The 57,671-nt window shown below is 44.4% G+C and carries 50 protein-coding genes and 2 pseudogenes; 27 read left to right on the top strand and 25 right to left on the bottom strand.

The genetic code is table 11. The features are described from left to right. Positions 1-167 precede the first annotated feature (167 nt). The 6 genes from AB4513_RS00495 to AB4513_RS00470 form a co-directional block, all read right to left on the bottom strand. Positions 168-824, bottom strand: a complete 657-nt coding sequence (locus tag AB4513_RS00495) for an HNH endonuclease (protein ID WP_102258243.1) — start codon at positions 822-824, stop codon at positions 168-170. Further along, positions 811-2,061, bottom strand: coding sequence for an AAA family ATPase (locus tag AB4513_RS00490; RefSeq protein ID WP_102258244.1), 1,251 nt, complete (start codon positions 2,059-2,061; stop codon positions 811-813). Before AB4513_RS00490 ends, AB4513_RS00495 begins: the two co-directional genes overlap by 14 nt. A 562-nt stretch (positions 2,062-2,623) precedes the next feature. Beyond that, the gene (dgcA, locus tag AB4513_RS00485; RefSeq protein WP_102258245.1) at positions 2,624-3,610 is read right to left on the bottom strand and encodes an N-acetyl-D-Glu racemase DgcA; all 987 of its coding nucleotides are present in this window, start codon (positions 3,608-3,610) and stop codon (positions 2,624-2,626) included. 57 nt (positions 3,611-3,667) lie between these two features. Next, a complete protein-coding gene (gene dgcN, locus AB4513_RS00480; protein ID WP_102258246.1) occupies positions 3,668-4,675 on the bottom strand; it encodes an N-acetyltransferase DgcN in 1,008 nt (335 codons plus the stop codon). A gap of 91 nt (positions 4,676-4,766) precedes the next feature. Further along, positions 4,767-5,657 carry a LysR family transcriptional regulator gene (locus AB4513_RS00475; RefSeq protein WP_102258247.1) on the bottom strand — a complete coding sequence of 297 codons (891 nt, stop codon included), beginning with the start codon at positions 5,655-5,657 and terminating at the stop codon, positions 4,767-4,769. A 167-nt stretch (positions 5,658-5,824) separates the two neighbouring features. Then, positions 5,825-6,661, bottom strand: coding sequence for an SGNH/GDSL hydrolase family protein (locus AB4513_RS00470; protein ID WP_102258248.1), 837 nt, complete (start codon positions 6,659-6,661; stop codon positions 5,825-5,827). Positions 6,662-6,938: 277 nt separating this feature from the next. On the opposite strand from AB4513_RS00470, the gene AB4513_RS00465 reads away from it, so the two are divergent. Further along, positions 6,939-8,999 (top strand): alpha-amylase family glycosyl hydrolase, encoded by a 2,061-nt coding sequence (locus tag AB4513_RS00465; RefSeq protein ID WP_102258249.1) that lies wholly within the window; start codon positions 6,939-6,941, stop codon positions 8,997-8,999. A 111-nt stretch (positions 9,000-9,110) separates the two neighbouring features. Here AB4513_RS00465 and AB4513_RS00460 read toward each other — a convergent pair whose 3' ends face one another. Continuing rightward, positions 9,111-9,623 carry an RNA methyltransferase gene (locus tag AB4513_RS00460; protein ID WP_009846247.1) on the bottom strand — a complete coding sequence of 171 codons (513 nt, stop codon included), beginning with the start codon at positions 9,621-9,623 and terminating at the stop codon, positions 9,111-9,113. A 273-nt stretch (positions 9,624-9,896) separates the two neighbouring features. On the opposite strand from AB4513_RS00460, the gene AB4513_RS00455 reads away from it, so the two are divergent. After that, on the top strand, positions 9,897-11,558 hold the full coding sequence (locus AB4513_RS00455; RefSeq protein WP_017097657.1) for a methyl-accepting chemotaxis protein: 1,662 nt from the start codon (positions 9,897-9,899) through the stop codon (positions 11,556-11,558). A 113-nt stretch (positions 11,559-11,671) separates the two neighbouring features. Here the strand turns inward: AB4513_RS00455 and AB4513_RS00450 are convergent, their stop codons facing one another. Then, a complete protein-coding gene (locus tag AB4513_RS00450) occupies positions 11,672-12,541 on the bottom strand; it encodes a LysR family transcriptional regulator (protein ID WP_009846245.1) in 870 nt (289 codons plus the stop codon). A 320-nt stretch (positions 12,542-12,861) separates the two neighbouring features. Then, entirely contained in the window at positions 12,862-14,499 is a 1,638-nt protein-coding gene (locus AB4513_RS00445) for a methyl-accepting chemotaxis protein (RefSeq protein WP_102258250.1), read from the bottom strand. Between the two features lie 257 nt (positions 14,500-14,756). Here AB4513_RS00445 and AB4513_RS00440 point away from each other — a divergent pair, with 257 nt between their 5' ends. After that, positions 14,757-15,182 (top strand): DUF3010 family protein, encoded by a 426-nt coding sequence (locus AB4513_RS00440; RefSeq protein ID WP_009846243.1) that lies wholly within the window; start codon positions 14,757-14,759, stop codon positions 15,180-15,182. A 265-nt stretch (positions 15,183-15,447) separates the two neighbouring features. Here AB4513_RS00440 and AB4513_RS00435 read toward each other — a convergent pair whose 3' ends face one another. Further along, positions 15,448-16,347 (bottom strand): DMT family transporter, encoded by a 900-nt coding sequence (locus AB4513_RS00435; RefSeq protein ID WP_102258251.1) that lies wholly within the window; start codon positions 16,345-16,347, stop codon positions 15,448-15,450. 122 nt (positions 16,348-16,469) lie between these two features. Here AB4513_RS00435 and AB4513_RS00430 point away from each other — a divergent pair, with 122 nt between their 5' ends. Together AB4513_RS00430 and AB4513_RS00425 are read left to right on the top strand one after the other, a co-directional pair. After that, the gene (locus AB4513_RS00430; protein WP_102258252.1) at positions 16,470-17,900 is read left to right on the top strand and encodes a PLP-dependent aminotransferase family protein; all 1,431 of its coding nucleotides are present in this window, start codon (positions 16,470-16,472) and stop codon (positions 17,898-17,900) included. 251 nt (positions 17,901-18,151) lie between these two features. After that, positions 18,152-19,315, top strand: coding sequence for an amino acid permease (locus tag AB4513_RS00425; RefSeq protein ID WP_102258253.1), 1,164 nt, complete (start codon positions 18,152-18,154; stop codon positions 19,313-19,315). Positions 19,316-19,447: 132 nt separating this feature from the next. Here the strand turns inward: AB4513_RS00425 and AB4513_RS00420 are convergent, their stop codons facing one another. After that, positions 19,448-19,885, bottom strand: coding sequence for a MarR family winged helix-turn-helix transcriptional regulator (locus AB4513_RS00420; protein ID WP_029223898.1), 438 nt, complete (start codon positions 19,883-19,885; stop codon positions 19,448-19,450). 128 nt (positions 19,886-20,013) lie between these two features. Between AB4513_RS00420 and AB4513_RS00415 the strand changes: the two genes are divergently transcribed. Further along, entirely contained in the window at positions 20,014-20,436 is a 423-nt protein-coding gene (locus tag AB4513_RS00415; protein ID WP_065678968.1) for an organic hydroperoxide resistance protein, read from the top strand. Positions 20,437-20,519: 83 nt separating this feature from the next. Here the strand turns inward: AB4513_RS00415 and AB4513_RS00410 are convergent, their stop codons facing one another. After that, positions 20,520-22,499 (bottom strand): methyl-accepting chemotaxis protein, encoded by a 1,980-nt coding sequence (locus AB4513_RS00410; protein WP_102250183.1) that lies wholly within the window; start codon positions 22,497-22,499, stop codon positions 20,520-20,522. Between the two features lie 425 nt (positions 22,500-22,924). Between AB4513_RS00410 and AB4513_RS00405 the strand changes: the two genes are divergently transcribed. Continuing rightward, complete coding sequence (locus AB4513_RS00405) at positions 22,925-23,098, top strand: hypothetical protein (protein ID WP_012601113.1); 174 nt, start codon at positions 22,925-22,927, stop codon at positions 23,096-23,098. Positions 23,099-23,225: 127 nt separating this feature from the next. Next, entirely contained in the window at positions 23,226-23,810 is a 585-nt protein-coding gene (locus AB4513_RS00400) for a TetR/AcrR family transcriptional regulator (RefSeq protein ID WP_017103505.1), read from the top strand. Positions 23,811-23,921: 111 nt separating this feature from the next. Here AB4513_RS00400 and AB4513_RS00395 read toward each other — a convergent pair whose 3' ends face one another. After that, a complete protein-coding gene (locus AB4513_RS00395) occupies positions 23,922-25,787 on the bottom strand; it encodes a fructose-specific PTS transporter subunit EIIC (protein WP_102258254.1) in 1,866 nt (621 codons plus the stop codon). A gap of 243 nt (positions 25,788-26,030) precedes the next feature. Between AB4513_RS00395 and AB4513_RS00390 the strand changes: the two genes are divergently transcribed. Continuing rightward, entirely contained in the window at positions 26,031-26,333 is a 303-nt protein-coding gene (locus tag AB4513_RS00390; protein WP_009846233.1) for a PTS fructose transporter subunit IIB, read from the top strand. 7 nt (positions 26,334-26,340) lie between these two features. Further along, positions 26,341-27,114, top strand: a complete 774-nt coding sequence (locus tag AB4513_RS00385) for a PTS sugar transporter subunit IIA (protein WP_102258255.1) — start codon at positions 26,341-26,343, stop codon at positions 27,112-27,114. A 63-nt stretch (positions 27,115-27,177) separates the two neighbouring features. Here AB4513_RS00385 and AB4513_RS00380 read toward each other — a convergent pair whose 3' ends face one another. Beyond that, positions 27,178-28,017: a helix-turn-helix transcriptional regulator gene (locus tag AB4513_RS00380; RefSeq protein WP_009846231.1), complete on the bottom strand. Its 840-nt coding sequence runs from the start codon at positions 28,015-28,017 to the stop codon at positions 27,178-27,180. A gap of 378 nt (positions 28,018-28,395) precedes the next feature. Here AB4513_RS00380 and AB4513_RS00375 point away from each other — a divergent pair, with 378 nt between their 5' ends. The 4 genes from AB4513_RS00375 (at position 28,396) to AB4513_RS00360 (ending at position 33,736) form a co-directional block, all read left to right on the top strand. Beyond that, entirely contained in the window at positions 28,396-30,300 is a 1,905-nt protein-coding gene (locus AB4513_RS00375) for a fructose-specific PTS transporter subunit EIIC (protein WP_102258256.1), read from the top strand. A gap of 91 nt (positions 30,301-30,391) precedes the next feature. Next, entirely contained in the window at positions 30,392-31,609 is a 1,218-nt protein-coding gene (manA, locus tag AB4513_RS00370; RefSeq protein WP_102258257.1) for a mannose-6-phosphate isomerase, class I, read from the top strand. Between the two features lie 248 nt (positions 31,610-31,857). Beyond that, positions 31,858-32,298, top strand: a complete 441-nt coding sequence (locus tag AB4513_RS00365) for a PTS sugar transporter subunit IIA (protein ID WP_017103500.1) — start codon at positions 31,858-31,860, stop codon at positions 32,296-32,298. A 13-nt stretch (positions 32,299-32,311) separates the two neighbouring features. Then, the gene (locus AB4513_RS00360; protein ID WP_102258258.1) at positions 32,312-33,736 is read left to right on the top strand and encodes a fructose-specific PTS transporter subunit EIIC; all 1,425 of its coding nucleotides are present in this window, start codon (positions 32,312-32,314) and stop codon (positions 33,734-33,736) included. 107 nt (positions 33,737-33,843) lie between these two features. Here AB4513_RS00360 and AB4513_RS00355 read toward each other — a convergent pair whose 3' ends face one another. Beyond that, complete coding sequence (locus AB4513_RS00355) at positions 33,844-35,469, bottom strand: ABC transporter substrate-binding protein (RefSeq protein WP_102258259.1); 1,626 nt, start codon at positions 35,467-35,469, stop codon at positions 33,844-33,846. Positions 35,470-35,643: 174 nt separating this feature from the next. Between AB4513_RS00355 and mpaA the strand changes: the two genes are divergently transcribed. After that, entirely contained in the window at positions 35,644-36,372 is a 729-nt protein-coding gene (gene mpaA, locus AB4513_RS00350) for a murein tripeptide amidase MpaA (RefSeq protein ID WP_102258260.1), read from the top strand. 157 nt (positions 36,373-36,529) lie between these two features. Here mpaA and AB4513_RS00345 read toward each other — a convergent pair whose 3' ends face one another. Both AB4513_RS00345 and AB4513_RS00340 read right to left on the bottom strand, forming a co-directional pair. Further along, positions 36,530-37,237 (bottom strand): ion transporter, encoded by a 708-nt coding sequence (locus AB4513_RS00345; RefSeq protein ID WP_240798336.1) that lies wholly within the window; start codon positions 37,235-37,237, stop codon positions 36,530-36,532. A gap of 81 nt (positions 37,238-37,318) precedes the next feature. Continuing rightward, positions 37,319-38,413, bottom strand: a complete 1,095-nt coding sequence (locus AB4513_RS00340; RefSeq protein WP_102258262.1) for a type I restriction endonuclease — start codon at positions 38,411-38,413, stop codon at positions 37,319-37,321. A 562-nt stretch (positions 38,414-38,975) separates the two neighbouring features. Between AB4513_RS00340 and AB4513_RS00335 the strand changes: the two genes are divergently transcribed. The 5 genes from AB4513_RS00335 to AB4513_RS00315 all read left to right on the top strand — a co-directional run bounded on the left by AB4513_RS00335 (position 38,976) and on the right by AB4513_RS00315 (position 43,134). Next, positions 38,976-40,124, top strand: coding sequence for an S-(hydroxymethyl)glutathione dehydrogenase/class III alcohol dehydrogenase (locus AB4513_RS00335; RefSeq protein ID WP_102258263.1), 1,149 nt, complete (start codon positions 38,976-38,978; stop codon positions 40,122-40,124). A gap of 153 nt (positions 40,125-40,277) precedes the next feature. Further along, entirely contained in the window at positions 40,278-41,117 is an 840-nt protein-coding gene (gene fghA, locus AB4513_RS00330) for an S-formylglutathione hydrolase (RefSeq protein ID WP_102258264.1), read from the top strand. A 161-nt stretch (positions 41,118-41,278) separates the two neighbouring features. Further along, positions 41,279-41,611, top strand: a complete 333-nt coding sequence (locus AB4513_RS00325) for a multidrug efflux SMR transporter (RefSeq protein WP_012601126.1) — start codon at positions 41,279-41,281, stop codon at positions 41,609-41,611. A 144-nt stretch (positions 41,612-41,755) separates the two neighbouring features. Beyond that, a complete protein-coding gene (locus AB4513_RS00320) occupies positions 41,756-42,157 on the top strand; it encodes a hypothetical protein (RefSeq protein WP_102258272.1) in 402 nt (133 codons plus the stop codon). A 239-nt stretch (positions 42,158-42,396) separates the two neighbouring features. Beyond that, a complete protein-coding gene (locus tag AB4513_RS00315; RefSeq protein WP_102258265.1) occupies positions 42,397-43,134 on the top strand; it encodes an NUDIX domain-containing protein in 738 nt (245 codons plus the stop codon). A gap of 143 nt (positions 43,135-43,277) precedes the next feature. On the opposite strand, the gene AB4513_RS00310 is transcribed toward AB4513_RS00315, so the two are convergent. Further along, positions 43,278-44,798 (bottom strand): aldehyde dehydrogenase family protein, encoded by a 1,521-nt coding sequence (locus tag AB4513_RS00310; RefSeq protein ID WP_102258266.1) that lies wholly within the window; start codon positions 44,796-44,798, stop codon positions 43,278-43,280. 352 nt (positions 44,799-45,150) lie between these two features. Here AB4513_RS00310 and AB4513_RS00305 point away from each other — a divergent pair, with 352 nt between their 5' ends. The 3 genes and pseudogenes from AB4513_RS00305 to AB4513_RS00295 form a co-directional block, all read left to right on the top strand. Continuing rightward, a complete protein-coding gene (locus AB4513_RS00305) occupies positions 45,151-46,938 on the top strand; it encodes a sigma-54-dependent Fis family transcriptional regulator (RefSeq protein WP_102258267.1) in 1,788 nt (595 codons plus the stop codon). A gap of 407 nt (positions 46,939-47,345) precedes the next feature. Next, positions 47,346-47,735: pseudogene (locus AB4513_RS00300) on the top strand (methyl-accepting chemotaxis protein); the annotation flags it as partial. 144 nt (positions 47,736-47,879) lie between these two features. Next, positions 47,880-49,586 (top strand): annotated as a pseudogene (locus AB4513_RS00295) (methyl-accepting chemotaxis protein); the annotation flags it as partial. A 137-nt stretch (positions 49,587-49,723) separates the two neighbouring features. Here AB4513_RS00295 and AB4513_RS00290 read toward each other — a convergent pair. Further along, complete coding sequence (locus tag AB4513_RS00290; protein ID WP_102258269.1) at positions 49,724-50,575, bottom strand: LysR family transcriptional regulator; 852 nt, start codon at positions 50,573-50,575, stop codon at positions 49,724-49,726. A gap of 138 nt (positions 50,576-50,713) precedes the next feature. On the opposite strand from AB4513_RS00290, the gene AB4513_RS00285 reads away from it, so the two are divergent. Beyond that, complete coding sequence (locus tag AB4513_RS00285) at positions 50,714-51,361, top strand: glutathione S-transferase family protein (protein WP_102258270.1); 648 nt, start codon at positions 50,714-50,716, stop codon at positions 51,359-51,361. 76 nt (positions 51,362-51,437) lie between these two features. Here AB4513_RS00285 and AB4513_RS00280 read toward each other — a convergent pair whose 3' ends face one another. Both AB4513_RS00280 and AB4513_RS00275 read right to left on the bottom strand, forming a co-directional pair. Next, the gene (locus tag AB4513_RS00280; RefSeq protein ID WP_009846209.1) at positions 51,438-51,671 is read right to left on the bottom strand and encodes a helix-turn-helix transcriptional regulator; all 234 of its coding nucleotides are present in this window, start codon (positions 51,669-51,671) and stop codon (positions 51,438-51,440) included. A 10-nt stretch (positions 51,672-51,681) separates the two neighbouring features. After that, positions 51,682-52,245 (bottom strand): DUF2975 domain-containing protein, encoded by a 564-nt coding sequence (locus AB4513_RS00275; protein ID WP_009846208.1) that lies wholly within the window; start codon positions 52,243-52,245, stop codon positions 51,682-51,684. A 233-nt stretch (positions 52,246-52,478) separates the two neighbouring features. On the opposite strand from AB4513_RS00275, the gene AB4513_RS00270 reads away from it, so the two are divergent. Further along, the gene (locus AB4513_RS00270; RefSeq protein ID WP_102258271.1) at positions 52,479-53,921 is read left to right on the top strand and encodes an N-acylglucosamine 2-epimerase; all 1,443 of its coding nucleotides are present in this window, start codon (positions 52,479-52,481) and stop codon (positions 53,919-53,921) included. A 208-nt stretch (positions 53,922-54,129) separates the two neighbouring features. Here the strand turns inward: AB4513_RS00270 and AB4513_RS00265 are convergent, their stop codons facing one another. Beyond that, complete coding sequence (locus AB4513_RS00265; protein WP_026012354.1) at positions 54,130-54,537, bottom strand: hypothetical protein; 408 nt, start codon at positions 54,535-54,537, stop codon at positions 54,130-54,132. A 241-nt stretch (positions 54,538-54,778) separates the two neighbouring features. On the opposite strand from AB4513_RS00265, the gene AB4513_RS00260 reads away from it, so the two are divergent. Together AB4513_RS00260 and AB4513_RS00255 are read left to right on the top strand one after the other, a co-directional pair. Further along, positions 54,779-55,480 (top strand): flavin reductase family protein, encoded by a 702-nt coding sequence (locus AB4513_RS00260; RefSeq protein ID WP_009846205.1) that lies wholly within the window; start codon positions 54,779-54,781, stop codon positions 55,478-55,480. Between the two features lie 85 nt (positions 55,481-55,565). Next, the gene (locus tag AB4513_RS00255; RefSeq protein WP_032555113.1) at positions 55,566-56,363 is read left to right on the top strand and encodes a CLCA_X family protein; all 798 of its coding nucleotides are present in this window, start codon (positions 55,566-55,568) and stop codon (positions 56,361-56,363) included. Positions 56,364-56,389: 26 nt separating this feature from the next. On the opposite strand, the gene AB4513_RS00250 is transcribed toward AB4513_RS00255, so the two are convergent. The 3 genes from AB4513_RS00250 to AB4513_RS00240 all read right to left on the bottom strand — a co-directional run. Next, positions 56,390-56,638, bottom strand: coding sequence for an RHS repeat-associated core domain-containing protein (locus AB4513_RS00250; RefSeq protein WP_009846203.1), 249 nt, complete (start codon positions 56,636-56,638; stop codon positions 56,390-56,392). Between the two features lie 120 nt (positions 56,639-56,758). After that, a complete protein-coding gene (locus tag AB4513_RS00245; RefSeq protein WP_009846202.1) occupies positions 56,759-56,980 on the bottom strand; it encodes a hypothetical protein in 222 nt (73 codons plus the stop codon). 106 nt (positions 56,981-57,086) lie between these two features. After that, on the bottom strand, positions 57,087-57,671 hold a 585-nt coding region (locus AB4513_RS00240; RefSeq protein ID WP_372081064.1), incomplete at its 5' end, for an RHS repeat domain-containing protein.

Genomic DNA, 57,671 nt, shown 5'->3' with positions numbered 1-57,671 from the left:
CAATCACGGCTGGCTCATTTTTGCCCCAAAATTGGTTAGATTAAATACTCTACTCATTCCGGGGGCGTGCGTTTTCCCTATCAAATCTAATCCGAACAATGAGGTTGGGGCTATACTCACTTCGGTCGTGTGTAGGTTGACAATCGTATACTTAGAATCCGCCTCAGTTATACGGTGCGTATTCCGACAACATCCACTATTGAATTCAGTACAAATGAATATGCTTTATCTTCCCCTAACTCTTCTACAAGCTCTTTATAAATTGCCTTTTTGAGTATTGGATTATGCTCGTTTTCATAGCTATCCATAAGTTGGCGTATTGCATCTATTCTTTCTAGTCGCTGTTCTACAAGGTCCATTCTATTTAATTCAATGACTTTCTCCGTCAACTTCCCTCTGTTTTGACCTGGCTTTCCAAATACGTAGGGGCCCGCAGCATATAGGTGGTCACTCGGTTCATCATTAAACGGGTTTAAAAATGGCAGATTTTGGTCGTATTCGTCACTTTTATTCATGTTGCAAACAGGGCATGCAAGCCCTAAATTTTGCCATTCGAACGTTAAATCTGGGTACTTATCTTTAGCCTTAGGTTTAATATGTTCTATATGCTCATATGATACGTGACTCACTTTACTCTCACAGTACATGCATTTATTTTTAGCTTCCTGCTTGAGAAGACCTTTCACATCTGAATGGTTATAACGATTTGAAACAGATGAAGGAACCTTTTCATCGCGCTGAATAAAACCAAGTAATTCATTGGTCCAGTTTGTAGCATTGTCTACCAGAACTTGTGGCTTAGACCCCTTATTAAGCTTTATCATTTAGACTCTCCACAACTAGAGTGATTGCTTTGGGCATAAATTCTTGCAGTTCTTTCTCTTCTAGTTCCTGTCTCATTCGTTGAAACAAGCCCTCATCGACGCCTTGTTCAGAGTATTTTTTTACAACTTCTTTTATTTCATCTTCGACCCAAACAGGCACTGTTACAGGAACCCCAAGAACCTCTCTTAAAACTTTTGCCGCATTGCCACTTTTATCAATCATGTCAAGCTTTCGAGAAAATACCCGATTTTCATTATTGTATGCAAGAGCGTACACTTGGGATTTTTTAGAAGATCCAATAATAAATGGACTATGAGTAGCAATAACGAATTGGGCCTTAGGAAAAGCTTTGCTTAAATTTGGAATTAACTCTCTTTGCATGGAAGGGTGTAAGTGATTTTCTGGCTCGTCGATCGTGATTACAAAGTTCTCTTTATTTTGAGAAAACATGTATATTTGCCACGCTACACCAATTATTGATGCCACACCACCTGAAGCAGCATCAATAGAAAACTCACCAGACTCCGTTACTAAAACCACTTCTGGGATTCTTATTTCTAAGTGTTTAAACCCTAAGGTTGCAGGTAACATTATTTTCAAGATTTCCTGAAACCCTTCGAATAATTCTGCATATTCCTTATTGGCAACGACATGACTATTGCCGTACCCGAAGGTAGCAAGCCCAATTAGAGACTCTTTAAGTAAATAATTCGGACTTATATTTTTAAGCCATTCACCCGTATTGTTGAATTTATCGACAACGTTAGCATTATACTCATTAAAGTAATCTTCTTTTTTCTTAGGCTTAGTTGGAATTGACTCAACTTCTTTATAGCTAAACACTGGTCTATGAGAAGGTACGTGCATTCCTTGAATAGGCTGTTGCTCAGAGAAATTTAAATCGTAAGTTGAACCAGCTTTCTTAGGAACCGAAACTTTAGATACGCTTAAGTTTGAATATTGTACCTTGCCGATTTCAATCCATGATTCTTGTTCTTCCTCTTTAGAAAAAAAAGAATCCCATTTGCCGGTTAAAAAACGCATTAGGCCAGATTCTTGATCTTTGGCTGGAGTAGAAAGTAAACGAGTATTCCACCCAAAAGTCTTGCCTAAAACGCCAAGGATCGTCGTTTTTCCGGCACCATTTGAGCCTGTAATGATTGTTACTTTTTCATCAAGATCTATTTCTATTCTTTCGAATTGACGCCAATGGTTTATTTCTACTTTCTTAAACATTACTACTGATTTCCATCTAGAGAGATAACAGCTTATTAAACAGCATTCTGTTTATCACGCAGAGTGCTTGCCTCGCTTATCCTCTTACTATACTCCAGAAATCGCTTTTTAATCAATTAGTTGGATGGCATCAAGTGCGCAATTTTGAGTACTTTCTTCTGGCAAAAGCGAGCATTGCGCTTAACGCTGTGCTCGATTATCTTATGCCTACCAAAATTTACTCTTAGATTCATAGAGATAGAAAAATTGACCTGGGATAACCGTGTGCGTATTTCGGTGATTGCGAACGCTTGTTACCGATGTTTTTCAAGCTATCTACAAGCGAAAAAGAAGAGATGACAATGGTATTACAAGGCAAATGTATTGTTCATAACTAGCGCAATTAAGTTAGTGTGACATTTAACGCTAAATGTGCGTGTCATATTTGTACTTTCTAAGCGACTTTCGATACAAAAAGTTATCCGTATATTTCTAATTTAGGTGATTACTCTAAGAAGGTTCTGTCCAAAAGTTCGCGTGCCTACCTATGACCTACATCATCAATACTGAACGCTAAGCCACCTTAAAGAATGATCATCCCATCTCGATAAGTCAGTGCTGGCGAAACATCTTGCCCTAATAGCACAGGACCATCAAGGTCGACGATTTCAGATTGAACCGCAATAGGCAGCGCCGCTCGCATCGCCAATGAGGTGCCTAGCATACAACCCGACATCAGAGTAAAGCCGAGCCTTTGAGCTTCTTCAGCAAGTACCAAGGCTTCGGTCAAACCGCCCGTTTTATCGAGCTTGATGTTAACCATTTCATACTTGCCTAACAAAGATGAAAGTTGCGAAGTGGTATGACAGCTTTCATCCGCACACAGTGGGATCGGGTGATTGATATGTGCCAGTGACGCATCATGTTGTTGCGGCAAAGGTTGCTCGATCATCGCGATATCAAACTCTGTTAGTTGATTAAACAACTCTTCGAGATTCAACCCTGTCCACGCTTCATTAGCATCCAGTACAACCAGAACATCGGGTGCCGCTTCTCGCACTGCACGAACACGCTCTACTACCTGCTCGCCATCAAGCTTCACTTTTAGAAGTTTCGCACCATTCGCCACATAATCTCGAGCTTGGGTAGCCATCGCTTCTGGTGTGCCAATGGAGACTGTCATTGCAGTAACGATTTGATTGGGTAGCTCAAACAAGCTATTTGGAAACATCTGGCCGTTCTGCTGCGCTTCGAAATCCCAAAGCGCACAATCGACCGCATTTCGCGCTGCCCCTCCAGTCAATAAAGACTGAAGATGATCTCTTAGCTCTGCGGGATCGGTAACGCCTCGTGCAAACATAGCTTCAAGTGCGCTAGACGCTTGTTGGATTTGCGCTAACACAGACTCCGATGACTCGCCGTATCGTGGGTAAGGCGTGCATTCGCCTTGAGCTTGTTTGCCACCATGTTCAATGTAAACACGAACAACGTGACACTCAGTTCGACTGCCACGAGAGATGCGAAAAGGCGTTTGCATCGCGATAGTAATGGGTTCTGCTGTAATCTTCATAATTTCACTCGGTTGATGTTCGCTTTAACAAATGGAAACGTAGAAATGATGACGTCGTTAAAGTGAATGTCGCAAATGATCAGTAATGTGTTGTACACCAAAACGCACTGGATCCGTCACGGGCACTTGATAGAGTGTGGTCCATTCTTGGCATAATGTCTCAGCGTCTTCAATGCTGATTGCCGACGTGTTCAAGCAGATGCCAACCAATTTTACATCTGGATTCGTCAATCGCGCGGCTTGCAAGTTAGCTTCGATCGTCTGTTCAATCGTTGGTAATTGCGCATGAGGAAGGTTGCGAATATGTGGTCGCCCTACTTCGTGACATAGCACCAAAGCATCAGCTTGTGCGCCATGCAATAATCCCAAACTCACGCCTGCAAACGAAGGGTTGAACAAAGAACCCTGCCCTTCAATGATGTCCCACTCGTAGTCAGTAAAATCGGGGCTAATCGCTTCAACCGCGCCAGAAATGAAATCCGCCACCACCGCATCAATAGAAATGCCTTTGCCTTCAATCAAGATACCTGTCTGCCCTGTCGCTTTAAACTGAGCAGAGATTCCTACTTGTTTAAGCGATTTTTCAATGGCCAACGCCGAGAACATTTTTCCTACTGAGCAATCGGTTCCGACCGTAAGAAGGCGCTTACCCTGACGAGGCTTACCGTTACCAACGTTTAGATCACCATCAAAATGGCGTACATCATGAAGCTTAGTCAATCCTCGCTGTTGCATGTCAGCAAGCGGTGAAAATTCACTCAGTCGTTGGTGCATGCCAGATGCAATCTCAAATCCCATTTCTGTAGCTTCCATTATGGTTGGCTGCCAAGAGTCAGGAATAACACCACCTGGGTTTGCTGTGCCAATCACTAGCGTTTTCGCGCCCTGTGCTTGCGCCTCTTGTAAGGTCATATCCGTTAAGCCAAGTGAAACGGTAACGTCTGTTAAACGAAGCTGACCTAGGCAAATTTCTGGTCGCCATTGATGAATACCGCGAGCTGTTTTTGCGGCAAGTGGGTCGGTAACATCCCCAAAAAAAAGAAGGTAAGGTTGAGCGATAGACATGAGTATTCCTAATTAATAAATCTTTGTATGGGTTTACTTTAATTAAGAACTTAGAAGCTGCCGAATACCAATTTATGGCGAGCCTATAACCTTAAGTTATAGGCTGAGTATGGCTCTTCAATGAAGCGATAAATTGCTTAACAGAAATAGACTGAGGGGTGTGCTCTGCACAAAGCATCGAGACCGAGAATTGGATATCCGGCTGCAGTGAAAGCACGCAAACCGAGTCGTCATTTTGATATTGCTCTGCCGTCCACGGATCGACAATCGCAAAGCCTGCTTGGTGCTTCACCAATTCCGCGGCCGCGCTATATCCACGCACAGATATCGGATGGTGATAATGCTCATCTCGCGCAATAAGGCTTTGATGTAACAGTAGGCCTAATGGATCGCGGCTATCAAGCCCGATGATTGGCAAGGGATAATTGATCAGATCATCAAGGGTTAATTCAGTAGGTAACTGTTCAACTGTGTGGGAAGGAACCAGAACCTTGAGTGATTCAGTTAAGAGTGTTTCACTTAATATGGCAGGCGGTGTTTCGTCCCCAAATGCGATAGCAATATCAAGCTCATGCTTTAACAGCCCAGCACACAGTCCATCACGGTTTGCTGTTAGTAACTCAAAAGAGAGATCTTGTTCGCGAGACATTTGGGCTATTACCGGAGTCAGCAATTTGGTCGCCAGTATCGGTGGTGCACCAATACGTAGGTGCTGATGTCCTTGCTTAACCTTATTCGTCAAAGAACGAAATTGACCTAACTGCTGATACACCTTTTCCGCTTCTGGCAGCAAGGTTCTCGCTTCAACCGTTGGCACCAACCGACCTTTGACACGCTCAAACAATCCAAAACCAAGTTGTTGCTCTGTGTGTGCCAGAATACGAGTCACATTAGGTTGTGACACATGCAGATTACGCGCAGCCCCAGATACGGTTCCGGTTTGCATAATGGCGTAAAAGACTTCCAACTGTCTTAGGTTCACATTGATGTCCTTATGGTTCGCGAAACAAATCTAGGGGTTGGCTTTTCTTGTATTAGCTAAGCTGTTTTTCGGTCTAGCTGTTTAATTAGCTGTCTGTCTATTTATCTACTTGGCTATTTCGCTATTTCGCTATTTGGCTATTTGGCTATTTGGCTATTTGCGTGAGTTTATTTTAGTAACTCAGCTATCGTAGGTTGAAGAACCTCAGCCCAAGCTTGGTAAGCCTTCGCATTCAGATGCAGATCATCACATGAGTATTCATTCGATAAAAGCTTATTAGGTGACAATACTGAATTCACATCTAAGAACGCAATGTCTTGCTGGGAACAGTACTCGCTTATTTTGCTATTAAGCAGCTCCACCGATGGGTTCAAACCTTGCAGTTTAGAGCCAACATAAAGCGTTGATTGCACCAATATACGAATATCGTTTTCTTGCCACACTTCAAGCATATCAATGTAGTTCCGGTAGATATGTTCGACATCATTACCCTGAGCCAAATCGTTTATCCCTGCCATAAAGCACACCAGCTTTGGCTTCACATTCAACGTGGTATCAATACGGCGCAACATGCCAGTTGTGGTGTCACCCGCTAAGCCACGGTTGACCATCGAAACATCGCGAAAGATATCCGCCCAAGGTGCCCATTCGGTGATCGAATCACCAAACATCACTAGGTCTGCATTTGGGGAAAAATGGCGGTGATTGTCCGATGTCATGATGTAACGACTCATACTGTGGCCTCGTTGCTGAATCTCAGACTGAAGAGCAACCGCTTTGAGAATATCACTGTCCGGTGTAGTGCTATCAAATTGAGCCAGCAACCCTTCGATGTGAGGCTTAAAAGGGCTAAGACGAGTGCTCAGTTGGTGGTGTTCTTTAAGGGAAAATAACCTCTCTAGTAATGCATACAGAGAGCGGTTTTGACCAACTTCTTGGAATAACTGATAGAGATCGAGGACAGGGTGTTGCTGCAGCGCGGCAAGTAATTGCTTGTCTTCCATGGTGTTATCTAACCCTTCAATTATCTAATGATGAACCCAAGATAATATCCGATTGCTTTCGGGATAGATAACATTAGAAACAGAGAATGACTTATTCTCAACAAGGCTGGTACATACCGCATAAAAATATCTTCCTGTACAAATCTCGTTCCGACTCAAAAATCAGCACTTCATCATAATATGTATAAGAAATTAGCCACATATTGTGACCTCAGTCTCTCAGCCTACCGTCTACTCCTATTGCCACTATTTAACGGAGGATTTATAGAATATCAGGATGGTGAATAATAGGTTAAATCATAATAATAAGGACCTTTACGTGAAACTTTCTCTATCCAATACCGCGTTGGCCGTTACCGCCATCCTACTTGCAGGTTGCCAATCTGCACCTGAATCAGTTCAAGAACCAACAGCATACCAATGCCAAACGAATACCAATGCCGACGTGAATGACTTGAGGATCTATCAAGTGATGGTCGAAAGCTTTGTCAGTGGCGATGACTCAATTGGTCATGGGACAGGCTATGGAACCAGTCACCATAACGGAGATATCCAAGGTATTATCGACTCACTTGATTACATTGAATCTCTTGGCATGAACGGCATTTGGCTAACCCCAATCTTTAATTCAGAGCCTATCGAAAACCAAGACCATTGGGCTGATAGACTGGATGCAACCGGTTATTTTGCCACCGATTATTTCAATATCGATCCGAGATTCGGCACGATGGAAGAAGCTAAAACCTTAGTTGAAGAAGCGCATGCTCGAGGGCTTTATGTCTTCTTTGATGGCGTATTTGGCCACCACAAAAAAAACGTAGTGCCGTCACCAAAAGGTAAGCTGCCCCAAGGAGAGGATAATCCAGTCTCATACCCTGAGAGCCTAGCCTTCTATCAAGAAGTTGCCGAGTATTGGATCAAAGAGCTCAAAATTGATGGTTGGCGCTTAGATCAAGCTTATCAAGTGCCAAAAGAAGCTTGGAGTCAAATCAGAGAAACGGTAGACACCGCATCTTCTCAAGTCGAATACGTAAACAGCGAAGGTAAAACCGTGAACCCTCTGGGTTATATGGTCGCGGAAATTTGGGCAGGTGAGAACCGCATTATTGAAACAGGCTACGGTTCAAATGAAGCACCGGCCTTATGTTCTGCGTTTGATTTCCCTATGCGCTACCGCCTGACGGAAACCTTTGCTGTAAACGAAGCTGGCGTGGGGAACAAAGGTGGAGAGTGGCTTGCAGAAGGCATGTCTTTACATTCGTTATACCCAGACCACGCGAAGCCAAATTTAATGATCGGTAACCATGACCTTGTGCGCTTTGGTGACTTATTACAGCGCGGTGATATCGCTTCTCCACAAGACAAAGAGTATTGGCAGCGCTATAAAGCGGCATTTTCATTCCAAGCAGCTTATACCGGCCCAATAACCACCTACTATGGGGACGAAATAGGCGATCAGCTAGAAGGTTTTTCAGACAAAGTATGGACTGATGACTGTGCCATTAATGGTCTGTGTGATGATCACGTAGCCCGTACTAGCGGTAAAGTAGAAGGTGTCACAGCTCAACTCAATGCGCACGAAAAAGACTTAAAGCAATACGTGACAAACTTGATGAAACTGAGAGAAACGCACCCCGCTCTATCACAAGGTAAACGTACAAACCTGATGGCCAATGATGTAGCCTATGTCGATCACAAAGCCTATGAAGGCGATACTGTTGTCTACGCAGTGAACGTTACCAACAAAGAACAAACCATAAAACTAGCCAAAGAAAAAGTCGGCTCCATAGCTGATCTGAAGGATATTGAATCCAAGCAATCGATCTCAGCTATTGATGGCCACTACTCTATCGTTCTAAGCCCATTTGAAGCTCGTTTCTTGTCGATAACACAGCCAAGTGAAAAAGGGCCAATTGCGGTGATACTAGCAACAGGAAATGAAGTTGGACAAGGCTTCATGGCTCAATGTGACAATCCAACAATAAAAGCTGAAGGCCCTATTTCGAGCCCACTTTATGTGGTTGGCAATTTTGCTGATTCAGGTTGGAAACACGTGGGTCAACGAGAGTTTGAATATAAAGGTGACAACACTTACCAAGTCGTCACCACTGAAAAACCGGGCAGTTATCGCATGCAATATGCATCCAAGGCTTGGTCACCTCAGTTCACAGCGGATGGGCTTAACCTAAAGTTAGGACAGCTTAACTCGTTAATTAAAGGTGGTTACGGTCAAGATACCGCTATCACTATTCGTAATGCTGGGCAGTATGTATGGAGCTTACAATTCGATGATGCGGGGCAACCATTAAAAATTATGGCTTCCAAATGTGCTGAATAGCCAAACCTAAGATCCGAGATCAACCAAGTAAAAACCCCTTATTCCTACGAATAAGGGGTTTTCTTTAATCTGCATTGGATATTAAGAGGCCAGACACGATTAAAACGATATCTACCCCTGCTTCACTTGCAGGTGATTACGGTTATCGCGGCTTTTCTTGATCAGCTCGTTGCTCTCGTCCATTTCATCTGACTTAGCAAGGCGATCATAAAGTAGCACATTCACTGTTGCTGCTAGATTCATGCAACCAACAGTTGGTACATAAACAACATGGTCAGCTCGGTCAGCGACATCTTGAGAAATAGAACCATCTTCAGGCCCAAAGATATAGATAGCGTTCTCTGGGTGTTTAAAACGTGGCAGTGGTGTTGCACCCTCAGCCAACTCCACACATACGATCTTAGTTTCTGAATTAAGGTTATCTAAAAACGACTCGACACCAGTAAGCGGGATAGTGCGCGTTGCACTCTTGGTATCGGTGTGAAATTTTGCAGCCTTGTCGTAGCGTTGCCCTGTGTATTTAACTTCGTCGACTTGGTAGCAACCCGCCGCACGCATAACCGCGCCAACGTTTGTCGGGCTCTTTGGGTTAGTTAAACCAATAGTCACATGGCTTTTGTTCATGAATATTTCTCACTTAACGAATAGACATAGCAGGGTGCTACAAAGCGTCGCATTCTACCAAAGCAGCGCCAAATTCAAAAGCATCGAAACGAACGGCTCTTTTTACAGATAAGTACTTAGTTGCACCACCTATCACTTCAAAACCTAACCGCCATCATATTTATCAAACAAAAAGGTTTTAGGATAACAATTCAACAACAAGTCCGTTTACATTTCGAAACCACATTAATAATGTGTTGAAAATTGCCTGAGACAATCACATAGGAAGTGCTAATGACCCTCACCATCAAAAACCGCCTTTATATTCTCTCTTTTATCCCTTTGCTACTAATGGCAATTGGGATGATGAGCGTGACGTATATGAAGAGCACTGAGCTAACCGCACAACAAGTAGAATCGACGCGTAGCAATATGATGGCGATGAAAGAAAAGGAACTCAAAGCGTACCTGCAAATGGCTCAGTCTTCGATATCTCCTTTCTTAGAAAAAGGTGCCACGCTTGAAGAAGCATTACCCACATTAAAAACTCTAGAATATGGTGAATCTGGTTATATTTTTGGCTACAGCTCTAAGGGTGTAAGAATCGTCATCGGACAAGGTACCGATGGCATTGGTAAAAATTACTACGACCTTCAAGACAAACAAGGCAATTACCTAATCCAAGACCTGATTAAGAACTCAAAAATTGGGGAATTCACCACTTACTACTTTCCTAAGCCAGGTCAGTCCATTGCGTTACCAAAACTCAGCTACTCAATCTTTATTCCACAATGGGATTTAATGCTCGGCACGGGTTTTTATACCGATGATATTGACGCAGTCATCAGTGACATGAAAGAGAGCTCGAATGCTGCGCTACAAAGCTCACTAACTGCCATTGCAATTTTCTGTGGCTTGATTGCCTTAGTGGTAGCGGTTTTCGCTGTTGCAGTGAACCGTACAATCATGCAACCACTCGAGCAATTTGACCGTTCAATCAGTGCCTTTGCAAGTGGTGAGGCCGACCTAACGGCTCGAATGGAAACCTTCAAAGCGCCTGAGTTCGCCAAACTCAGTGAGAACTTTAATGCCTTTGTTGCTAGCCTACAGACCATCATTCGTAGCGTGAGCGATGTGGGTCAGCAAGTTGTATCAGAAACGAGCAGCATGTCTTCTCGCGCAGCTCAGGTCGACGAAATAGCGACAGGTCAACGTGAAGAGACAGAACAAGTAGCAACGGCGATGACCGAGATGACGACAACAGCGCAAGAGATCTCAAGCAACGCAAGCCAAGCGGCTGACTCAGCTAAACTTGCAGAGAACAATGCAAAAGAAGCTCAGCAAATTGTCAACGCTGCTGCAGGTTCCGTAGCAGACCTTGCAAGTGAAGTATCAGAGGCAAACACTGTGGTATCTCGCCTTGAAGGAGATGTACAGAACATTTCATCTTCACTGACTGTCATTCAAGATATAGCGGAACAGACCAACCTATTAGCACTAAATGCCGCGATTGAAGCCGCGCGAGCTGGTGATCAAGGCCGAGGTTTTGCCGTAGTTGCTGATGAAGTTCGTAAGCTTGCAAGCCGCACACAAGAGAGCACGGGCGACATTCACAAAATGATCCAACAGCTAAAATCCGCTTCAGATGCCGCGGTTAAAGCAATGGATTCCAGCCAAAGCAGAAGTGCTCAAACGGTAGAAGAAGCGAACGCAGCAGCTGCAGCACTTGCTAAAATTCAAGATTCGATTGATACCATCATGGACATGAACTCACTGATTGCAACGGCGACTGAACAGCAGAATATTGTTGGCCAAGAGATATCTCAACGCATTGTTGTGATTTCAGACCAAAGTTCTCAATCGGCATCGCTAGCAAACCAAAACCGTACAGGTAGCCAAAACTTAAACAGCCGAGCAAACGAGTTGTACCACTTGGTTGATCGCTTCACGGTTTAATGCTTAATGCTTAGTGCTTAGCAAGTAAAAGCTATAGAACATCAATAAAAATGGGCTTCAGAATCTTTGTTCTGAAGCCCATTTTCTTGTCCATAGTGTCTTGCCAGATAGAACTAGTCTAATTGCTCAGACAAGAAGTCGACTAACAAGCGAACCTTTGAAGACAAATTACGGTTCTGTGGGTAAAGCGCCCAAATCCCCTCTTTATCGTCTCGGTAATCAGATAACACCTCAACCAATTCGCCAGACTCAAGATCTTCACTCACGTAATATTCTGGTAGCTGCACTAAGCCAATACTCTGTTTCGCTGCGTCTTGTAAGGCTAAGCCACTGTTACATTTAATGCGTCCATTAACCCGAACTGAGCGAGGTCGCCCATTTTCTTTAAAACGCCAATGCTCAAAGCCGCCGACTAAACATTGATGATTGCTCAACTCAGAGAGTGTATGCGGTTCACCGTAACGTTCAATGTATTCAGGGCTGGCGCACACGTAGAGTTGGCGTTGAGACAGCTTCTTTGCCACAAGACTCGAATCTTCTAAGCGACCAAGACGAATAGCGACATCGACACCCGAATCAATAAGGTCGAGCTTTTGATTGGTCAACATCAGCTCAAGTTCGACTTGTGGGTGGAGCTTTAAGAACTGATGAAGTATCGGGGCGAGTTGACGCTCACCATAAGTCACAGGTGCTGTTACTTTCAGCAAACCTTTCGGCGTGGATTGCATCTGCGTGACGGCTAACTCAGCAATTTCTAAACCCTCGACCAACAACTTACATTGCTGATAATAGAGTTGCCCAGCCTCTGTTAGAGAAACCTTACGAGTCGTTCGATTGAGTAGTTTTACTGCGAGGCGTTCCTCGAGATTTGCCACTCTACGACTGATTTGAGCCACTGACGTAGCGAGTTTCTGTGCGGCACCAGTAAAGCTTTCGCGCTCTGCCACTGCAACAAACTCACTTACCCCTTCCCAATTGGCCATGCCTCTACCCTATTTTGAACTATGGTTACCCATACAGTGTATTGAAGATATAGATCAGTGTCACCTAGCTTAATATACGCCGTGCACATACAAAGGCCTTCATTGAAGCTAATATCGCATTCCCCACAAGGCTCCTATCGACCTAATCTACAAAGTTTGAACCGACCTTGTATTACAAATACTGTTATCAAAAAATACTCGCACCAAAAAAGAAAGCCCGCACTCATTGAGTACGGGCCTTATTATTGTCTATTACAGATGCGTGAGGGTTAAAACTAGAAACGACTAGCCACTCACTGTTGCCTGTTCAGTCTCAAAGATTACACTTCAAACTGAGAAACTAGGCTATCAAGTGCTTCACACTGTTCTGCTAGTGAGATGCATGCGTTCTCTGCATTGTTTGCCATCTCAACCATTTTCATGGTGCTTTCCGCGATACGTTGAACATTCTGGTTCACTTCTTCAGACACCTGAGACTGCTGAGAAGCCGCTGTTGCGATTTGCGTATTCATCTCATTCATCTTGCCGATTGAGTTACGAATCTCGCTCAATGATGAAGCTGCAGTGCCCGCTTGAACAATGGTTTTCTCGCCACTTGCCTTGCTTTCTGTCATCACGCCAACGGCATGTTTAGCGCCAACTTCTAAGCGTTCAATCATTGATTGGATTTCACCCGTACTGTCTTGAGTTTTGCTCGCAAGCGCACGGACCTCATCAGCAACTACCGCAAAACCACGACCTTGCTCACCAGCACGCGCTGCTTCAATCGCCGCATTCAATGCCAATAGATTGGTTTGCTCTGCAATGCCTTTGATCACGCCAAGAATAGAAGCAATGTTCTTCACATCAGTATCCAATTCCTGAACCACACCGCCTGCATTCTCGATATCTTGCGCAAGGCGTTCAATTGAAGTTACGGTTAAGCCCAAAGTGCTGTCTGCTGATTCCACTTCATTGTTCGCAACGTTACTTGCGGTTGCCGCATCTAACGCGTTACCACTTACCGTTTCACTGGTCGCTTGCATTTCATGAACGGCAGCCGCGACTACTTCACTTTCTTTCTGTTGATTCGAAGAAAATTCAACCACATTCTGCGTTATTGATTTGATGTTTTCCATCTCTGCACGTACGGCATTTGATGTCAGAATCACTTGTTCTACAGTAGTATGTATCTTACTAACAAACTTGTTAAACGCTGAACTTAAACGAGCAATCTCATCAGAACCTTCAACTTTCATTCGCTGAGCTAAGTTACCATCACCCGATGCGATTTCATTCATCGCTTTCTCTACGCTCTGAATCGGCTGAACGATAAAACGGTTCGATAACCACATCGAAAACAAAGCCGCAAGTACCGCCACCGCCATACCTACTTCGATGATCAGCTTACTTTCTTCAATCGAGTCATTAGCTTGCTGGCGAAGCTCTTTTTGTTTAACTGCAATGAGCTCTCTGATATAGCCGAGTTGATCGTGAATGATCGCAAACTCAGCGTCCAATGCTGGCGAGTAATCTATGTTGTATTGAAGAGCATTGGCAGGGTCTGCAAACATTGGTTCATGCAATGCTACCCACTTTTTCATCGCCTTTACCAGTTTCGCTAGCTCGTCTTGAGAAGATGAGTCTAAGACACCTGCGGTATATAGGGTTTGGACACTTTCAAAGCGTGGAACGGCTTTGTAAGCGTTGTCTTCAAACTCAAATTTTTGATATTCGATCGCATCCTTATCTTTAGCAAGTAATAAACCTTGCGCTGATGCAATGACTTGATAGATATCTCGGTACCCATCTTCTAGGTTGTCGAGAACCGGTTGAACCACATTATTGAGCTCATGGTTAATCGCTGCTTGCGCGTTAGATTTAATCACGTTAAGCACAGTAACAGTTGAGAAAACAATCACGATAACCATTAGCGGAATCGCAATTTTACTCTTAATAGAAAGGTTTTTGATATTCATAGAGGGTTTATAACCACACATTAAATAGGGACGCGCGCATAATATACAGTATCGATAAAAAAGCCAGCTATAGTTTTGTGAATCTCATCGCATATAAAACTAGACAATGAAAACGAGTGCTTCGCATTTAACCAGACGTCAACCTGAAAAGTTAAAGTGGACAATATTGAATTTATTTACCTTAGACATGTTCTATTACTGGAGAAGTCATCGAAATAACACCATAATATAGGGCTCTAAAATAAGTAGGTAAGAACATGAAAATTTGTGGTGTTGAAATCAAAGGTAACGATGCAGTCATCTGTCTTCTATCTCTATCAGACGGTGTATTTAACATTCCTGATTGCCGAGTTTCTAAAGTTGCGATTAGTGACGCAAACGACACACAGAATATGAAAGATTTTCAATTTTCTTTTGCAAAGTTAATGGAAGATTACCAAGTAGAAAAAGTGGTAATTCGTCAACGCCAAACTAAAGGCAAATTTGCTGGCGGTGGCTTCGGCTTCAAACTAGAAGCGGCAATTCAGTTGATCGACGGCCTAGACGTAACCGTTGTATCTCCGAATGAAATCAAAGAAAGCCTTAAGCGCAACCCTCTTATGATGAAGTTCAAAGAAACAGGCCTTAAGCAATACCAAGAAGCACCGTTTACCACGGCTTACGCTTGTTTAATGCAGCGCTAATCAATAGTCGCTAGCCAATATTGATACAGAAAGAGCCTGAATATTCAGGCTCTTTTTTGTTTCTAGCAATCTATTTCAAGTCGAGTTATACCAATCACAGTAAGTAAGTGATCAAAAATAGCGTAGGAAAAAAGCTTGAGAACAAGGCAGCATTTTTCGATAAGTAGTTATTCTACAATCAAAAATTCTAACGAAGTTATCGAGATTCTTAACAAGCTAGGGTGACCAGTTAGTTACTACGATTGGTATAATTTTGGTTGACACATTACCTCTCTAATGCTGTTCGTCTACGGAACTTAATCAACTCAGGCTTTTTCACCACCAGATAAACAGCGGTTGCTGACAACGCGAAGCCTATTGCGCCATAAATGTCGAATGACTCTCCAAAAATGAGCCACGCTTGGATGGCTGTCGTCGGTGGCACTAAGTAAAACACCGATGCCACACTTGAAGAAGCGCCATGCTCTACCATGTAAAGCAGCAAAAGGATGGCAACACAAGACAGAACCACCACCAGCCAGATTAGAGTCAACGTGAATTCTACAGTCCAGTTCACTTGCATAGTTTCGTAACGCATTGCGAACGGTAGAAACAACGCAGCAGAAGCCAAGTATTGCACCATCGCACCGCCGACCATATCTGTCCCCTGACAGAAGCGCTTCTGATACAAAGTGCCGCAGGTAATACCCACCAAAGAAACCAAACACAATAACGTTGCCAGGCCTTTTTGGTCGTCTGACTGCCATTCAATATTGCCCATCAACACCAAGCTAATACCCGCAAAACCGAGCGCTAATCCCAGCCACTGTGCAAAATTAAAACGCTGTGAAGTACAGCTGATCATTATCAATGCCGTCAGAATCGGTTGTAAGCCAACAAGTAGAGAACTCAACCCGGCGGGCATACCCATATCAATCGCGAGATAAGTGCCACCAAGGTAGAAGCCATGAATCAAAATGCCCACCACACAAGCGTGAAAAAATGCTCGACCACGAGGAATACGACGCTTAAGGATTGAAATCAAAACCAAGAATAGCGCCACGTTGGCTACCATCCTAAGTGAAAGTAACGTTGCGGGTTCAGCGTATTCAACACCAAGACGGGCGCCAACAAAGCCTGACGACCACAATAGTACAAACACAAACGGAATCATTTTAATCAGCATTACAAACCTCTGGTCAACTCTTCATCAATGCTGTTACCTTAGTTGGGTACAGATAACTAATAAAGATACAGATATAACACTTTAAATGGTTACAGATTAAGTGTGAGTTACAAGGGGGAAACGTGGAAGAAAAACTCAGCGGCAATAAATATCTCGCTATAGAACAACACATTAAGGCTCAGATCGATAAAGGGCTCTTTCACCCAGACGACCGCTTGCCTTCCATTCGTCAACTCAGTGAACAACTCGGTGTGAGCAAAAACACCGTGATTCGCGCTTATCAAGAACTGGAAGCGACGGGCTGGGTTTATTCTGTGCCTAAATCAGGCTATCGTGTGAAAACACCGAACACCACCATCTGGGATGCACCGAGCCAGCCTCAAAAAGTCGACCTCTTGTCGGTCACCAAATCTGTACTCTCCCGTCCGAAAGGTCGCTTGAAACTGCTTGCTGGTTCTGCACACCCGAACATTAATAACCCTGCCATTCGTAGCTTGTACGCCGAAATCGGTCGCCATAGCCGTTTGCAAACTCAGCTTCCCGGTTATTACCAATTACCTCCCGGCGATGAGCAATTAGTAAAGCAGTTGCTAAAGATCACCCATGATCTAGGCGTGCCTGCGGGATCGAATGAAATTGCAATTACACATGGTGCTCAACAGGCGATCAGTCTGGCTTTACGTGCATTAACCAAACCGGGAGACATCGTGGCGGTCGAGTCGCCCTGTTATTTCGGTAATCTACTTTTACTTGAATCACTTGGCTTGCAAGCCCTTGAAATACCAAGCAGCGTCAGCCACGGAATCGACATTCCTTCACTACAGAGTGCGTTGGACAAATGGGAAGTGAAAACCTTGCTACTAACGCCAAACTTTACCAATCCAACCGGTTCACGGATGCCATTGGCGAACCGAAAAGCATTACTGGAAATCACCGGATCTTTACCGATTATCGAAGACGATGTGTTCGGTAGCTTGGCATTCGACACACCCATTGCCAGCCTCAAAGAGCTTGATGACCAAGATCGAGTCATTTACGTCAACTCTTTGTCCAAGACCTTAGATTCTCGCTTGCGTATTGGCTGGTTACTCTCAGGTCGTTACCAGGCTCAAGTTGAAAAATACCTGTTATGCGACAACATGGGCAGCTCCAATTTAATGCAATCCGCGGTGGGTCAATTTCTCACTACCGGTAAATATCGCAGCCACTTATCCAAAATGAAACGACTCTACCAAGTCAATCAAAAGCAATTCCAAAGCCTGTTAATACAAGCGCTTGATGGCTATGAACACCTTGTTGGCCGCTACCATCTGTCAAAGCCTGAGGGATCTTTTTTAAACTGGATCACGTTACCTGAATCGGTCGATAGCTACGCGATTTATCAAGATTGTTTGAAGCACAAATTGGGAATATTACCTGGCACAGTCTTTGGGACAAACGATCAATATAAACACTGCTTGCGCTTCACGGTAGCGAACATCGAAGAGAGTAAAGAGTGGAAAGAAGGGGTTGTGACACTAGCGAAAATAATCGCGAAGCATACTTCTTTCTAATCGAATATTTCTGACTGCTAGATCATTCAACAATGAATAAACGTTAACTAAAACAACAAATACAATCACCAAGAAAATGCGTCAAACGATCACAGATAATACTCCGAAATACCTTTGTAAGTTTTTTAGAAAAATTCAAAAATAATTAGAATTTAACCCCTAACTTTACTGAGTATTTTGTTAGTCTTGGAAACAATCATTTACAATCCAAACAAAAATTAATTGGATCGCTAGAGGTTGTTTTTTTGAATATGAAATTATTCGGCAGTTCCCTAATCCTTTCGGGAACTGCATTAGGGGCTGGCATGCTTGCTATTCCCATGGTGTTGGCCCAGTTTGGCTTCATGATCAGCTCAGTGCTGATGCTACTTATCTTTATCGGCACCACTTACTCTGCACTCCTACTGGCAGAAGCGTGTACCAAAACGAAAGACAACAGTGGCATGAGCAGTGTTGCTTACCTAACTCTGGGCAGCAAAGGTAAACACTTTATCAATGCACTCTTTTACCTGCTACTGGTTTGCATGCTGATCGCCTATATCTTGGGTGTTGGCGACATCATTCATAAGCTACTGCTCGACGTCGGCGTAGACATCTCTGCATCCGCTGCTTATACCGTTTTCAGCCTATTGATGGGGGTGATTGTAGTCGCGGGTAAGTCTTATATCGATAAATTAAACCGTGGTCTATTCATCATGATGGTGGTGATGCTCTTCATTGTTATTGCCTCTCTGTTTAGTAATATCCGTCTAGATTACCTAACTCAAACTAGCCAATACACGGCCAATGACGTGGTGCAATACAGCGCGGTTATCTTTACTAGCTTTGCCTCTATGGTGGTGATCCCGTCACTGGTTATTTACAACCGAGAAGCGACTCAAAAGCAGATCCGCAATATGATTCTGCTGGGCTCGGTGATTCCACTAATCTGCTACCTAACTTGGTTGTTCGCGATTATCGGTAACCTTGGTACAGACGCTATCAGTCAGTTCCATAACATTTCAGAACTGATCTCAGAGTTTAGCGGTCAATCTTCTTGGTTGAAGGTAGTTATTGCGCTGTTCTCAGTACTGGCATTGGTAACCTCTTTCCTTGGTGTGTCGATGGCGCTGTATGACCAAAACAAAGACGCAGTCACCAACAACAAAGCATTAGCTTATGCTCTGACCTTTGTATTGCCTTTGGTATTAGCAGAGCTGTTCGCAAGCCAGTTCGTGAGCATGTTGGACTATGCAGGCATGGTGTTGGTGTTCCTAGCTATCTGGGGACCACTCGCAATGGTGGTTAAGGTTCGTAGGCCTGACTTCCCTCACCTACAAACCGAAGGCAGCTATACAGCAGGCGGTGGCGATACGGCACTGATGGCAACATTCGGTTTTGGTGCGTTGATTTTTATCTCTTGGTTTATGGGGTAAATCCCAATTGAATAGACTATCTGTTGCCATTTAGAAGGCAGCAGATACAAAAAGCCCGTTAGTCCGATTATTAACAGCCGGACTAACGGGCTTTCTTATTTTCTGATTACCATGGCCAAAAACTAAAAGTGCTTACTTGGTCAAATTGCCGAGCAACTGCTCACACTGCGCTTTTAGCGATTTAAGCTCATCTTCATTCATCTTAGAAAGACACAGCATTTCAACCGGAACGGTCTGCGCTTGCTCTTTGAGCTCTACCCCTGCAGGCGTCAGTGTAATAACTCGAACTCGTTCATCTTCAGCACTGCGAGTTCTAAGCACGTAACCTTTCGTTTCCAAACGCTTGAGTAGTGGCGTCAACGTACCTGAATCCAAATGCGTTTTTGCGCCTAGGGCTTTGACATTTATCTCTTTTTCTTCCCACAGCACCATCATCACAATGTACTGCAAGTAAGTAAGGTCAAGCGCTTTCAGTAAAGGTTGATACGCCCTACTCATTGCATTCGATGCACTATACAGCGCAAAACACACCTGATTATCCAGCTTTAGATAGTCATCTTGGTCGCTCATGATCACCTCACCAATAAATTAAATTGTGCACAATATACTTGCGCGCTCGAATTTTATCAATTAAGCTAGCTTTAAAATTAAGTTGCGCACAATCTAATTGCGAAAAATTATAATTAAGGACTAAAACAATGACAACACTCTACACAACTTCTGCGACTGCTACTGCGGGTCGTAACGGCCAAGTTTCTACTGATGACAATCTGCTTTCAGTAGCGTTGAGCTACCCTAAAGAGATGGGCGGAACAGGTGAAGCGACCAACCCAGAACAACTATTTGCTGCGGGTTACTCTGCGTGTTTCTCAAATGCTCTGCTTCACGTTGCAAAAGAGATGAAAATCAAAATCGCATCGGCGCCAACGACTGCAACAGTCGGTATTGGACCAAATGAAAACGGCGGCTTTGCTTTAACTGTTGCTCTATCGATTGAACTGGCTCTAGAGCAAGAACAAGCTGTGACGCTTGTGAAAACGGCGCACCAAGTTTGCCCTTACTCAAACGCGGTTCGTGGCAACATTGATGTGAAATTGTCGGTTAACGGACAAGCGCTTTAGCCGCTTCATCCCCCGCTAAAAAAATGTCCCGCACTAGGCGGGACATTTTTTATATGCGATAGAAAGCTTCTAGCTCTGAGTTGCTAACTCTTAAACGTATTCGAGAGCTCTTTCAGCGATGTTGCCAACTCAGCCTGCTCTTTCGCTGTTGCAGCAATTTGCGTTGCGCCTGTCGTAGATTCTGTCGACTTCTGCTCTACCGCGACAACGTTCTGAGCAATATCTTGAGTCACTACTGCTTGCTCTTCAGTTGCGGTTGCGATCTGCTCTGCCATGCTGAATATTTCGCTCACAGCCCCTGAAATATCTTGCAGGGTCTGTTCTACTCCTCGTGAGTCTTCAACCGCTCTTGAAGACATCTTCTTGCTGTTATCAATCACATTGAACGCTGTTTGCACGTCAGATTGTAGCGAGTTAATGAAGCCTTCAATTTCCGAAGTGGACTGTTGCGTACGCTGAGCCAAAGTACGAACTTCATCGGCTACGACAGCAAAACCACGACCTTGTTCACCAGCTCGAGCGGCTTCAATCGCTGCATTTAACGCTAACAAATTGGTTTGTTCGGCAACGGATTTAATCACATCAATCACACTGTTAATGTTGTTGCTACTTTCGTGTAGATGAGTGATTTTTTCAGCGAGGCCGTTAATCTCAGAAGCCAAGGTTTCTATCGACTCATAGGATTGTTGGACCGTGCTTAAACCTTGCTGTGATTGTTCATCAGCGATCTTCGCTGAGCTTGCCGTTTGCTGTGTTTTAGCCGCGACTTCATTCACCGTCGCTGATAGCTCTTCTGTTGCTGTCGCAATCAAGCCAATCTGGTCTTGCTGTTCAACTAAGGTGCTTGAGTTGTATTGGCAAGTTTGCGCCGTCTCTTCTGCTGCTGAAGCAAGTGTCAGGCTAGATTGAGATAGGTTATCGATAACTTGAGAAAACTTCTCTAATGTTTCATTAAGCGACGATGAGATTTGACCCAGCTCGCTATTACCTTCGTAAGTCGCACGAACGGTTAAGTCATTGTCATTTCGGACTTTAGAAAGCACTCGCGTTAGATCTTTAACTCGAGTCGTTAAATCAGTAATGGCTTTGAAGCTAACAAAAGTTGCGAACAAAGTGATCACAACAAACATCACAATGCTGCCCATCATTGCTGATTGAGCTTGCTGAGTTTTCTGATCCGTCAGTGTAATAAGAGACTCTGCTAACTGATTTTCAGTCTTCTTCAGCTGAACAATTCGTGCCGTCGATTGAGCAAACCAATAAACAGGATCGACATCAAAACCACTCATTTTCGATTCAGCCACATCACGAAGTTTTTCCACTTCAGCCACCGAGCGATCATTCAGTTGTTGTTTAAAGAAATCAACGTTATCTGGGTTACCAAAAACTTCAAAGTTCGCAAAATATGTATTTTGCTCGGTTACCAAAGAGATGAATTTAACCAGCATACCCGGGCCAAATTCATTTTTAGAAAAGGTGTTGTTGAGAACCGCACGTTCGATACCCGCACGCTCCTTGCCTTGTAGAAAGTTATAGTAGGCGATGGTTTCTGTCGTGATGGTAGCATCAGTACTTAGCTCAGCAATTAATGCAGATACACTCAATAACTTAGCATTAAGTTTGGTGTAGTAGCCTAATGCTTCAGAAAGCGGAATTGATTGAGAATCCACTCTATTGCGAATCGAAGTAATTTGGTTGAGACTTTGGCTGATTTCAGTATTCAGACGCGCGATCTGCGATAAGCCGATTTCTTCAGACTGCCAGTACTCGGTTCTTTGATTGCGTTTGCTGTCTGCGTTAATTCTTTGTGCTTTTAGCTCACTGCCAAACTTGTTTCCCTGTGACCCGATAAAACCAGCCGTCATACCACGCTCTTTCTGTAACTCGTGCACCAACTCACTGTACACAACCGACAAACGCGTAAGTTGGTTTAATGACGACATTTCACTGGTGGTTTCTACGCCTTTTGAAATGGCAGAAACACTAAGCCATAAAAACCCTAAGATCGGTAAGATAAGCAAAGCGATGATTTTTTGCTTAAATGACATATCGGTTAAATTCATTATTATTTCCCTAACAACTAACAAATCTTCTCAGTCATCGAATTTGGCTTCCTTCTAACGGGTGCGCCTTAATTGTGACTCTATAATTATTCAAGCTGACCTATGTAAACCATGACCTAACTACACAGTTCAGCGCAGAGGACGTTAACATTTAACCTTATAAAACTCATTGGTTTATGAATAAAACTGTTAACTATCTGACTTAACCAGACGAAAAATACGTGTAACAACATTTCTCTGACGCAGTGACTAAAAATTGACACGCACTGCATAATCACAAAGTGGTAGACCAGCACTCACTGTGTAACCCTTACCAAGCTATTCACTCACGAGCATCTATATATTCAGTCTCAAATATGTATACTGCCGAGCTTATTAAGTAGAAACTCGCAGTAAATATGCGACAACAGCTGAGAGGTATTTTTATGGATTGCCCCGCTTGCGAAGAACACATTGGATGGGAATGGGTAGAAGAGGAAGCAATCGAACCCAATGAAGAATTCGATTGCCCAGAGTGCAAAGAAACGCTGATGTACACCATCGATGAAGGTACCTATTACGGCGCACAACATAAAACCGTCGAAGTTGTTGATGATTAGAGTTTTTTATTACCGATTAATGCTATCGATCTTTGCGAGATTGCCGGAGTAACCAGACACTCCTTTACTAGAACGAGTGTTCATCTTAAAATATTGAACATATGTTCAGATTAATGAAGTAGATGTTATGGCCAAGACAGCGAAGTTCGATAGACAAGACGTTGTAGATAAAGCGACTAACCTGTATTGGGAAAAGGGCTTTCACGCAACTTCTATGCGCAATCTACAGGACGTGATTGATATGCGTCCCGGCAGTATTTATGCGGCTTTTGGCAGCAAAGAAGGCTTGTTTAAAGAGACATTGGCTCGCTATACCGAACTCGGCATTCACAATTTGAACCGCTTTCGCAGCGAAACCGACTCTCCAATCAAAGCACTAGAAAACTTCGTAAAACGTGCCGTTGTCGAATCGAAAAAAAGCGCGCCTAACGGCATGTGTATGCTGGCTAAAACAGTAGCTGAACTGACGGATGAGCACGCTGAATTATTAGAAGAAGCCAAGAAATCACTCAAAATAATGGAAGGCGAGTTCGCCAAACTGATTGCCGAAGCGCAAGAACTTGGTGAGATCAGCAAAGAACGCAAACCGACTCAACTTGCTCGCCACGTTCAGGTTCAAATTGCAGGGCTACGCACTTATGCAAAAACCTGCGATGACACAGAACTACTCAACTCAATGGTTGAAGACATCTTCAAGTACCACCCTTTTTAGCAACTGCGCGTATATAGGCTCAGATCTACAAAAAGACGCCCAAGTATTACTACTAATACTTGGGCGTCTTTTTATTTATTGCTTTTCGGCCAATCTTAAAGCCGATGGCTTTTATACTTTCCTCATAATCAACGCCTGCGCATTAAGCATCGCTTCCTTAGTACTGACATCTAAGGTTTTCACGTTCGCAAAGCGTTCGATCTCTTTAATTGCCACATCATGAGCAAAAATCACCAACCTCGCCCGCTCAATGTCTTTCTGTGTAATGCGATTGCCGATTCCGTTGGCCCCCTGCGTTTCGACTTTAATCCGAACCCCAAGATGATGAGCCGCCTTTTCCAAAGACTTAGCCGCAAGAAACGTATGAGCAACACCAGATGGACAAGAAGTGATCGCCAATACATCCGCTTGCCCTTCTTCCGTTATCGAGCCACCCGTAAACTGATTAGAACTTACTTCACCTTCGACCACGTTCTTTTTCAGTAGTATCACGATCAGAGCCGTCGTCAGTGCTCCTGCTAGTGTGCCGACGATATAGCCAATTTTGCCGTCAACCACCGGCAACACTATCCAGCCGCCCCATGGTGCATGGTTGATGACATGGAACATAAAGCCAACCACATTACCGACAATGCCACCAGCAACAACAGCAGGCAGAACTCGCGCAGGATCGGCGGCAGCAAAAGGAATCGCACCTTCACTGATGCCGATCATGCCCATAATACCCGCTGCTTTTCCGGCTTCGCGTTCGTCTCGTTTGAATTTCTTAGGTGATATGAAAGTGGCAAGCGCCATGCCTAATGGTGGCGTACAAATGGCAATACCGACGCCCCCCATTAGCCAAGGTTGAGTGTTCACCTGCGTTTGAGCAAACAGCGTCGCCACTTTGTTGATTGGGCCGCCCATATCAAAGGCCGTCATCGCCCCTAAAATACTGCCCAACACCACTTTTCCTGAGCCCGCCATGCCAGTCAGCATTTGGTTCATCTCAAGCATCACATACGCGATAGGAGAGCCAATCACCCACATCACCGCCCCACAGGTTACAAAGGTGCCGACTAATGGATAGATGAAAATCGAACTCAGCGAGATCATACTGTCTGGCAGTTTGATCTTCTTGAGCAAATTAACCACGAAACCTGCGAAGAAGCCGACCACAATTGCGCCAAGGAAGCCGGTACTGTACTGATTGACCGCGAGCCAAGAACCAATCATTCCGGGTGCTAAGCCCGGTTTGTCGGCCATTGAATATGCAATGTAACCACCGAGCACCGCGGTAAACAGGGTTAGCCCCGCGATACCCATTTGTGCTATGTCAGCAAGAACACCGCTCTCAGGCACAGCGCCATGGCCAGACATCATTACCGACAAAGACAAAAGCACACCGCCTGCGACCACAAATGGGATCATGTGTGAGGTACCGTATAACAAGTGTTCTTTGAGGCGATTAAGAGATTGTGCCCAAGGGCTGAGTGGCTCGACATACACTTCATGATGGCTTGAGGCATAACTATCAAACGATTCAGAATTGGCTTCGAGAAACAGCTCTTGAGCTTCCTCGACAGACTCCACCGCCTTTAATTTTGTAACAAAGCCATCTTCGATAAGTCTGGTCGAAATCTGAGCCAGTACCTCGATATGGTGGTCGTCGTTGTTGTCTGGTGAAGCGAGCATAAAGAACACATCCGACAACTCGCCGCCGTCTGCGCCATAATCGATGCCAGAGCGGCTGATACCTACCGCCACTGCTGGTTTAGCGACAGCAGTGCTTTTCGCGTGTGGAATCGCAATACCATCATCAAAGCCCGTATTGCCGATGGCCTCACGCTTCCAGATATCATCAAGGAACTCACTTTTATTGGAGAGCTTGCCTGCGCGGTCAAGCAGTTCGACAAGCTCTTCAAATACCGCCTGTTTAGAGTCTGCCTTTAAATCCAGACAGATAATCTCCGGCTCTATAATGTCAGTGATGTCCATGTGCTGCCTCGTCCGAGTACCAATTTAGGTAAATGAGATAAAGAGGTTAATAATATGAAAAGACTAACGAGGCAAGGCCGCTCGATATATAGGACGAAAGGTGCATTAACTGGATAATTGTAACCAAGAAGCAAGAGTGTGACGTTCACCTTTGAATTAAAAACGGGAATCCATAAACTTCCTAGATTCAGATAGTCCTATCGATCCAAGTAAACTGTCGATCTAAGCACACCGAGAATAATAATGAGAATTGTAGCGGTAACTGCGTGCCCTACAGGCATTGCGCACACCTATATGGCAGCTGATGCACTAAATAAAACAGCCCCAAAATTCAATGTTTCAATCAAGGTTGAGACTCAAGGCGCTATGGGGATTGAAAACTTACTGACAGGCCAGGATATTACCCTCGCAGACAAAGTGTTGATCGTCTCTGATATCGACATCGAACAACCAAGTCGATTTGACCCAGCGAAAACCGTATTCATTCCAATGGAAGAGGTGTTATTGAGTGTCGATAAAGTCTTTATCAAGCATTGTCGAACTTAAACCTTTCATGAATGAATATCAGATCACCTTCTTCGTTGACGATCCTGCCGCGAACTCACACGTCGCGCAGCCGTTGACTCGTTTAGCGAAGAAGTTCAAAAGCAACATCCGCATTATCAACATCACTCAAAATCGAACCGCTGATCTCTCCAAATCTGTCGCGATGTTACAAGTGGGTTTACTCCGGGGGGATTTATGCCAGATAACCGCAGTAGGTATTGATGCTGAACTCGCATGTTTTGTAATAAAAGACGTGATTGCTGAGCATTACGACATGGTTGGCTCACAAGTGAATCATGAGTTCTCGAACGACTTAATCCAGCGTATGCCTCAGATATGCCCGCCTTGTGACATCAAGTGGCACCACGCTAAGGCGCAAACTCAACTGACAAAATTTGAGTGCTTGAAAGGGCTCGCTCACCTCGTTTATCCAGAAGATCCAGATGAGCTGATTTTGGCTTTCATTAAGCGAGAAGAACGCTCTTCAACCTGCGTGTCACCAGGTATCGCACTGCCACATGTGATGTTTGAATCTACTCAAGATCTCTCGATCGCGGTGATCGTCAGTGACAACCCGATTGACTGGGCATCTCAAATTGGCCAAGTACACGTAGCTATCGCTTTAGTACTGCCAACCAAGCCGCAACGTGAACACATTGTGGCGACGACCAACCTAACTAGAAACCTACTTCACGATCAGGTCAACGAGCGTTTGCAAAAGACTCGAAGCAGTGTCGATTTACAAGCCTTGCTGATGTATATCTCATCTCGCCTGCTGTAAGGCTACTCACTCCAAAAGACGGCTCAACAAAAAAATACGCTCCGACTTAAAAAGACGGCTTAACTAAATAGAGCCACGATATTCGGTCGGCGTTCTACCGGTGCGATTCTTAAACACGCGGCAGAAGTAGTTCACATCTTTAAAGCCACAACGTAGTGCCACTTCATTGAGTTTGAAGTTGTACTTCTTAAGCATAAACTTAGCGCGATCGACCCGCACGCGGGTAATGTACTCTGCTAGCGTCATGTGGCCTTGCTGACGGAACATTCGCGACAAGTGATTGGATGAGATGCTAAAGCGTGAGGCAATGCTGTCTCGGGTGATCTGGCGGTGGAAGTTTTCTTGAATGTAGATACAAATCCCCTGATACACATCCTGTACTCGGCTATGAGATTTTTCTACGGGCGCTTCCAGCATGGTTTTACTGTATTGCAGTAGAGCTTGCAGCAATAACTCGTCCATCGGCTGCTTGTTACTCTCTCTCGCTAACGAGCTAAGCGCCTCCAAAATATTATCAATCGCAAAACCAGAGCGAGTCTGAATACTGTGCTTTTGAATATCGTAAAAGCTCTCCTCGCCTTTGCGCTTGCTCACCAAGCTTAAACCAAGCTGACGACGACCAAACAACATGCTCAACACCGAGCAGTCTGTATCCCAGTTTGGCTTGTTCCAGCAGTTGGGTGGGATGAAAATCGCGTCTCCGGCTTTGGCGATAACGTTGGTTATTTTGCGATCATGACTCTCCATTTCATTAATATACTCTCCGTCTAGCACTAGCTCTAAGCGCGGAAAGTTCACCTGATAACTGCACGCTGAAGGCGTGTGAAAATCTCCAGCAAACCAGATGTTATGAAACGGTTCTCGCTCATTTAATACAGACGAGATTAAGTCATGAAATATCATTATTCGAACTCTAATGGGCAGCAATAAGGCTACGGGAATAGATATACCCCTTAGTGAAACATAGCGCTATTGAGCAAAATCACAATTTGAGATCTAGGCTACAAAAATCCAGTCACGGAAATAAATTTCCAGTAAAGAAACTGAACTAGAACGTTCCTGCTCTGATAAACAAATACGCTGTATCCCTTATAAATAAAAGCCTCAACACATCTTAAACTCTGTCAACACCGCCCTTAAAACAGCCACTCGACCGATCAAAATCACACTCCACTTATAACGCAACAATCATCCAGTAAATGCGTTTTTTCTTCACTACAGAAGGTAAGCCGTAGATTCCAGAATACCCCTAACAAAATAAAAACAGAGTAGGGGTTCATTATGATCACGACATTGATCAATCAAGATTTGATTAAGCTTTCGCTTAGCGCTAATTCAAAAGAAGACGTATTTAAAGAGCTTATAGACGTGCTTTACACACAAGGCCGAATTTCAGACAAAGTACAGTTTCTTGCCGACATTAAGGCGAGAGAAGAACAAGGTAATACCGGATTTGAAGAAGGCATTGCCCTACCACATGCGAAAAGCAGCGCGGTGATCAAACCCGCGGTTGTTATCGGCGTCCACAAGCAGGGTATCGAGTACGGCGCCGATGACGGCCAACCATCAAAACTCTTCTTCATGATTGCGTCTCCAGATGGCGGCGATGATCACCACATCGAAGTATTGGCAGAGCTTTCTTCAAAACTGATTGAAGAAGGCTTTATCGAAAGCTTCATGAATGCTCAATCTGAACAAGAAGCATTAGAACTACTGCTTACCAAACCTGAGCCTTCAGAAGCGGAAACCAACGTTAAGAAACAAGGTTTCATCATTGGTGTCACTGGCTGCCCAGCTGGCGTTGCACACACTTATTTGGCAGCTGAAGCGCTAGAGAAAGGCGCAGCGGCTCTTGGCTACGACATCAAGGTCGAAACTAACGGTTCTATTGGTGTTAAAAACAGCCCGACTCAAGAAGAGATCGAACGTGCAGACGCGATTGTCGTGGCTTGTGATAAACAGGTCGACATGGCTCGCTTTACCGGAAAACGCGTCATCAGCACCAACGTAAAAGCACCAATCAAAGACGCACAAAGCTTGATCAAGCAAGCACTCAACGCGCCAAGCTATCAAGCAGAACAAACGCCGGCCAACCAATCCGTTGTAGAAAAAGCCTCACAAGCGCGTTCAGACCTTTATCGTTACCTGATGAATGGCGTATCACACATGATCCCATTCGTAGTCACTGGCGGCCTATTGATTGCCCTTGCACTGGCGATTGGCGGCGAGCCAAGTGAATCTGGCATGGCGATTCCTGCTGGCAGCATGTGGAACCAAATCCTAGAAGTGGGCGTGGTTGCCTTCACATTGATGATCCCAATCTTGGCTGGCTACATTGCTTACGCGATTGCTGACCGCCCTGCTCTAACCCCTGGCCTTATCGGTGGTTGGATTGCTAACAACGGCTCTTTCTATGGCGCTGACGCAGGTACAGGCTTCATTGGCGCGATCATCGCCGGTCTATTAGTGGGTTACTTCGTTAAATGGATTACCTCATTTAACTACCACAAATTCGTTCAACCGCTTGTGCCTATCATGATCGCTCCGATCACTGGCTCTTTGTTCATCGCAGGTCTGTTCATTTTTGTTATCGGCGCACCTATCGCTGGGCTGATGGATGCTCTTACTGCACTACTAACGAGCATGAGTACAGGCAACGTGGTTCTGCTAGGCATCGTACTGGGTGGTATGGCTGGTTTCGATATGGGCGGTCCATTCAACAAGGTGGCATTCCTTTTCTCGGTCGGCATGATTGCCAGCGGTCAAACTCAATTCATGGGTGCGATGGCGTGTGCAATTCCTGTGGCTCCACTGGGTATGGCCATCGCAACCAGACTTGGCCGCAAGTTCGACCTGTTTGAATCTTCTGAAATCGAAGCAGGTAAAGCTGCAGGCGCAATGGGCTTAGTGGGTATCTCTGAAGGTGCGATTCCTTTCGCGGCTCAAGATCCGATGTCGGTTATCCCTGCCAACGTACTTGGTTCAATGACTGCCGCTGTTATGGCGTTCTCATTTGGTATCACCAACAGCGTTGCGCACGGTGGTCCAGTAGTCGCTCTACTTGGCGCTATGAACTACCCAATGCTGGCACTGCTGTGCATGGCATCTGGCGCGGGCGTAACTGCGGTTACTTGTATCGCGCTTAAAAATCTACGTAAAGCCAAGTTAACAACAGCAGCGGCTTAAGCCATTTCAACTCCAATGGCTTGAGGCCTTCTACTCGCATTTCAATAAGTCGAGTAGAGCTCAAGCCATGTTTCCCTTCATGGTGATTTCGATGTCTGATTTTTCTTTAGCGAACGACTCGTTCGTACAACGCTTTTTTTATCCTATGACCAACGTGATTCAAAACTACGCGTGGGGTAGCCCTTCTTCGTTCAGCCAACTGTTTGGTATTGATAACCAATCTGGAGAGCCGCAAGCGGAGATCTGGATGGGGGCTCACCCGAATGGTTGTTCGATGGTCACCGACAATGGTCAGCAAACCACATTGTCGAACCTGATTTCGAAGAATCTAAGCCTGTTTCTAAGCGAAAAAGTAGCAAGTCGTTTTGGTGAGCTGCCATATCTATTCAAGGTGTTAGCAGCAGAGAAAGCGCTATCGGTGCAAGTTCACCCGAACAAGCAACAAGCGGAATCTGGCTACGCTCTTGAAGAGCAGCAAGGCATTCCGATAACGGCTGGCAATCGTAATTACAAGGATGCCAACCACAAGCCAGAACTGGTGTATGCCCTAACTGACTACACCGCGATGAATGGTTTTAGATCAATCAGCGAGATTCTTGAGCACTTCCATTACCTTGATATTCCAGAGCTGCATTCGATGGTCAATGACCTAGAGGGCGACCAAACGCCCAATGGATTAGCGAGCTTCTTCGCGAGCTTATTGTCTTTGCAAGGAGAACAAAAAGGCATGGCGCTGACCATGTTGCTGATGAAGGCGAAGCTTTCAGATACACCTGTGTTCCAGTTGATTTCAGAACTGGAAGAGCAATACCCGGGTGATGTCGGGTTGTTTGCTCCACTGCTATTGAACGTGATCACTCTAAAGCCGGGGCAAGCCATGTATCTAGATGCCGAGACTCCCCACGCTTACATTAGAGGTACGGGCTTAGAAATCATGGCGAACTCAGACAATGTACTCCGCGCAGGGTTGACACCTAAGTACATGGATATCAATGAATTAGTCTCTTGTACTCAATTCAATGAAAAGCCGGCGGATAGGTTACTGCTCAGCCCAATAGAGCAAGGTGATGTGATGGAATACCAAATTCCAGTTGAGGATTTTAAGTTCTCTATCGTGCAGAATTCTCACCAAAGAAAAATCACCACCGAAGGTGCAGAAATCCTATTACCGCTCGACGAATCCATGGTGCTCACTCATCAATGTGGTGAAACCTGCGTGATAGAGAAAGGCCAGTCGGTGTTTATTCCTGCTTATGCTGAGAGTTACAAGCTAGACTGCGTTGGACGTGTGGCGCGCGCTTACAGCTAGATCCATCACCACTAATCACACACTATCCATGCCCTGCTTTTGCGGGGCATTTTTGTTCCTGCAGAAAGTTATTTCAACACCGAAATACACCATCAAATATGACCCACCTCACACTGCATTAATGATGCAAATCACACTTAATTTTGCTTGGTACAAATGTACAGTGAAGGGCTTTTATTTGCTATTTCGCGAATCGGGTTAATCCATTAATTTTAATTCAAGAACTTCAATAGTGAATGAGTTAATAAATGATCACACAGCTAACCAACGTCAACTTAATTAATAACAACCTTCAAGCGAATAATAAAAAAGAACTGTTTGAAGAATTGGCAGGCATGTTATTTGAAAACAACCGAATCAGTAATAAAGAAGCCTTCTTGGCAGACATCGAAATTCGTGAATCTCAAAGCATCACTTCTATGGACGGCATCGCTTACCCACACTCAAAAAGCAAGGCTGTCACTGAGCCGGCAATCGCTGTCGGTGTTAAGCGCAAAGGCATTGAGTATGGCGATGAAGACGGCATTAACCCAACCGTATTTTTTATGATTGCATCACCAGATAACGGTGCTGACCATCATATTTATGTACTACAAGAACTGTTTGGAAAATTCAGCGATGAATTTATTCAAGATATACATAACGCAAAAGACGAACAACAAATCCTTAATATTTTAATTAATTCATAAGGCGTAGAAAATTATGAGCACCCTAACAACTCAAGCTACGAATACCAGTAGTAACTCTAATAACAAAAACAGTAGTAGCGACTTTAAAAAAATCCTTAGCACCATGAAAGGCCACCTGCTTTTCGGAACCTCACACATGCTGCCTTTCATCGTAGCCGGTGGTGTTCTATTGGCTTTAGCGGTAATGGCATCAGGCAAAGGTGCTGTACCTGCAGACGGCCTGCTAGCAGACATCTCTAATATCGGTATCAAAGGCCTTGTTCTTTTCCCAATCATTCTTGGCGGCTTTATTGGTTACTCAATTGCAGATAAACCGGCACTGGCACCTGCGATGATCTCTTCTGGCATCATGGCTGACATGGGCGGCGGCTTCCTTGGTTGTATCGTGGCTGGCTTTATCGCCGGTGGCGTGGTGTTCCAGCTTAAGAAAATCCCACTTTCTACCAACATGACCGCGCTAGGTGCTTACTTCATCTATCCGCTTCTAGGTACGTTAATCTCTGCCGGCATCGTACTGTGGGGTATCGGCGAGCCAATCAAACTGTTCATGTCTTCAATGAACGAGTTCCTAGCTTCAATGGCTGGCGCGTCTAAGATGGTTCTGGGCACAATCCTTGGTGGTATGACTGCGTTTGATATGGGCGGTCCTATCAACAAAGTAGCGACCCTATTTGCTCAAACTCAAGTAGACACGCAACCTTGGCTAATGGGCGGCGTAGGCATCGCGATTTGTACACCACCTCTAGGCATGGCACTGGCGACGTTCCTATTCAAAAATAAGTTCTCTAAACAAGAGCAAGAAGCAGGTAAAGCAGCGGCAATCATGGGTTCTATCGGTATCTCTGAGGGTGCTATCCCGTTCGCAGCGAACGACCCAATGCGCGTACTTCCTTCAATCGTTGCCGGTGGTATCGTGGGCTGTGTATTCGGCTTCATGACAGACGTTCTACTACACGCACCTTGGGGCGGCCTAATCACAGCGCCAGTATCAAGCAACATTCCAATGTACGTGGTCGGTATTGCACTTGGCTCGCTAACCACAGCGGTTATCGTTGGCTTCTGGAAACCTGTCGCGGTTGAAACCGAAGAAGACATGGTTGAAGCGCCAGTACAAGCTCAAACAGCGCCTGTAGCCGGCGAAGGCGAGTACGACATCGTAGCCGTAACATGTTGCCCTTCTGGTGTTGCACACACCTTCATGGCTGCGAAAGCACTGGAAAAAGCAGGCTTAGCAGCAGGCCTTAAGATTAAGGTAGAAACTCAAGGTCAAAACGGTATTCAGAACCGCATCAGCGACCTAGATGTAGCGAACGCGAAGCTAGTTATCTTGGCTCACGATATTCAAGTGAAAGACGCTCACCGCTTTGCTAACGCGAACGTGATTGAGTGTTCAACGAAAGAAGCGATGAAGAAAGCCGCGGACATGGTGGCTATTTAAAACCTGAAACAAGTTAGAAGATAAAATTACTACCCCCTAGTAACTAAAATCCCCATTCGCCTTGTCTGCGAATGGGGATTTTATATTTATATAATGTTCAAAGCTTTTTACTGCTTGATATAAAGATCTTTAGAGTAGATACGCCCTTCAACGTTATTCTTCGCAAAGCCGCCAACACTTGGTCGCACTAGGCGAGCCTGCATGTAGTAGTAGATTGGCGCGATAGGCATATCTTCAGCCAGTAACTGCTCCGCTTGGTCATAGAAACCTTGGCGTTCTTGCTCATTAGTTGCAGCCAATGCGCTATCCATTGCTGCGTCGTACTTGTCGTTGTTGTAACGAGCAAAATTACCTGAAGATTCAGAACGCAGAAGGCTTAAGAAGGTCGACGCTTCATTGTAATCACCACACCAAGACGCTCGCATCACATCAAAATCACCTTGTCGACGTGATACTAAGTAAGACTTCCACTCTTGGTTTTCCAACTCAACTTGCGCGCCTAGATTGCTTTTCAGCATGGATGCAATCGCCACCGCAATCGACTTATTCGATTCACTGGTGTTGTAAAGCAATTTAAAATCTAGCGGGTTAGAAGCATCGTACCCGGCTTCTCTCAACAACTCTTTCGCCTTTTGGTCACGGTCCCTTTGAATCCATGTACTGTACTCAGGTTGAGTGGCATCAAAACCTGCCGTGTATTCATGAGCAAAGGTATAAGCCGGTAAGTTACCTACTTGAGTCACGCCATTAGTAATCACATTACGCATCATGGAATAAGACACCGCTTTACGCACTCGCGCATCATCAAACGGAGGGCGCGTGGTATTGAACGCGTAATAGTATGTACACAATAAAGGTACCGCTGTATACGCGTCTTGATATTTCATTTTTAGCTGCTGCGCCATGTGTGTCGGCACATCAGACGTGATATCGACCTCGCCCACCGCATAGCGATTAATCGACGCATTCTGGTTCTCAAACGGAATGTAAGTCACTTGGGTTAAGTGCGTATCTGAACTGTCCCAATAGTTAGGGTTCTTCTCCAGTTCAATGCGCTCGTTAACCACCCACTCGCCTAAAACAAACGCACCATTACCAACAAACTGCTTCGGATCGCTCCACGGCTTATCGCTGTTTTCTAGCGTAGCCTTGTGAACGGGCATCATTGAAGTGTGGCCTGTCATCGCCACAAAGTATGGCACTTTGCTATCGAGTTCGAATTTCACCGTGTGCTTATCAACCGCCGAGATACCGAGCTCTTCAACGGGCTTCTTACCTTCTGCCACATCAGCGATGTTGTTGATTTGAGTCAGCTTAAGATACCAAACATTCGGCGAAGCGAGTTTCGGATCGACCGCGCGTCTTATCGCATACACGAAATCATCGGCCGTCACCGGATCGCCATTCGACCATTTAGCATCTTTACGCAAGTGGAATACAAACGTCTGGTTGTCTTCGGTTTCCCAAGATTCCGCAACACCTGGAGTGATGTTGCCATCGCGATCTTGAATAACTAAACCTTCAAATAGGTCACGTAGAATGTGCATTTCAGGCAAACCTTCTGCCTTTGCCGGATCGAGTGTCGCAGCTTCTGCATCATTGGCTCGCACCAAATGTTGGTCTTTTGCCAGTGAAACACCAGCAGGTAAGGTTTCAGCAACGGCAGTCACTGAGATAAAAGGGGTCAATAAAGATGAAATGAGTAAAGCCGTTGAATGTTTCTTAAAATCCATGTTTTTTTGCTCTCCTAGCCTATCTTTGAAGCAAAGTAATAAAATTAACAATGCGACGGTTGACGAGTTTTGACGCTATGGTTTATTTAAAGGGGTTCATCTAATGGACTTGGTTAATGATTAATATAGCCAATAGTGAATACTTGATAGTACTTGATCAATCAGGAGATTAAGGTGAGTTTAATTCCAAGAACGGAAAGAGCTGCGTTTTCAATAAAGCCGCTGTCATATGGAAAATCGGTGTTGGGTGCACCCTTACTCTACTTCCCCGCACAAATAGAAAGTGAATTTCGCGGGCTGATTTTAGCAGGCACACACGGCGATGAGACCGCTTCTATTGCAGGATTATCTTGTGCGCTAAGAAGCTTGCCAGCGGCCAATTTACGACACGATGTGATCTTATCGATGAACCCTGACGGCAATCAACTAGGCACTCGCGCCAACGCAAACCAAGTCGATCTAAACCGCGCTTTCCCTACGCAAAACTGGACAGAAAACGACACCGTCTATCGCTGGAGTTCACACACACCAGTCAGAGATGTAAAAGTTAAAACCGGCCAAGCCGATCAGCTTGAACCGGAAGTGCAGTCGCTCATTAACCTCATTGAGCAGCGCCAACCCAAGTTCGTCATCTCTTTCCACGAACCACTCGCCATGGTCGACGACCCAACCCAATCTGAACTCGCCATTTGGCTAGGCAAGCAGTTCAACCTACCGCTCGTTGAAGACGTTGATTACGAAACCCCAGGCTCATTCGGCACTTGGTGCCAAGAAAGAAACCTATCGTGTATTACCGTAGAGCTGCCGCCAGTGTCTGCGGATCTGACTATCGAGCAGTATTTGGAGGCATTTGTGGCGATGTTGAGGTGTGAGGGAACTTTAAATATAGTTACCAGTGAATAGAAACGAGTTGATATTTTTCACGCACCAAGTATCGCTATACATGCGTAACTTTCGCAAACTAAAAAGCCAGATTCCACTAGGATATTGAAATCTGACCTTACTAATTGCTTATCAAGCAAACACTTTAAATGGACGATCCAACTAGTGGCACTAATAGTTAATCATTTGGCTTTCTTAACAACTCCTTGATTTCGCTAAGCTCTGATTTAAGTTCAGCGATCTCTTCCATAAGGTTATCGTTGTTATCACTTGCCATTTCATCTACAAAAATAGCATTAGCAAGAGAAAGAGCAATAAAGCCACCTAAAACTAAAACCACTATAACAAATGTATTTACAGCATAATAAGCATAAGGTTGATTGAGTTCTTTTGCTGCTTCTGGCACCGCTCCCCAGTTTTCTATCGTAAAAATTCCAAAGATAGTATTCATTGAACGCAGCGGATCACCAAAGTACTCAGGAATTACATTAGAAAACAGCGTAAAACCTAATAGAGAGAAAAACAGCAACTGCACAGCTAGTAATATCAAAACAGCTTTGGATGCCTTTAAAGCTCTTATAAGACCGTTAACAATATGCTCAGTATTTGGCATAAGTCTGATAATTTTTATAAGCGATATTATTCTGAAAATCCTTAGGTAGATAACGCTCCCAAGAGCTTCATTTGGTAAGAACAAGAAAATCGAGCTTATTATTACTATCGAGAAATCAAATTTATTGCCAAAAGTCGAGATGTATTTTCGCCAAGTTTGTTCTTTGATCTTGAAAAATGCTTCAAGAAAAAAGTAAGCAACAACTAGCCAATTTAAAGCGTGTATAAGTGCTGAATTACTATAACTACTAAAAAAGGCTAGTATTACAGCCATAACGATAGCTATAGCGTTGTATCGAGGTAACGTAAAATATTTCATATACAAAAAAGGGAGGTCAAGCCTCCCTTACTCTATTTATTCAAATCTAGCTGCATTATCTAGCAACTTGTCAGATAAGCCGTAGATATCATCCAAGCTTTCGATTGGGTGGCGAGTTTCTTTTTTATCTTCACCAGTAATTCCAATATATTTTTGTTTAGCATTAAAGTGTAAACGACATAAAGGTTTGCGGTTATTGTCATCGAGCAAAATACCAAAGTAACTTTGCGTGTCTCTTGCCGTAATACGTGAAACATCTAATTTTGCACGTAGGATAGCTTTAACAATATTGAAGCCGTCCGTTTCTTCTTCAGTCGTAACAACCCTTGGCTTATCTTCTTCGCCTTGCTCTAGTGTGATTTCTGTATCTACTACAGATTGAACTGGCGCTTGCGCCTTAATTGCAACTTCTTCATTAGTGCCAATCGCAGACTTTAAACGATCATTGATACTATCATTAAGGAACTGTTTTAGTGCTTTTGAGGTAATTTCAAGAAATTGAGCTTTAACTTTTGCAGTTTGAACACCATCATAAACTCTTGATGTGAAAAATTTGACAAAATCTTCTTCTGGGTTCTTAAACTGTACTTGTAGAACCTTCTTAATTTGGTTTAGATATTTAAGCTCCCCCGCTGCATCGACAACAGAATCAACATCAAAAGATGATTTAGTTAGCTTCTTAACCTCTGGAACAATATGCTCATCGAGATCCGACATATTCAACGTTAAGAATGGCTTCTCATCCATTTTGTTTGGAGCATCGAGGTCTGTATAAAACTCGTAAACTTCACCATTCGTAAGGATAGCGATACGTGCATTCGTTACAGAGAAATAACGGAACAGTTGACTTGCGTGTTTAGTCGACAGCTTCTCTCCGAATTTTTTACATTCGATCAAGATTTGAACTTCACCATCTTTAAGTAGCGCATAATCTACTTTTTCACCTTTCTTAGTACCTGTATCCGCATTAAACTCAGGGACGACTTCTGTTGGGTCAAAAACATCATAACCAAGAACTGAGTGCAGGAATGGCATAATCAATGCATTCTTAGTTGCTTCTTCTGTTTCTAATGTTGCACCAACCTGAACTATTTTTTTAGATAGCCCCTGTAGCCTTTCGATGAAATCCATAGCCTTACCTTTCTTAGTCTTTTGTTAATTTATTTGCATATCATACCAAAAGGAAAAAATTGTTCTATAAACCACTTAAAAAAGTAGGCTTTAAGAACTACAAATCTTTAAACAGGTTAATGATTAGTAACTTTAAACTAGCGAACCTACTTAGATGTATATGGATCGACCTAAGCTAAATCTACGAACTGCATTACCATCTATTAAATAAACTCAATGACTCACCGGAGTAGAAAACAAGTTGATGACCACCACACCAAATCACATAGGCTATTAAATTACGCCCCATTTGTTTCCAATTAGTGTCTTTACATAGAAAGCTACTCAGAATGTTCTTACATTTTCTGAGTAACTACCCCCTCTCCGAATCTTTCTGAACATACCCATTATTACAAATACGTAATAATAATTTTCTATTTAAGGGGATTATCAAAACATGCACTCACACCTATACTAGCTCCAACAAAACGAGAGAGCGGAAACAATTAAGCTCAACTACGCTTAACGGGTTGAATTTAATTGCACGGTTATCCGCTGTACTGACATATATAGGAAACATCCAATGACAATCGAAATTAAACCTGGTCAAACGCATATCAAATCAAAAGCAATGGTTGCATGGGCAGCTGGCGAGCCACTAAAAATGGAAGAAGTTGATGTACAACTTCCTAAAGCTGGTGAGGTTCTAGTTCGCATCGTTGCTACTGGTGTTTGTCACACTGACGCATTCACATTATCAGGTGACGATCCAGAAGGTATCTTCCCTTCAATCCTTGGTCACGAAGGTGGCGGTATCGTTGAGATGATCGGCGAAGGCGTTACAAGTGTTGAGATTGGCGACCACGTTATCCCACTTTACACAGCTGAATGTGGCGAATGTAAGTTCTGTAAATCTGGTAAAACTAACCTATGCCAAGCGGTTCGTGAAACGCAAGGTAAAGGCCTAATGCCAGACGGTACAAGCCGCTTCTCTATCAATGGCGAAACGATTTTCCATTACATGGGTTGCTCTACTTTCTCTGAGTACACAGTACTTCCAGAAATCTCTCTAGCGAAAGTAAGCAAAGAAGCACCACTTGAAGAAGTTTGTCTTCTAGGTTGTGGTGTAACAACAGGTATGGGCGCTGTACTAAACACAGCTAAAGTTGAAAAAGGCGACAACGTTGCTGTATTCGGCCTAGGCGGTATCGGTCTTTCTGCAATCATTGGTGCTCGCATGGCTGGTGCTGACCGCATCATCGGTGTTGATATCAATGAGAGCAAATTCGAGCTAGCAAAACAGCTTGGCGCGACTGACTGCATCAACCCAACTAAATTCGACAAACCAATCCAAGACGTTATCGTTGAGATGACAGACGGTGGTGTTGAGTACTCTTTTGAGTGTATTGGTAACGTAAACGTGATGCGTCAAGCACTTGAGTGCTGCCACAAAGGTTGGGGCGAATCAGTAATCATTGGTGTTGCGGGTGCAGGTCAAGAGATTGCAACTCGTCCATTCCAACTAGTGACTGGTCGTGTATGGCGTGGTTCTGCTTTCGGTGGTGTTAAAGGCCGCTCTGAGCTTCCAGAAATCGTTAACCGCTACATTGCAGGTGAGTTTGGTCTTCAGGAGTTCATTACTCACACTATGGGTCTGCAAGACGTAAACGAAGCATTCGACCTAATGCACAAAGGTGAATCTATCCGTACTGTTCTACACATGGATAAATAATTCTCCTTGGTCTCGATACTTAGGTGTCGAGGCCAAAGCTATAAATGAGAAGCAACAAACTGTCTTCACCACCTCCTGCCCGGTGGGTGGTGAAACTTTAAATGATATAGACATGTTATCCCCCAAAACCATCAACCTAACGGAGCACAATAGATGACAATCGAAAACATTAGCCAAGCAAAGGTTGCTGGTGGTTGGCACAAACAATACACCCACTTTTCTGCAACGCTTGACTGCAACATGCGTTTTGCGATTTTCTTGCCACCTAACGCAAGCAAAGAAAACCCAGTTCCTGTTTTGTATTGGTTATCAGGCTTAACCTGTACCGATGAAAACTTCATGCAAAAGGCCGGCGCATTCAAAGCTGCGGCTGAGCAAGGCATCGCTATTGTTGCACCTGATACAAGCCCACGTGGCGAAGGCGTTGCCGACAATGAAAGCTACGATCTCGGCCAAGGTGCAGGCTTCTATGTGAATGCCACTCAAGCACCATGGGACAGCCATTACCACATGTACGATTACGTGGTAACAGAGCTCCCAGCTTTGATTGAGTCTTTCTTCCCAGTAACGTCTGTGAAATCCATTTCAGGTCACAGCATGGGCGGACACGGTGCCCTAACGATTGGTATTAAGAACGAAGATAACTACCGTTCTATCTCGGCATTCAGCCCAATCACCAACCCAATGCAATGCCCTTGGGGACAAAAAGCATTCAACCAATATCTAGGCTTAGATATTGAAGAATGGAAACACTACGATGCCTTTGAGCTTCTAAAAACCAAAGGCACTAAGCTGCCAATGTTGGTAGACCAAGGCGAAGCGGACAACTTCCTAATTGAGCAGCTAAAGCCTGAGCAATTGGTCGAAGCAGCTAAGGTAACCAATGCCGATTTAGAGCTACGTATGCAGCCAGGTTACGACCACAGCTACTACTTCATCTCTAGCTTTATTGATGAGCATATTGAGTTCCACGCTGCTTACCTAAACAAATAGTCACACCGATTTAGCCCACACCTTGCAAAAGCGTGAGGTGTGGGCTTTTTTATGCCTGCTGTTTGGGCAAATACGCTGTTGCTAAAGAGCAGCAACAACGATTAACACTTTCAAATACCCCGCTATACCAACAAAAAACAATACAACTAAAAGGTACGACTATGAGCTGGTTTTTCTTAATGATGGGCGTGATGGCGGAAGCACTTTCTCACGTAGCACTTAAAGCAACCGACGGTTTCAGTTTGTCTAAACCCATCCCTGCTCTATTGGTGATTTCAGGACACTTGGCGGCATTTCTATTTTTGAGCCAAGCAATGAAAGGGATGCCTGTAGGTGTGGTTCACTCTTTATGGGCGGGCTTGGCTATCGTAACCGTGAGCTTGATTTCTACATTTGTTTACCGTCAGCACCTCGATACTATGGTGTGGGTTGGTATGTTATTTGTGGCAGCAGGTGTTGTGATGATCAACCTATCTCAAGGTCACTCGCACTAGTGTAGATAGTGACTTATGAACAGTGTGTCAATTCGTTCAAGTTTCCTAACAGACAGTGTCGCCTTCACTTATTCATACTCTTACAATCGGCAAATCAAACCTGTTACCATAGCGTCTTCTACATCACCTATTTTGAAGGTTGCTATGAAAGCAATTAAGACTCTTTTCTTCCTGATGGTTTTATTAAGCGGTCTGTTTACCGCTTGGCTGTTTATCCCGATTCCAGCGACCATGGACAAGCAAACGCTCGACCTTCCATTAACGGAACCATTCAAGCTTGTGGCGTACCGCAGCAACCCGAATGATGCGAGCAAGCCGCTGACTTACCACTACTATGTGATTTCAGATGTGGTTGGCGTGGACGACATGGACCCGTTCCTAGTTACCACAGACCAATTCGTGAAACTTGGCAAATTCGACGAGAACACGTTCAATTTAACGGTTAACGGCAAAATCGAGAGCTACACCAACGATTTGTGGATCAAAAAATCTGACGGCAAGCTTCAGCACTGGTACGTGAGTATTGATGCGAACTATGTTCGTTAGAGTCGAACCCAAATAGACCCGATTTAAAACTGCGCTTTGGCTTCCAAGCGCAGTTTTTGTTTCAAGCCGCCCGCCTTAAACTCTCCTCTTTTCCACTTTCACCCGCAACTGCCCTTTATCCCAAGATGATAAAAACAATCTAACTGTCGCAAGCTGCATAGGTGTTATAAGCCCTTAAGATGTTATAAGCTCCATCTATGCTCGACTCCCTATAAATCAAAAATAATAAAGGATCACCCGTGGAATTTACGCTCGACAAATTTAACGGCATCATCATCGACCCAGCAACAGCCCCTCACGATGCTGACTCTTTCAATGCCGAACTCAGCGAGATCACCGAATTTTCAAAGCAGAATAACAAAGGCATAATTTGGATTAGCTTGCCTATTTCGCTCTCGCACCTTATTCCGGTGGCGACTGAACTTGGCTTTGTGTTTCACAACTGTCTAGAAGACGAGATTACGCTGATCCACAAATCCGAGATTGTAGAGTTTGTGCCTTTCATTCCGACCCACACCTTGGGCGCAGGCGCATTGATCACCAACGAACATAATCAAGTGCTGATGATTAAAGAGCACGGTATGACAGGCTACAAATTACCGGGCGGCCATATTGAGTTGGGTGAAGGCATTGAAGAATCGGTGGTTCGTGAAACCTTGGAAGAGACTGGTATCAAAGCCACATTCATTTCTGTAGTTGGCATGGCGACGAGACACCCGTATCAGTTTGGCAAATCGAACCTCTACTTTATTTGCCACCTTATCGCTCAAACCCAAGAGATTGCGATTCAAGACACCGATGAAATTGCAGAGGCTAAATGGGTTGATATTGAAGAGTATATTAACAACCCTGACAGTTACCCGTTTAACCGCCAATTAGTCGGTTCTCTGATAGGGAAACAAGGATTAGAGCTTACTCAGCTAGAAGGTAATTCTGGCCCAACCCACAAGCCCGAGATCTTCTTTTCGCAAAACTAGAACGATTCAAGCATAAAAACGCCCAACTCAATTGAATTGGGCGTTTTGGTTTCTAGCTTTTGTTTTTCTTAATTAAGCCTACTGCGTTGTTAGTTATTCTTTGTACCCATGATTCATTCTCATACTTTTAGAACGAACCTGTATTAGAAGAAGCCCAACGGATTAGTATCGTAGCTGATCAACAGGTTCTTAGTATTTTGGTAGTGATCGAGCATCATCTTGTGTGTCTCACGGCCAATGCCCGATTTTTTGTAACCACCAAACGCGGCATGAGCTGGGTAAGCGTGGTAACAGTTCACCCAAATACGCCCCGCTTCAATGTTACGACCCATGCGATACGCTAGGTTTGCATCACGCGTCCATACGCCTGCACCCAAGCCATACTCGGTATCGTTAGCGATTTCTAACGCTTCCGCTTCGTCTTTAAACGTCGTCACCGCGATAACAGGGCCGAAGATCTCCTCTTGGAATACACGCATCTTGTTGTGCCCTTCCAGCATGGTTGGCTGAATGTAGTAACCGTTGCCGAGATCATCTGGTTGCTGCGCGATTTCACCACCTGTTAGCACTTTCGCACCTTCTTGACGACCGATTTCTAGGTAGCTCAAGATCTTGTCAAACTGCTCTTTTGAAGCTTGTGCGCCAACCTGAGTCTCGGTATCTAGCGGGTTACCTTGTTTAATAGTTTGAGCACGCTCGACCACCTTGGCGATGAACTTGTCGTATACCGATTCATGAATCAACACGCGTGATGGACAGGTACACACTTCACCTTGGTTGAAGAACGCAAGCAGCATGCCTTCGACACACTTATCAAGGTATTCGTCTTCATGGTTAAAGATGTCTGGGAAGTAGATGTTTGGAGACTTACCGCCAAGCTCTACCGTTGATGGAATCAAGCTTTCAGCCGCACATTTCAGGATGTGGTGACCGACTTCTGTCGAACCGGTAAAGGCCAATTTCGCCAAACGATCGCTGGTTGCTAACGCTTGACCCGCTTCGCTACCAAAACCATTCACGATGTTGACCACGCCTGCAGGTAGAAGATCAGCGATCTTCTCCATCATCACCAAAATCGATGTCGGTGTTTGCTCGGCTGGCTTCATCACCACACAACAGCCCGCAGCCAGTGCAGGTGCCAATTTCCAAGCCGACATTAAAATCGGGAAGTTCCAAGGAATGATCTGGCCGACTACACCAATTGGTTCCGGGAAGTGGTAACTTGCGGTGTTTGAATCTAGCTCTGCTGCGCTGCCTTCTTGCGCTCGAATACAACCCGCAAAGTAACGGAAGTGATCGACAACTAAAGGAATGTCTGCTGCCAAAGTTTCACGCACAGGCTTGCCGTTTTCCCACGTCTCAGCGACTGCGATTTCTTCTAGGTTCGCTTCAATGCGATCGGCAATTTTAAGTAGGATGTTGGAGCGCTCAGTCACGCTAGTCGCCGCCCAACTAGCACGAGCAGCATGCGCGGCATCGAGTGCCAAGCTAATGTCCGCCTCGGTTGAACGTGCCACTTGGCAATACACCTGACCATTCACTGGGGAAGTGTTATCAAAATACTCACCGCTAACAGGCTTCACCCATTCGCCACCGATAAAGTTATCGTATTGCGCTTTAAAGTTCACCACTGCGTTATCACTACCCGGCTGTGCGTAAATCATAGTTAGATCCTTCTTAGATTTTTAGTCGTTGCTCATTCGTTATTGAGCTTATGTTGTCGAGCTAGCATGGCGACTTCCCTTGAGAACAGATCTCATGAAAAGAGCTCTAAAAAGAGTGTCACCATGTTTATGCTTTCTGTTTAAAACACTGATACTTCGTGTTTTCTTCACAACAGTAACAACGCAAATCACACGCCAGAACTTCAAAACTTGTTGTTAATAAATTGTAAAACTATGATTACCAAACGTTTACAACCCAAAGTGAGTTGGCATTGAACGGGCGTCTGGAAAGCACTCCAGTGTTCAACTGTTCCAAATTGGTACACCCTCACTGTTACGACATGGAACAGTCATGCATCTTCAACAAGCAAACACCTCAGATTGGCTTTCATCCTCTTGGCACCGCAGCACAGAAGCGGGTCTAAAACAGAGACGACTTCCCGAAGACATTCGCCTGCCACAATCGATCCTTAAACAGCGACGTCATCAATCGTCCGACTTGATTCATATCGTCGAACGTAATGCTCTCCCTCTGTTTAATCAGATGTTTGCACGCACTGACAGCCGTTTGATTCTGACGGATATTGAAGGGGTAATTCTGGCAAGTTGGGGACAGGAGCGGTTTAAAGAGAAGCTGACGTCAATTGCACTCAGTTCGGGAACATGTTGGCAGGAACAACTTAAAGGCACCAACGCGATTGGCACCGCCATCGTTGAAGCGAAACCAGTATCTATCATTGGTGAACAGCACTTCATCCACCAGCATCGGTTTATCAGTTGTTCCGCAAGCCCGGTGTTTGATCATCAAGGGCAGATGGTTGGCGTATTGGATATTACCAGTGAGCAACAGCAACACGACAGTTCTATCCAATTGCTGGTTCAAAATATGGTTCAGCTTGTTGAAAATCAGCTATTAAGTCATATCCCACAAGGCACCACTCGTATTGACCTCGCATGTGAGAAATCTCTATTACACAGCGGCTGGCAAGGAATTGTGATAGCCAATGAAGCTGGCGAGGTAGTCGCGCACAATCAGGTCGCCTCTCAACTGCTGGATCAAACCTCGATCGTCGGCGAATGCATCGAGACTCTCTTCAATCGAGCCTCATTTGATGCACCTTTTGTGTTTGAGAAACAACACCTCAAACAACCAACCACCAAGCGCACTCGCTCTATTTCAGCGTCGTGTGATCTGCACCATGGCGAGCAACAGATAGAACACGCTTGGCAGCAAGCCAACAAGGTTATCGACAAAGGGATCAGCCTATTAATCTTAGGAGAAACGGGCGTTGGCAAAGGCGAATTTGTAAAAGCGTTGCACAAACAAAGCCAACGTAAATCTTCGCCCCTAGTAGCAGTAAATTGCGGTGCACTGCCGAAAGATCTTATCGAATCAGAACTGTTTGGTTACGCGCCGGGCGCTTTTACTGGCGCAAGCCACAAAGGATTCCAAGGTAAGATCCGCCAAGCAGACAAGGGAATTCTGTTTCTAGATGAGATTGCCGACATGCCATTGGAGGCTCAGTGTCGATTGCTGCATGTTCTACAAGATAAGTCGGTAGTGCCTGTTGGCTCAAATCAGAGCTATCAAGTCGATTGTCAGATCATCGCTGCGACGCATAAAAACCTAGAACAGTTGGTCGCTACGGGGGAATTTCGACAAGATCTCTTTTACCGCCTGAATGGCTTGGCCTTTACTCTTCCAAGCTTGCAACACCGACAAGACAAGCACGCCTTAATCGAGCACATTCATCGTAAATATGCCGAAGACGAACAGACAATCTGCCCGCACTTAATGAGCTTGCTGTGCGCCTATTCATGGCCCGGTAATATCCGTGAATTAGATAACTTACTTAAGGTCGCAGCCCTACTCGCGAGTGATGAACGACAACTCACACTCGAGCATGTGCCTAGCCACCTTGCTCAACATCTCACGTTATTAGCGCAAGATAATCAGCATCAACTGACGACTCCTAATACCTTCAAAGGCACAACGAATAACGATTTAAGAAGTACCGTTGAGGAAACCTTGCTGCAAACGTATCAAGCCAATCAGGGCAACATCAGCAAGACATCGCGAATACTGGGTATCAGCCGCAATACCATTTATAGAAAGCTAAAGAGCTTGGGGATTCTTTAATAATGAAGATGATCAATGGCCCAGTTACTTGAATTTAGTCTGCAACGTATAAATGCATACTTTTTAAGTGGGTATTCCACACTTCAGATGAAATTAAAATGTGACTGATGTCATATAATGAGTAATATATATCCACAACACCCTCAAACTACAACCTCCTGATTTACCAGGAAATTAAAAACGGCATCAAGTATAAAATATCAACAAATACAATTAGATAATAGAATAAAAACAGCCATACACCTATCTTATTGCTCCTCTCTAAAAGACATAATCCGAAGCGTTATATCATCCTATTTATATTTTTAATCACCCTATTCTTATTGTGTTCATTATATAGAATTTTCCATTCACGTATCTTGTTTAAAATCTCTGAAAAACTACCACTATTTGGTTAGAGAGATAATATGTTTAACAGTATACGAACGCGAATTGCGGTGAGTGCGGGCGGAGCGATGGCTTTCACTCTGTTAATCGCCATGGGAATGACGACCAACGCATTTACCGATGTGAATAAACAAGTCACTGAAAAAGTAAAAACGCAGCTGACAGAGGCCACTGCTACGGATTTACAAAACACGGCACTTCAACAAGGTTTGAACATCGCTAACCAGCTTAACCCCGTATTAGCGAACCTTAAGCAAGTGCGCTCAATCATCGAATTAAGTTCAGAAACCGACGCAAGTGCAGAGCTTATCGTGAAACAGTTTACTGCGGCACTGGAAGCACAAAACAAAGCTGTATTTGCGGGTTACATGGTTTGGGAAGATAAGACATGGTCACAACAGTCTGTCTTGAATAACGAGCTCAACGTGAACAGCGAAAATGGCTCAGATACGTCGCTGATTTCAGATAACCAACAAGACTCGAACACCGAACTGAGCATTAACACAGAATCAGACTCGAATATCGAATCTGGCTCAAACATCGAGTTAAGCTCAAACACTGAGTTAGGTTTTAACAGTCAAGGCTACCTTGCGCCTTTCTTCTCTCCCAATGACCAGAACAGCTTTGATGCTGTCGCAATGGAAAGCTTTAGCAATACCGATCTCAACAGCAACGGTGAGCGCAAAGATGACTGGCACTTAATGCCATATCAAACAGGTAAAACGTTTGTGATGGAACCGTATTTTTATTCAGTGCGCGGCAAACAGGAGCTCATTACCACCATCAGCCAACCAATCAAACATGACGGAAAAATCATCGGCTCGCTAGGCTTTGATTTATCCCTACATGAACTCCAAAGCCAAAGTGAGTTACTTGCGCGTAACCTGTTTGATGGCCAAGGAAAAATCCTAATCACTTCATGGAAAGGCATTACACTGGCCAACAGCCGAGCTGGAAATATGGTGGGTAAAAAAGTCTCTTCTGAATTGGAATCTGAATGGTCAAAGATTCAGTCTATCGCTAACAGAGAAGGCGCCGGTCTTGTGACTTTCGGCGGCGATGAGTACGCGATTACTGCCATTGATACCAGTGATGCGCCATGGGTAGTCATGGTGTCTGTCCCTAGTAGTCACCTAGCCAAAAGCGTCAATGACTACACCGAGTGGAGTGATGCTCAGAATTCAAAAGCACTTGAAAAAGGTGTGTGGGCGGGAATCATCGCCGCTCTTCTAGGCATTGCCTCAATGGCATTCATTGCTAACTCTTTGGGCAAGGTTTTGAACAACTTAGTGGAACGCTTTAAAGATGCAGCACAGGGTGAAGGTGACTTAACTTATCGCATTGAAGTGAAAGGTAAGGATGAAACCGCTCAGCTTGCACACTGGTTCAATACCTTCCTATCTCGCATACAAGAGATGCTACTTACCGTGATGGTAACGGCTGACCAAGTGGATAAAAACGCGACAGAAGGCCAAGCTCGTGCTGAAGTTTCACGTGACCAGCTGAATTCTCAAGTTAACGAAGTGAACTCACTTGCCACCGCTATCAATGAAATGAGTGCAACAGCGCAAGAAGTGGCGAACTCAGCGGTTCAAGCAGCGGCAGCTGCAAGCCAAGTGCAAAGCAACAGTCTCAATGGTATGACGCGCATGGACAATGCCGCCAGTGCTGTAGACAGCTTGGCTGTGCAGGTTAACGATGCGCAGCAACAAACACAGAACTTAGTCGATTCGAGCACCGCTATTCAGGGTATCTTGAGCGAGATTGGTGGCATTGCAGAGCAAACTAACTTACTTGCACTGAATGCCGCGATTGAGGCAGCTCGTGCAGGTGAGGCTGGTCGAGGCTTTGCAGTGGTTGCTGATGAGGTTCGTAACCTAGCGAATCGAACTCAAGGTTCAACAGAAGAGATTCGCTCTATGTTGGCTCGCTTAGAACAAGAGACTCAATCTATTGTGGTACTGATGGAGCAAAGCCAGAATCAAGCGAACAACACAAAAAGTGAAACCGAAGCTGCACATCAAGCCTTGTCTGAAATCAACCAAGCGATTGAAGTGATTAATGACATGAACAATCAGATCGCTTCCGCGGCTGAAGAACAAAGCTCTGTGTCAGAAGAGATTAACCGCAATGTAGTGATCATCAATGACACAGCAGTGGAAGTGATGGATACCATGACTTCATCAGTAGCAATCAGTAATGAGCTGACAGTGAAAGCCGGAGATTTACACGGCGAACTGAGTAAGTTCAAGCTTTCTTAATTACCAACAGCGTCTAACAATAACTAGGCCGAGAAACACTATGTTTTCGGAGAAACGCAACGTTCTTCGTAAAACACCATGTTCTCGGCCTATCTATTTTAGCTCCGCGCTCAACATTACCCTCACCGAGCAAAAGTCTAATTGGAGTCCAACTCCACAAGTTGGTTAAGCACTTCTTTGTCTAACACTGGGTGATGTTTGCTCGCTAAAATCAGCACAATATCCACCGAAGGCAGTGGTGGCATATCTTCCAGAATGTTCAAATCAGAAGTCACACTCAGCTTACCCATCGCGCCAATCGCTAAACCCGCTTTAACAATGGCACGTTGCGCCGAAGCGGTATTACTGCACGCCAACAACTGATAAGGCGTACCCTGTTTAGTTAGGCCATTCACCGCCGCTGCATGGTATTTACAATCAGTCTGGAACAGAGCAAGTGGAACAGGTTTAGAATCATCAAACACAAAATCAGGGCTGCTTATCCATACTCCCACATCACTGGTAAGCCAATAGCCCTCTTCACTGTCAGGCGCTCGGGTGACAATTGCAGCATCAAGCCTACCATCATCCAACCACTCTCTGAGCGTAATGCTTGGTAGGCTGAATACTTGAATAGAACAGGTGGGTTCTGCTTTCTGCAACAGGCGAATCACTTTTGGCAGAATAGTGTCATTGTAGTCTTCAGGGCAACCGAGTCTTAGAGGTTGTTTGTCTTCGTAACGCTTTACTTGCTTGAGGGCGGTATTGTGGAGGGCGACCAACTGTTCAGCATGAGAACGCAGCGCTAAGCCAGCCTCTGTCAGCACGAGATTACGGCCTTCTTTCTGGAAAAGGGTCACGTTGAGTTCTTCTTCCAGTTTGCGCATCTGCGCACTGAATGCCGATTGGGTGCGATTTATCTGTTTCGCTGCACGAGTAAAGCTACTGGTTTCTACAAACGCGAGAAAGCCTCGCAAAGCATCAATATCCATATTGAAATCACCACCCATCGTTTTTATTAATGTATTGCATCAAAATTATCCGTTAGTGCGCCGCAATACAATCCCCTAAGCTCAAATGCATGCCCCTAAGGCTCAATACCTTACCCTAAGTCTCAAAGCATCCACACTAAACGCAAGGAAGCAACTATGCAGCTTTATATTGGAAACCAGAACTACTCAACTTGGTCATTGCGCGCATGGCTAATATTCGACAACTATAACCTCAATGCGGAAGTCATCAAGCTCAAGCTATTCACGTCTGATTTTTACGACACACTAGCTTCAGTGACACCAACAGCCAAAGTTCCAACCCTGGTTGACGGTGACGTTGCTGTGTGGGATTCACTGGCGATTCTCGAATACGTTAACGAAGCTTACTTGGACGGCGCAGCATGGCCTAAATCAGTGAAAGAACGCGCCCATGCCCGAGCAATTTCTGCAGAGATGCACTCTGGATTTTTTGCCGTAAGAAATGAAATGCCGATGAACTGCCGCGCTCAACGAAAGCTTGCTTTGAGTGGAGAGGCATTGAAAGACATCGCCCGTATTGATGCCATATGGTCGACGCAAATGGAACAATATCCAGAAGGTTGGTTGTTTGGTGAATGGTCGATTGCCGATGCGATGTTTGCACCTTTGGCATTACGCGTTGAAACCTATGGCATCAAACTTTCAGAGAAGGCATCACAGTATCAGCAACGTGTACTCAACAGCCCATCAGTAAAAAAATGGTTGGCAGAAGCGAACTTAGAAACCGATGTGGTTGAAGAGGACGAGGCGGGAGAGCCGGTATAAATAGATTAAAAAGAGTCTCGATGCGATATCGAGACTCGTTCATTATTAGATGATTTGAAAGCGATTTCCTTACTGGCTATTCTGCCGCAACGCCGTCTTTATGATCATTCGGTTCAAATTCTAAAATATCACCAGGTTGGCACTCTAAAACTTCACACAGCTTGTCGAGCGTCGATAGCCTTACGGCTTTGGCTTTATCATTTTTTAATACGGACAAGTTGGCTTCTGTTATCCCAACTTCTTTTGCCAATGTCTTTAATCGCATTTTCCGTTTGGCCATCATAATGTCTAAATTAATGCGGATAGTCATGACAAGTCCTTTAAATGGTTTGGCTATGTTCGTCAGCCAGAATATAACCTTCTTTCATCACCCACGAGATGATCAAAATAATTATACCCAATATCAGTGTTAAAAAGTCCATACCAACGAAACTAATCTCAAAGATACGGTCACCTGGTGGATTATTGAACGACAGAATCACTGACATCAATGAACCATAGATAACTGAACCTAATACCCAATAAAACAAGCTATATCCGAGTTTCTGATAGGACATTGCGTTTTCTAAAGAGAAGATTTCACCTCGCTCATAGTTACGGAATAGGCGTATCAGAACCGTTAATGCATACATAAGAATGCTCGACATCGCCAAACTGGTGAACATTGCGATGATTCTTGTTGTCGTAGTAAGTGGAGAGACTGTGAGTGGGGAGGTTATAAAGTAATCCATCTCGATGGAAAACTGAATAATGCCCATCTCACTAAGAAAGTCATAGGGTGTTTGAACCGTTAGCCAGAAGTAACACACCATGATAGGAGTGAGTGCAAGAAAGGACTGAAGTAGCATTCGCACACGGCGACTTTGTTTTTGAATCTTAGACATACTTATATTCCTGTTGAGTTGATAGAAGAATATTAAGATCAAAACAAACGATGATCAACAACAATTTATCGATAAACGATAAATTATTGTTTATTTGCAATATTAAAATGAGTAAGACCCAGATAGTCCTACATCTACACCACAAATAATTTGGTCGATTGTGATCGCCTAATCACAATGTGCAGATGTGATTGTTTATATTCAACTAAATTCAAATAGTTAAGATAAACGTTATGTTACGAGCAACCATCGTATTACTCAGTGTCACTAGCTTGGCCGTATCTGCCAATGTCACCCTTCCCTCTGGAGAAGACTGGATCAATCATGCTTCTGAAGGGCTCGCACCTTACTGGCTTATGCCGAGCGCACAGGGAGAACCGATAGGCAATTTCCCTACTTTCCGCTGCGATGATGGTACCTTGCTCGATGTATCTGATGTGTGTCCTGAATTGAACAGAGGCTGGATCACTCCCCACTTTGGCAAGGAGTTTACGCGTATGAAATCACGCCAAACCTATGCCTACGGCGTGCTCTATCACCTTACTGGAGACAAACAAGCTTTAGCGCTTGCCAAGCAAGGTGCCTACTACCTCATTGATCAACTAGAAGATAAGAAAAATGGTGGCTTTATTGGCTACACAAAAGAGGGAAAAGCGGGTCAAGATTGGCAGCAACGTACCTCTCAAGATCAAGCGTATGCGCTGGTTGGACTCGCGATGTACTACTACCTGACCCAAGACAAAAAGGTAGAAGAAGCACTCATCGCCCAACAAGCTTTTATCTTTGATAAATATAGACTTAGCGACAACAGCGGTCTTGCTTGGGTACTCGCCGACGGTGAAGATGGCAGTGAAAAACGACGTGAACTGGTCGCGCAACTTGATCAAATAAACGGCTACCTGTTGTTAGTCACTCCTCTGCTCAAAGAGCCCGTCAAAGCCAAATGGCTTGATGACTTAAACTGGCTCACGCAAGCCATGATTGATCACTACCACTCTGAAGATGAACAACGCTTCTACGGCGCAATTCACGACAAAGCGGCAATGATGCCGAATGCCAATCACAATGATTTTGGGCACACCATTAAAGCGTATTGGATGACCTATCTAACTGGTCATGCATTAAAAAATTCCGATTGGTCTGAGTTTGGTTTAGACGGTATGAAACACACTTTGGCTCAGGCGCAATATCAAAAAGATTTTGCCAATGTATCTAACTACTTTGGCGAGCGACTTCAGAAGATGTGGCAAGGGCAAGATATCACGGGCTGGCAAAGCAGACCTCACAGCCAATGGGCGTCATCATGGGAATGGGCTGAGCTTGATCAAGCTGCGATGACGGTATCGCTTATCGATGGTTCAATGAAAGACGTACTGCAATACACCCTGCCCACCTTTCATGATGTATGGGTAGATCATAAGTACGGTGGCGTTGGGCTTGAGCCTAAGCGTACTAAAGCTTTCCATTGGGGCAATGGCTACCACCAATTTGAACATGCGCTGATTGGCTATTTATATGCTCGACAAGAGGAAGGTAAATCCGCTGTACTTCACTACGCAAGGCCAACCAACAGCAAGATGCCAATGGAACCTTATTACTATCAAGGAGATGTAATTAAATTAGAGAATCAGAGTGATGGAACGCAAAAGGTCAGTTTCAACAACATTCGACCTTGATACCTGATATTCACTCATCGGTACTTTTAGACGTGGTTAACGACTAAGACGGAACTGATGAGTGGCTAGCTGTTGACAAAGCCTGAAAAGAAGATCTTCAGGCTTTTGAAATACCGTTGAGCAACATTTATTGGTAGGATTTTAAATGAATACATAAGCAAGTGAATCTTGTCGGATCTTCAGTTAAACCATATACGTCATCACGAAATCACTTCTTATTATTCTGCTCAACCAACTTTTCATTCCACGCTTCGTTGCCGTCTCGCTTACTGACATCATACTCAGAGCAGAACTGCGATATGGTCATGTTGTTATCGCCAGTTGCTAACTTTAATGCCAATTGAACTTGTTGAAGTTTGCTTTGCAGACGAAGGTTTTGACCTGCCTTTGGGCTTTTTTCTTTAGCAAACTTTAAAGCAGCATGCTTACGTTCGGCAGCTCCCGCTCGGCGATCCGCTTCTGATAATAGATATTTTAGCTGCGCGACACTCTTGCCCTTCTTAAAGGCAGGCTCAAGCAACTCAACGCATTCATCAAATGATGGATTTATAACATATGGATCAATTCTATGCGCTTGTTGGCGCATCCACTCTAGCGCGAGCTTTTCATCTGACATAATTACATCTTTACCAAAGAAATAGCCGTACATGGTATCGCTCAATAGCAAACCGCTGCAACAACAAATTAAGCTACAGTGTCACATTTAATTTCAAGAAAATTGCAATTTTCTAAAAGAATCCTCCTTTCACAACCACTTATTCAAACTGGATGATCGGAATAAAGCGATGCTGCGTAGATATGTTTTAGTTTGGTTAGTAAACAAGTCGTCGAAAACAAAAGTGAGAAGAAGAGAAGATATGAAGGCAATGACCCTTTCAAGACAAGATATCAAAGCAATGGACCAGCGTGAGCGCGCTCGTTTAATTAACTCCTTATCGGGGTTTAAAAGCGCAAACCTTATTGGCACCTGTGACAAGCAAGGGCTAGAAAATCTTGCAGTAGTGAGCTCCGTGGTTCATTTGGGGTCGAATCCACCTTTACTTGGCTTCATCATCCGGACTGCGGAAAGTCGCCGTCATACACTAGAAAATATCCTAGAAACTCAACACTTCACTATCAATAGTATCGGGGCGGGCTTTGTTCAAAAAGCTCATCAAACTTCCGCTCGTTATCCTAAATCAGTCTCAGAATTTAACGCGGTCGGTCTCACGCCCTATTACGATGATGTGTTCCCTGCTCCCTTTGTTTTGGAAAGCCCTCTGAAAATAGGCCTGGCCTTCAAAGAGCAGATAACAATTGAAAGTAACCAAACTCAAATGTTGATTGGTGAAGTTGTTACAATTCACGCGCCAAAACGTGCTGTGATGCCGGACGGCTACCTAGATTTAGAAGCGTTAGATTTAGTCACAATTTCAGGGCTAGACAGTTATCATGTCACGCAGAGGTTACATCGTTTAAGCTATGCAAAACCAAATAGGGCACTATTTCCACTGACCCACGAAGGCAACCCAACCTCATGGGAGGCTTTCGAACACAATCTCGCTCATTTTGTTCGGTAATTTACTGACAAAGGTGCTAACTTTCCCAACTTAACCCTGTGCACCATACAACAGCGCTAAACTACATCTATTTCCAAGGACCCTTTTGAAGTTAACCCACTTTAAATACAAAACGCGCAAAGGCCCAGACTACCGACATGGCGATCAGGTGTCATTCATGGACATCAAACAGACCTTCGGTATGGGCAGCATTCGTGTGGGCGCTTGGGTAACGAAAGAAGAGAAAGAGCTCGCTGCAAATCTGATATTCGACTCGTTAGCAGACTTGGCTTATATCTTGGCTTTGCCACCAGAAGCGATTGGCCTTCGCGGCACATTAGGCTTAGCGTTCGGCAGTGGTGGCAGAAAGGGTGTACAAGCACACTACGCGCCAAACCAAAGAGAATTAGCCCTCGCTAAAAATGCAGGTGCTGGTGCGTTAGCGCATGAGTTTTGGCATGCGTTTGACCACTACATTGCCGAAAAAGCGTTTGAGATTGGTGACACCTCCGGTCCTCGCAAGAAAATCTTGTTCGCCAGTGACTGTTGGCTACACGATAGAAAGGTGCGACCTCATCCATTAAACGAGAGTTTGATGTCTGTATTCGATGCCACACTACTCAGTGACAACAACCTAGATAAGCACGATTACGTGGCTCGAAGTGTTATTGCCGACAAAGCGATGTCGGCCCGTTACTTCTCACTACCAACAGAGATGATGGCGCGAGCCTTTGAAGCTACGATTGAATCCTGCTCAGATATCGAGAATGCTTACTTAGTCGATGGCACGACCAAACCAGATATGTTCCCTCTCTATCCAGACCTCAAGCATCGCAAAGAAATTAATAAAGCGCTGCAAGGTTACTTCGCGCCGTTGGGTCGATCTCTAAGTAAATCGCGTTAAGACAAAACATGGCGCCGTCCTTACAATCAAAGGTTTAGCCAGCGGCCCAAGTTTGGCATATAGAAGCGATAACCAAAATAAACTAATCCACTTTCAAAATCTGAGCGTTTGGTCGACATACCAAACGGCTGTAGAGTGAAACCATCACCACTTACTTGCCCGTATGGCGAATAACCTCGTTGGCTGAGTCTTTCGCCTGCTTGGTCAAACACACCATAGACATGACCGAGATGGTTAGTCATGTAGTAGATATTTTGCTGGCTCTGCTGACGCATTGATAACCCAGCGACACCGCCTTATTTACTACAATTTCTAGTTGTGGTTGTACGAAAGTAACATCACATAATAATTCAGAGACAAAGCCTTTTGTCTTAAAGCAAAAACAAGGCATCACTCTATTCAATGTCTTTCAATATAAGCCATGAATAAATAGGCCAAGCAATGCATGAAATCACTAAATACTGTAGTGGAATAGATATAAAGTTAACAAATGGTATGCCGAGCAAAACCAAATTATCATTTGTAAATTCAATATACAAAAAGTCATAAATAAAGTTGTAAGTTGCTTCTACAAATGACAACATCATTGCAACTTGAATGAATTGTTTAAATTTCATTTACATAATCCCTAATTAAATAACTGCACAGAAAGACTCTGCATGATTTCACTCTTGGTTTGAAGTTCCTGCTCAAATTCATATACTCTAATTTCATTTTAGTCCTTCAATATAATGTATTTAATGAACATTCAATATCACAAGAAACTTCTGCATATAGTTCTTCGATAAGATCCTGAACTGCTGACCTCTTTTCTTTATCAAATACATTCCACTTTTGCGTTGGCTGTTTACATGAAAGAGATTTATTGTGTGGTGCTTGATCCATTACTGCAGACCTTGGTGACATCGCTGCCTTTGCCTTTTCATAACAATCATAATAACATTGGCTATTTTTTTGAGGTGGATATATCAAGTGGTCGGTAGGACTCGGATTGTATGGCCTGGACTTATAACGCCCATCCGGATCCACATACCCTAACGGGTCACCATCCACATACGCATAGAGGTTAATCCCGCCTTGCTCTTGCAGTGGGTCGCGGTTTAGCCAGCGGCCCAAGTTTGGCATATAGAAGCGATAACCAAAATAAACTAATCCACTTTCAAAATCTGAGCGTTTGGTCGACATACCAAACGGCTGTAGAGTGAAACCATCGCCACTTACTTGCCCGTATGGCGAATAACCTCGCTGGCTGAGTCTTTCGCCTGCTTGGTCAAACACACCATAGACGTGACCGAGATGGTTAGTCAT

Origin of the sequence: Vibrio sp. 10N.222.54.E6 (assembly GCF_041473955.1) — a bacterium.
Taxonomy (GTDB): Bacteria; Pseudomonadota; Gammaproteobacteria; order Enterobacterales; family Vibrionaceae; genus Vibrio; species Vibrio tasmaniensis_A.
Note: the sequence above shows the minus strand (reverse complement) of the source record. Positions and strands in the feature narration are given on the sequence as shown.

Excerpts from the sequence above, each read along its gene's own strand:
- AB4513_RS00495 (WP_102258243.1), bottom strand. The coding sequence starts at position 824 with ATGATAAAGCTTAATAAGGGGTCTAAGCCACAAGTTCTGGTAGACAAT.
- AB4513_RS00490 (WP_102258244.1), bottom strand. The coding sequence starts at position 2,061 with ATGTTTAAGAAAGTAGAAATAAACCATTGGCGTCAATTCGAAAGAATA.
- dgcA (WP_102258245.1), bottom strand. The coding sequence starts at position 3,610 with ATGAAGATTACAGCAGAACCCATTACTATCGCGATGCAAACGCCTTTT.
- dgcN (WP_102258246.1), bottom strand. The coding sequence starts at position 4,675 with ATGTCTATCGCTCAACCTTACCTTCTTTTTTTTGGGGATGTTACCGAC.
- AB4513_RS00470 (WP_102258248.1), bottom strand. The coding sequence starts at position 6,661 with ATGGAAGACAAGCAATTACTTGCCGCGCTGCAGCAACACCCTGTCCTC.
- AB4513_RS00465 (WP_102258249.1), top strand. The coding sequence starts at position 6,939 with ATGGTGAATAATAGGTTAAATCATAATAATAAGGACCTTTACGTGAAA.
- AB4513_RS00460 (WP_009846247.1), bottom strand. The coding sequence starts at position 9,623 with ATGAACAAAAGCCATGTGACTATTGGTTTAACTAACCCAAAGAGCCCG.
- AB4513_RS00455 (WP_017097657.1), top strand. The coding sequence starts at position 9,897 with ATGACCCTCACCATCAAAAACCGCCTTTATATTCTCTCTTTTATCCCT.
- AB4513_RS00450 (WP_009846245.1), bottom strand. The coding sequence starts at position 12,541 with ATGGCCAATTGGGAAGGGGTAAGTGAGTTTGTTGCAGTGGCAGAGCGC.
- AB4513_RS00445 (WP_102258250.1), bottom strand. The coding sequence starts at position 14,499 with ATGAATATCAAAAACCTTTCTATTAAGAGTAAAATTGCGATTCCGCTA.
- AB4513_RS00440 (WP_009846243.1), top strand. The coding sequence starts at position 14,757 with ATGAAAATTTGTGGTGTTGAAATCAAAGGTAACGATGCAGTCATCTGT.
- AB4513_RS00435 (WP_102258251.1), bottom strand. The coding sequence starts at position 16,347 with ATGCTGATTAAAATGATTCCGTTTGTGTTTGTACTATTGTGGTCGTCA.
- AB4513_RS00425 (WP_102258253.1), top strand. The coding sequence starts at position 18,152 with ATGAAATTATTCGGCAGTTCCCTAATCCTTTCGGGAACTGCATTAGGG.
- AB4513_RS00420 (WP_029223898.1), bottom strand. The coding sequence starts at position 19,885 with ATGAGCGACCAAGATGACTATCTAAAGCTGGATAATCAGGTGTGTTTT.
- AB4513_RS00415 (WP_065678968.1), top strand. The coding sequence starts at position 20,014 with ATGACAACACTCTACACAACTTCTGCGACTGCTACTGCGGGTCGTAAC.
- AB4513_RS00410 (WP_102250183.1), bottom strand. The coding sequence starts at position 22,499 with ATGAATTTAACCGATATGTCATTTAAGCAAAAAATCATCGCTTTGCTT.
- AB4513_RS00405 (WP_012601113.1), top strand. The coding sequence starts at position 22,925 with ATGGATTGCCCCGCTTGCGAAGAACACATTGGATGGGAATGGGTAGAA.
- AB4513_RS00400 (WP_017103505.1), top strand. The coding sequence starts at position 23,226 with ATGGCCAAGACAGCGAAGTTCGATAGACAAGACGTTGTAGATAAAGCG.
- AB4513_RS00395 (WP_102258254.1), bottom strand. The coding sequence starts at position 25,787 with ATGGACATCACTGACATTATAGAGCCGGAGATTATCTGTCTGGATTTA.
- AB4513_RS00390 (WP_009846233.1), top strand. The coding sequence starts at position 26,031 with ATGAGAATTGTAGCGGTAACTGCGTGCCCTACAGGCATTGCGCACACC.
- AB4513_RS00385 (WP_102258255.1), top strand. The coding sequence starts at position 26,341 with ATGAATGAATATCAGATCACCTTCTTCGTTGACGATCCTGCCGCGAAC.
- AB4513_RS00380 (WP_009846231.1), bottom strand. The coding sequence starts at position 28,017 with ATGATATTTCATGACTTAATCTCGTCTGTATTAAATGAGCGAGAACCG.
- AB4513_RS00375 (WP_102258256.1), top strand. The coding sequence starts at position 28,396 with ATGATCACGACATTGATCAATCAAGATTTGATTAAGCTTTCGCTTAGC.
- manA (WP_102258257.1), top strand. The coding sequence starts at position 30,392 with ATGTCTGATTTTTCTTTAGCGAACGACTCGTTCGTACAACGCTTTTTT.
- AB4513_RS00365 (WP_017103500.1), top strand. The coding sequence starts at position 31,858 with ATGATCACACAGCTAACCAACGTCAACTTAATTAATAACAACCTTCAA.
- AB4513_RS00360 (WP_102258258.1), top strand. The coding sequence starts at position 32,312 with ATGAGCACCCTAACAACTCAAGCTACGAATACCAGTAGTAACTCTAAT.
- AB4513_RS00355 (WP_102258259.1), bottom strand. The coding sequence starts at position 35,469 with ATGGATTTTAAGAAACATTCAACGGCTTTACTCATTTCATCTTTATTG.
- AB4513_RS00345 (WP_240798336.1), bottom strand. The coding sequence starts at position 37,237 with ATGGCTGTAATACTAGCCTTTTTTAGTAGTTATAGTAATTCAGCACTT.
- AB4513_RS00340 (WP_102258262.1), bottom strand. The coding sequence starts at position 38,413 with ATGGATTTCATCGAAAGGCTACAGGGGCTATCTAAAAAAATAGTTCAG.
- AB4513_RS00335 (WP_102258263.1), top strand. The coding sequence starts at position 38,976 with ATGACAATCGAAATTAAACCTGGTCAAACGCATATCAAATCAAAAGCA.
- fghA (WP_102258264.1), top strand. The coding sequence starts at position 40,278 with ATGACAATCGAAAACATTAGCCAAGCAAAGGTTGCTGGTGGTTGGCAC.
- AB4513_RS00325 (WP_012601126.1), top strand. The coding sequence starts at position 41,279 with ATGAGCTGGTTTTTCTTAATGATGGGCGTGATGGCGGAAGCACTTTCT.
- AB4513_RS00320 (WP_102258272.1), top strand. The coding sequence starts at position 41,756 with ATGAAAGCAATTAAGACTCTTTTCTTCCTGATGGTTTTATTAAGCGGT.
- AB4513_RS00310 (WP_102258266.1), bottom strand. The coding sequence starts at position 44,798 with ATGATTTACGCACAGCCGGGTAGTGATAACGCAGTGGTGAACTTTAAA.
- AB4513_RS00305 (WP_102258267.1), top strand. The coding sequence starts at position 45,151 with ATGCATCTTCAACAAGCAAACACCTCAGATTGGCTTTCATCCTCTTGG.
- AB4513_RS00290 (WP_102258269.1), bottom strand. The coding sequence starts at position 50,575 with ATGGGTGGTGATTTCAATATGGATATTGATGCTTTGCGAGGCTTTCTC.
- AB4513_RS00285 (WP_102258270.1), top strand. The coding sequence starts at position 50,714 with ATGCAGCTTTATATTGGAAACCAGAACTACTCAACTTGGTCATTGCGC.
- AB4513_RS00280 (WP_009846209.1), bottom strand. The coding sequence starts at position 51,671 with ATGACTATCCGCATTAATTTAGACATTATGATGGCCAAACGGAAAATG.
- AB4513_RS00275 (WP_009846208.1), bottom strand. The coding sequence starts at position 52,245 with ATGTCTAAGATTCAAAAACAAAGTCGCCGTGTGCGAATGCTACTTCAG.
- AB4513_RS00270 (WP_102258271.1), top strand. The coding sequence starts at position 52,479 with ATGTTACGAGCAACCATCGTATTACTCAGTGTCACTAGCTTGGCCGTA.
- AB4513_RS00265 (WP_026012354.1), bottom strand. The coding sequence starts at position 54,537 with ATGTCAGATGAAAAGCTCGCGCTAGAGTGGATGCGCCAACAAGCGCAT.
- AB4513_RS00260 (WP_009846205.1), top strand. The coding sequence starts at position 54,779 with ATGAAGGCAATGACCCTTTCAAGACAAGATATCAAAGCAATGGACCAG.
- AB4513_RS00250 (WP_009846203.1), bottom strand. The coding sequence starts at position 56,638 with ATGCGTCAGCAGAGCCAGCAAAATATCTACTACATGACTAACCATCTC.
- AB4513_RS00245 (WP_009846202.1), bottom strand. The coding sequence starts at position 56,980 with ATGAAATTTAAACAATTCATTCAAGTTGCAATGATGTTGTCATTTGTA.